Source organism: Paucibacter sp. XJ19-41 (genome assembly GCF_028462495.1).
In the GTDB taxonomy this organism is placed as follows: Bacteria; Pseudomonadota; Gammaproteobacteria; order Burkholderiales; family Burkholderiaceae_C; genus Roseateles_E.
Genome location: NZ_JAQOWX010000012.1, coordinates 1 through 56712, shown reverse-complemented (window position 1 = coordinate 56712; position 56712 = coordinate 1). Strand labels below are relative to the sequence as shown.

The window sequence follows — 56712 nt, the reverse complement described above, 5'->3', positions numbered from 1 at the left end:
CATCGCGATGCCGAACAGCACCAGGGTCTGGCCGCCACCGCCATGCCAGCGCGCCAGCAGCAAGGTCAGCGTGGTGACCAGCAGCGCGCAGGCAAAGGCCAGCAGCGGCACGGTAGCCAGGGTCGGCAGCCCCGGCAACTGCGGCTGCAGCACGATGCCGATGGCCGCGCCCAGGGTCGCCGCAGCGGCCAGCCCCAGGGTGAAGGGACTGGCCAGCGGATTGTTCAGCACCGTCTGCATCTGCGCCCCGCCCAGGCCCAGCGCGCCACCGACCGCCAGTGCCATCAGCGCATAGGGCAGGCGCACATCGAAGACGATGACCCGCTCGCCCAGTGACAGCGTCTCGGGCCACCAAAGGCCGCGCAGCACCTGAAGAAAACCCAGGCCTGACGGGCCGGTGGCGATGTCGGCGCACAGGCTGAAGACCAGCCCGGCCAGCAACAGCGCGATCAGCAGCAGGCGCCGACGGTTCTGGCGGCGGTACTGGCGGGCCAGCGGCCCCAGCGTGGCCGGCGCACTCATCGCGGCGAGGTCCAGTAGGTGCCGGTCAGCGTGATCGGCTGGAAGCGGCGGTAGTAGTCGGCCAGGGTCGCCTGCGGATCGATGTCGGCGAACAGGGCCGGATGCAGCCACTTGGCCACCGCCTGCAGCGCCGCTGGGTTGCTGGCCAGGTAATTGAAGTGATGCCAGACCGCATGGGCACGCCCCGAGCGCACCGCCTGCAGCTGGGCAATGCCGGGCCGGCGCAGGCTGCGCAGCAGGCTCTCGGCGGCCACGTCGGGCTCGATGCCGGCGCCCAGTGCGATGGTCGGCGCGCCCCTTGCCACCGAGGCCGGATTGCCGATGGCGGTGCCGATATAGACCTCGGGCTGCCGCGTCAGCAGCCACTCCAGCGAGACCGTTCCATGCACGCCCGGCACCAGATCGGCGGCGATATTGCGCCCGCCGGCGGCCTCGATGAACAGACCCATCATGCCGTGCGTCAGCGTCTCGCAGCAGCCGGCCGCCAGCCCGACCCGGCTGTCGAGGAACACCGTGGGACGCTGCTTGACCCGCGCGATGCGGCTGCGCACCTTGTCCATCTCCTGGCGATGCCATGCCAGATAGGCGGCCGCCTCGGCCTCGCGGCCGAGCACGCGGCCCAGCAGCTTGATGCTGCGCGCCGTGTCCTCCAGCGGGTTCTTGGTGAAGTCCACATAGACCACGCTGATGCCTGCGGCCTGCAGCCGCGCCAGGGTCGCCGCATCGTTGACATCGGGGCCATGGCCGCGCAGGCTGAAGATCGCCAGATCCGGCTTCAGGGCAATGGCCTCCTCGACACTGAAGCTGGCCCCGCCGCGCCCCAGCCGCACCACGCGCTGCAGCGCCGGGAAGCGCTGGCGGTAGAGCTCGTAACCGGCCGGATCCAGGCGCTCGAAATCCTCCAGCATCCCGACCACCCGCCCGGGCAGCGTGCTGCCCTCCAGGATCGCCAGCGCCGACAGCATGCGCCCCTCGCCCAGGATGATGCGCTCGACCTTGTCCGGCAGGCTCACGCTGCGGCCCGCCAGATCGACCACGGTGGTGGCGCCCTGCGCCGACGCGACGGTGAGCGACAGGAGCAGGGCCGCAGCCCGCACGAAAGCTCGCAAGATGGCCCGCATGCTCAGTAGCGCCAGTTCAGTTCGATGCGCAGATCGCGCCCCGGCTCGGCATAGCCCAGCACCTTGCCCTGCCAGCCGTTGTAGGCATAGGTCGCCTGGTCGAAGTACTGCTTGTCGAACAGATTGCGCACCGCGAAGTTCACGCGCAGCCGATCATCTTCCAGCGGCAGCCAGCCCAGCTGCAGGTCGTGCACGGCATGGCCGGGCTTGCTGGCCGGGTCCACCGAGCCCACAGGCTGGTAGCGCAGGGACTCCACCTTACGGCCCTGCCATCCCAGCTCCAGGCCCAGCTTCGGCAGGCGGTAGCTCAGCGCCGCAGTCCAGGTGCGGCCGGTGCTGACGCCCAGGCCCAGGTCGCCATCGCCGAGCGCCCGCCCCGCCAGCTCCGGCCGGGCTTCGGCCACCGCCATGCGGCCGCTCCAGTCGCCGCGCCGATAGCTCAGCGCCAGCTCATAGCCGTCGACGCGAGCGGTGCCGGCGTTGTCGCGGCAGCCGACCCGCAACTCGCAGGCCAGGCTGGTGATGAAGTTCTCGATCTTCTGGCGATAGACATTGCCGCTCAGCAGCAGCCCCGCAGCGCCGAACTCGAAGCCGATCTCGCTGTTGCTGGCACGCTCGGGATCGATCTCGGCAACGTTTTTCCACTGCGCGATGTCGAGCATGAAGGCCTCCTTCAAGCCGACACCGCGCAGGGCGCGTGCATGCCCGGCCTTCAGCAGCAAGCCGTCCAGCACCTGCCAGCGCAGCGAGGCGCTCGGGCTCAGCCCCCGGCTGGCGAACTGCTGGCCATGGTTGTCGCTGTAGCCGTAGTCGTCATAGCGCACACCGGCCGACACATCGACCCGTCCCAGGTCCAGCGAGCCCTCGACATAGGCGCCCGCCACGCGCGAGCGCTCGCGGCCGCTGCCGGTGTTGTTGAAGCGGTTCTGGATCTTGAGCGCGGCCGACGCGTCGCTGCGCCAGTTGAGGCCGTACTTCAGTTCATGGCGCCCCAAGGCGCGCTTCAGCCCCAGGTCGAAGCCCTGGGTGTCCAGCCGCTCGCCGTAGTTGCGGCCGGCCTTGGTCGTGCGGTCGGTAGCCACCTCGGTGCGGTAGAGCTGGGCCTCCAGCGCGCCCAGCCCCAGCCAGTCACCCGCCTCGTAGCGCAGCGAGGCGGTATCACGCGCCAGTTGCTGCGGAATCGGGTCGTTGGGCACCACCGGATGCGCGAAGCCCACCATATTGGCGCGGGCATTGCGCACCCCATCGTCGACGCTGCGCTGCCAACTCGCCACCAGGCGCCGGTCGGCCCCGAGGGCCAGACCCAGCTTGGCCAGGTAGTGCTCGCGCTTGCTGGCCGAATCCGCGACGGTCTGGCCCTGGCCGTCGCGATAGTCCTCGGTCGTGACCCGGCTGGCGGCCACCAGCAGGTCGAGCTCCTCGGTCTGGCCATAGGCATTCAGGCTGCCGCGCCAGCCCTTGTTGCTGAAGGCGCCGGCGCTGCCGCTGGCGCCCCATGACTGGCCCGGCCGCAGCAGATCGGTCGCATCGACCGTGTAGAGGCGGATCGCGCCGCCCAGGGCGCCGGGGCCGGCGCTGGCGGCGGCCGTGCCCTTCTCGACCTCGATCGCGCGGATCAGCTGCGGGTCGATCACCAGCGCGGTCTGGTGGTGATAGACCTTGCCGTTCTGCTGGGCGCCGTCGATGCTCAGGCTCAGCATCGACTCCTCCATGCCACGGATATAGACCTTCTGCGCAAAGGCGCTGCCACCGCCGCCGACCGAGATCTCGGCATCGGCGCGGTAGATGTCACTCAGGTCGCGTGCCTGGCGCTGCTCCAGCTGCGCGCGATTGACGGTGTCGTCCTGCGTCGAGGTGCGGGCGCTGACCTTGACGACGGGCAGCTGGTTACGCTCTGCCTCGGCGTGGACCAGCCCGCACAGGGGCAGCAGGCTCAGCAGCAGATTCAGGCGAAAGGGGGGCAAGCGTTTCATGGTCGGATGGGCGGTGATGGCTGCGGCACGGCAGACTTATAAATAGGAATCGTTATCATTCATTATCTTTTTATTGCCGCAGCCCGTCCTTTGCGGCGCGCAACAAATGCTTTGCGAAACGCCCGACCACGACATCCGCATCCCCATCCCCGCCGAGCAGGACCTGTCGCTGCGCGGCCATTTCCTGCAGGAGGAGCTACGCGGCAGCCTCGCCCTGCACGGTGCGCAGCTGCAGGTGCTGCGGGCCACGGACCAGACTTCGCTGATCGAGCCCGGGCTCAAGCTGATCGTGATGCTGCAGGGGCAGATGGAGATCGCCAGCGCGGGCTTCGAGCAACGGCTGACAGGTGATCGCCCGCAATGCGTGCTGCTGTCCCTGCGCGAGCCGGTACGCCTGCGGCGACGCATCGCACGCAGCGGCCCGCTGCAGCAACTGGTGCTGGACATCGGACCGCGCTGGTTTGCCGAGGGCGGCCTGGATCAGTTGCCAGGCTTCCGGCAGGTCGAGTCCTTCTGCCAGCGCCATGGCGCTCTGGCCCAGTTGCCCGATGGCCGGCGCGCAAGCACGCTGGGCCGTCTGCTGATGGCGCATTGCCAGCCCTCACAGCCATTCCAGAGGTTGCAGCGCGAGGCCCTGGCGTTGCAGCTGATCCGCGAGGCCCTGCCGGCGCTCAACGGAGGGTACGCGGTCCATGCGAATCCTCAGGCGCAGCGAGTCGAGGCCCTCACCGGGTTGCTGCATGCGGGCTCGGCGGATGACTGGACGCTGGCGCGCATGGCGGGACATCTGGCGACCAACACCACCTCGCTGCAGCGCGCCTTCCGCGAGCGCCACGGCCAGAGCATCGGCCAGTACCTGCGCCGGCTGAAGATGGAGCGCGCCCATGCGGCGCTGCTGCGCGGCGCCCGCGTCATCGACGCTGCCGCCCTGGCCGGCTACGACAATCCGGCCAATTTCGCGACCGCCTTCCGGCGCAGCTATGGCCTGTCGCCGCGCGAGCTCAAGCCCGCAGCGCCCGGACAACACCCGGCACCATGAGTCGCTGCACCCCAAACAGGTGCTCGTCGACAGCGTACAGGACGCCGAGTTCTCGAACCCCAGCGGCTTGCGCACTCGATGAAGAGGGCATGAAGCGTCGGCAGCCGCCGGCACCGACCAGCAGCCCCTAAGGCAGCAAGGCCGGCAGCACGTTCTGCACCAGCAAACCCATGCTCCGGCTCTCCTGCTGCGGCGCCTGGGCAACGTTGTGCTGGTTCAGCATCACCACGCTGAAGTCCCGGCCCGGCAGGGTCAGCACGAACTGACCGCCATAGCCCCAGGCCAGCTGGAAGGCCTGCCCGCCCTGCTGCCCCAGCCACCACAGATAGCCATAGTCCGTGATCGCCAGGCCACCGAGCGGATTGCTGCGCGAGATCTGCGACCGGCCCGCCGCAGCCATCCAGTCGGCGGGCACCAGCTGCTGCTGTTGCCAGCGACCGCCCTGCTGCCACAGCAGGGCCAGTTTCGCCAGGTCGCGGGCGCGCAGCTGCAGATCGGCCGCGCCGTTATGGTAGCCGTCAGCCAGCCTGGCCCATCCCCAACGTGCGATGCCCAGTGGCGCGAACAGCTTTTGCGCCGCGTATTGCTCGGTGCTGACGCCGGCGGCCTTGCTGAGAATCACCGACAGCAGATGGCTGGTGCCTGAGTTGTAGGAAAAGCGCTGGCCGGGAGCATCGACCGCTTCGCGCTGCAAGACATAGCGGGTCGGGTCGGGCGAAAGCACCCAGTCGTTGTAGCCGGCCGCCGTGCTTTCGTCCCAGCGCAGCCCGGCAGTCATGGTCAGCAAGTCGCGGATGCGCAGGCCCGGCTTGTTGGCCAGCAGGGCGCCGTAGTCGGCGGCCAGATAGTCGGCAATGGGCTGATTGATGCTGGCAATCGTCCCCTCGGCCACCGCAATGCCGATCAGCGTGGCCGTCACGGTCTTGGTGACGGAGCGCAGCTGCAGCAGGTCGTCGGCGCCCTTGCCGTTGTAGTAGGCCTCGCCCACCAGGGGCGCCGCGGCGCAGCAGCAGCATTCCGTAGAGCCCGGGCAGCTCGCGCCCGGCCTGGAAGGCCTGATCCAGCTGGGCCTCGGACAGCCCCGCCGCAGCGGCGCCGCTGTGAGGCCACTCGGCCGACGCAGCCGCCCGCCATTCAATCGGCGCGGTAGCGACCGGCGGGGCGGCACTGCCCTCGCCACTGCCACCACCGCCGCCACAGGCGCAGAGCAGCGCCAGGGATATCAGCCATGCATAGCGTTTCATAGGGACCGCCACTCCATTTGCCTGGCTCGATTCTCCGCGTCGCCCCGGCTTGCGCACAAGACCGGCCGGGGCGGCATTTACCCTGGCCACGCACTGTCACCAAGATGACCGCCCCCCTCAATGCCGGCCGCGCACAATCAACCCGCCAGCCAGCCGGAGACAAAACATGAGCGAGCCGCAGCAAAGCCACTACCGCATCTGCCCTCTGTGCGAGGCCTGCTGCGGGCTGGAGATCGTGACCGAGGGGGCCAAGGTCATCAGCATTCGCGGCGCCGCGCAGGATGTCTTCAGCCATGGCTATATCTGCCCCAAAGGCGTGTCGCTGAAAGACCTGCACGAAGACCCCGATCGGCTGCGCACGCCGCTGATCAAGAACAGCGCCGGCGAGTTCGTCGAGGCCAGCTGGGACGAGGCTTTCGCCGAGATCGAGCGCCGCCTGCTGCCAATACTCGACACGCACGGCCGCGACGCGGTGGCCGCCGTGATCGGCAACCCCAGCGCCCACAAGATAAGCCTCTTGAGCTACTTCCCGCGCCTGGTCAAGGCCCTGGGCACGCGCAATGTGTTCTCGGCCTCGACCCTGGACCAGATGCCCAAGCAGCTGTCCAGCGGCCTGATGTTCGGTCACTGGCTGTCGGTTCCCGTGCCCGATATCGAGCGCTGCGACTACCTGCTGATGCTGGGCGCCAACCCCATGGTCAGCAACGGCAGTCTGTGGACCGTGCCCGACTACCGCGGCAAGGCCAAGGCCATGCGCGCGCGGGGTGGCCGCATCGTCGTGGTCGATCCGCGCCGCAGCGAGACGGCGGCCCAGGCCGATGAGCATCTGGCGATCCTGCCCGGCGGCGATGTCTTCCTGCTGCTGGGCCTAGCCCACACGATGTTCGATGAGGGCCTGCTGCGGCTCGGCCGGCTCTCGCCCTATGTCCAGGGCCTGGCCGCGCTGCGCCAGGTCTTGCTGGACTATCCGCCCGAACGCATGGCCGCCGGCTGCGGCATTGACGCCGCCACCCAGCGCCGCCTGGCCCGCGAGCTGGCGCTGGCGCCGCGCGCTGCCGTCTATGGCCGCATCGGCACCTGCACCCAGCGCTTCGGCACGCTCAACAGCTGGCTGGTCGATGTGCTGAATGTGCTGATCGGCCAGCTCGACGCGCCCGGCGGTGCGATGTTTCCGAAGGCGGCCGCCTTTGCCGCCAACACGCTGGGCCAGCCCGGCAGCGGCAAGGGCATCAGCACCGGCCGGCGCCGCAGCCGGGTCTCGGACGCGCCCGAGGTGTTCGGCGAACTGCCAATCACCGTGCTGGCCGAGGAAATCGAAACCGCCGGCGAGGGTCAGGTGCGCGCCGTCATTGCGATCGCGGCCAATCCGGTCTTGTCGGCGCCTAACGGCCCGCGCCTGGCCGCCGCGCTCGACAGCCTGGATTTCATGCTGAGCCTGGACATCTATCTGAACGAGACCAGCCGCCATGCCGATGTGATCTTGCCCGGGCTGTCGCCGCTGGAGGACCTGCATTACGACCTGGCCTTCCCGCAGTTTTCCTACCGCAACCATGCGCGCTTCTCCGGCCCGGTGTTCGACAAGCCGGCCGGCCAGCCCGAGGAATGGGAGACCTTGCTGCGTCTCACGGCGATGATCGAAGGCCGCGACTGGCGCGGCGATTTGCAGGCGCTCGACGATGCCGCGATTGCGGCCGATGTGCAGCGCCTGGCCGGCGCCCATGCGGCAGCCGTGCTGCAAGCGCTGACGCCCTGGCGCGGCCCGGAGCGCCTGGTCGATCTGGCGCTGCGCAGCGGGCCCTATGGCGACGGCTTCGGCAAGAACCCGCAAGGCCTGACCCTGGCCAAGGTGCGCGCCGCGCCGGGCGGCATCGATCTGGGCGAGCTGCAGCCGCGCATCCCCGAGCTGCTGCGCACACCCTCGGGTTGCATCGAGCTCGCGCCGCCTTTGCTGCTGGACGATCTGGGCGCTGTCGATGCGGCACTCGAAGCACCAGTGCCCGAGTTGCTGCTCATCGGGCGACGCGATGTGCGCTCGGGCAATAGCTGGATGCACAACCTGCCGACACTGGCCAAGGGTCCGGAGCGCTGCACCCTGCTGGTCCATCCCGACGATGCCAAACGCTACGGCCTCAGCGAGGCGGGCATGGCCCGGCTCAGCAGCGCGGCGGGCGAGTTGCAGGTGCGGGTGGCACTGAGCGCGGAGATGCGGCCCGGCGTCGTCAGCCTGCCGCATGGCTGGGGCCATGACCTGGCCGGCAGCCGGCTCTCGCTGGCGGCGCAGCGGCCGGGCGTCAATATGAATGCGCTGCTGGACGAGGGGCTGCGCGACCCGCTGTCGGGCAACGCCGTGCTCAGCGGTGTGGCGGTGCGTTTGGCACCGGTCTCAATCAGTTGAGGGCAATGGCGAACTGCTGTGGTATGCTCGGCGCATAGATACGCACAAGACCGTTTCTTCAAGGTCTTCAATCTGCAGCCCCGCATGATCGTTCGCGAGCGGCTCGCTTCAGTTTCAACTCCCGTTTGACTGTTCTTGAGTGTTTCTGTCCTCGCCGGCCATGTGGCTGCGAGGTGGTTTTTTAATTTGTTTCCAAAGGAACACATCATGACGACTATGCAAACTGGCACCGTGAAATGGTTTGACGACGGCAAGGGCTTCGGCTTCATCACGCCGGAAGACGGCTCCAAGGACCTGTTCGCCCACCACAGCGAAATCAAGAACAACGGCGGCTTCCGCACTCTGGCTGAAAACCAGAAGGTGGAATTCGAAGTCAAGCAAGGCCCCAAGGGTCTGCAAGCTTCGAACATCCGCGGCCTGTAATTGGCTGTCGATGGTGACGCGTGAGCGTCACCTGCTTTGATCGCTTCAAAGCCAAACGGTGGGCCGGCTCAACCCGGCCCACCGTGCTTCAAATACCTGCCAAGACCATAAAAAGAAACCGGCAAGTACACAGCGGGCGGCCTCCCAAGCCAATGCCCTGACCTCTCGAGGTCACAAACCACCGAACACCGTCGATGAACACCCATGCGCCAGCTTTGCTGATGCGGCAGGTCTTCATTCGAGCGTTCAATCCCTTATCGCGCCGAGACACAGCGTCCTGGCGCACACCTCCATGAAAAATATGCACAAGAACAGCATAGAGGTGGGCAAGTACCTTGTCTCACCGATGATCAAACCCCAAGCCGATGGCAGCTTTGCCGCCTCGGTATCGATACGCTCCGGCCGCGGCATGGCCAGCCATGACCGCGTGATGCGCTTCACGCCACGCTTCATCAGCGAACGTGCCGCCCTGCGCTACGCCACCAACGAAGGTCTGGCCTGGGTGCGCACGCACTGAGGCCCAGGTCCTGGCTTCAAGCCGGCAAACGAAATGCCGGCAGCTGCCAGCCCCAGGCCAGCGCGCCGAGCCGGATGCCGGCCACAGCGGCCAGCCCGATGCCGAAGGCCCAGGGGCGCGGCAGGCCCAGGCGCTGCAGCAGCAGATAGGCGACGATGCCGGCGATCGCTGCCGAGGCATAGATGTCCTTGCGCAGCAGCAGCGGCACCTGGCCGCTGAGCACATCGCGCAGCACCCCGCCGCCGACACCGGTCATCGTACCCAGCAGCACGATGACGATGCCGCGCAGGCGCCGGGCCTCGGCCAGCTGCGCACCGCAGAGCGCGAACAGCGCTAGCCCCAGCGCATCGGCCACCAGCAGCGACTGCATCGGCACGACAAACCAGCGCACCCATAAAGTGGTCGCCAGCGCCGCCGCCGCAATCACATAGAGATAGCGGACATCGCTCATCCAGAAAATCGGATGACGGCCCAGCAGCAGGTCACGCAAGGTGCCGCCGCCGACGGCGGTCAGCGCCGCAAAGACGATGACGCCGACCGGGTCCAGGCCCAGATGGCCGGCCGCCAGCGCCCCACTGACCGCGAACACCGCGACACCGAGCAGATCCAGCAGATAGAGCACCGACATCGCCGCACCATGGCTTCAAGAGCAATGGGCGGCAATGTATCAGCCCAGGCCGCCCCCCAGCACCTTGTAGAGCTGCACACCGTTGAGCAGCTTGGCCAGGCGCACCTGCAGCACCGCCTGCTGGGCGGCGAAGCTGGCGCGCTGGGCGTCGAGCAGCTCCAGATTGTTGGAGGCGCCGTTGGCATAGCGCAGCTCGACCAGCTTCAGGCGCTGGCCCTCGGCCTCGGCCTGTGCCTGCTGCGCCTGCAGCTGCTCATCCAGCGTGGCGCGGCCGGCCAGTGCGTCGGCGACTTCGCGGAACGCGGTCTGCACCGCCTTTTCGTACTGCGCCACCGCAATGCCCTGGGCGGCCTTGGCGGCCTCCAGATTGGCGCGGTTGCGGCCGGCATCAAACAGCGGCATCAGCGCCTGCGAGGTGAAGGTCCAGGCAGTGTTGCTGAACAGCTCGGACAGCTGGCTGCTGGCCGTGCCGAGGCTGGTGGTCAGCGTGATGCTGGGGAAGAAGGCAGCGCGCGCGGCACCGATATTGGCGTTGGCAGCGATCAGCTGCTGCTCGGCCTGCAAGACATCGGGGCGCGTCACCAAGACCTCAGACGGCAGACCGGCCGGCACATCGGCCAGCTGCAGCGCGGCCAGCGCCTGTCCCTGCGGCAACGCCGCCGGCAGCGGCTGGCCCAGCAGCAGCACCAGCGCGTTCTGGTCCTGATCGCGCTGGCGCTGGGTTTGGGCGACGGTGGCGCGCGCGGCTGCAGCGGCCGACTCGGCGCTGCTGAGATCCAGCGCCGAGGCCGCGCCGACCTCGTAGCGCAAACGGGTCAGGCGCAGGCTGTCCTCACGCGTGGCCAGGGTCTGGCGGGCCAGCGCCAACAGCTCCTCATCGGCCTGCAGGGCCAGATAGCTGGAGGCCACACCGGAGACCAGGGCGATCTGCGCGGCGCGGCCGCCTTCGACCGTGGCCAGATAGCGGGCCATCGCCGCGTCGCTCTGGTTCTTGATCTTGCCAAACAGGTCCAGCTCGAAGGCGGTGATCTGCAGGCCGGCCTGGTAGTTGCGCGTGCTGCCGCCGTCGGCGGTCGGCTGGCGGCTGCCGGACAGGCCGACACCGACGGTCGGCAGGCGGTTGGCGTCGGCCACACGGGCCAGCGCCCGCGCCTGCTCGACATTGAGCAGCGCCACGCGCAGATCGCGGTTGTTCTGCAGCGCCAGCTTGATCAGCTCGGCCAGCCGTGCATCGCCGGCATAGAACTGCNGCGTCGGCCACACGGGCCAGCGCCCGCGCCTGCTCGACATTGAGCAGCGCCACGCGCAGATCGCGGTTGTTCTGCAGCGCCAGCTTGATCAGCTCGGCCAGCCGTGCATCGCCGGCATAGAACTGCGGCCAAGCCAGCTCGGCCGCAGCCTGTCCGGTGGCGGCCGCCGGCGCCGGCCAGCTCTGCGCCACCGGGGCGGCCGGGCGCTGGTGCGCGGGCGCCAGATTGGCGCAGCCGGCCAGCAGCAGCGCGGCCACGGCGGCGCTCACAAAGGTCAGGGGATTGTTCTTATGCATCTCAGATTCCTTCGGCGTCGCGCACCGGATGGGCTTCCAGCTCGTGGGCGTACATCTTGCGCTGCCGCTCGCTGCCCTTGAACACGCGCCGCACCACCAGGAAAAACACCGGCACGAACAGCACGGCCAGGAAGGTCGCGGTCAGCATGCCCGAGAGCACGCCGGTGCCGATCGCGCGCTGGCTGGCCGAGCCGGCGCCGCTGGCGAAGAACAGCGGGGTCACGCCCAGGATGAAGGCCATCGAGGTCATGATGATGGGGCGGAAGCGCAGATGGGCGGCTTCGAGAATGGCCTCGACCAGGCCCTTGCCCTGGGCCTGCAGGTCCTTGGCGAACTCGATGATCAGGATCGCGTTCTTGGCCGACAGACCGATGATGGTGATCAGGCCGACCTTGAAGTACACATCATTGGGCATGCCGCGCAGGGTGGCCCCCAGCACCGCACCCAGAATGCCCAGCGGCACGACCAGCAGCACCGAGAACGGGATCGACCAGCTCTCGTACAGCGCGGCCAGGCACAGGAACACCGCCAGCAGCGAGAAGGCCAGCAGCACGGTGGCCTGGGCGCCCGAGAGCTTTTCCTCGCGCGACAGGCCGGTCCACTCATAGCCGATGCCGGCCGGCAGCTTGGCCACCATCGCCTCCAGCTCCTTCCTCGCGTCGCCGGTCGAGGCACCGGGCGCGGCATCGCCGGCCAGGCGCATCGCCGGATAACCGTTGTAGCGCGTGGCCTGCATCTGGCCGCTGATCCAGCGGGTCGAGGCGAAGGCCGACAGCGGCACCGACTTGCCCTGGGCGTTGTTGACGTTCAGGCGCAGCAGGTCTTCGGGCTGCATGCGGGCCTGGGCATCGGCCTGCACGACGACGCGCTGCAAACGGCCCTGGTTCGGGAAGTCATTCACATAGGACGAGCCCAGCTGGGTGCCCAGCACGGCAGCGATGGCGTCATAGCCGATGCCCAGGGCATTGGCCTTGTCGCGGTCGATGTCGATCTGCAGCTGGGGCGCATCTTCCAGACCATCGGGGCGCATGCCGGTGATGATCTTGCTCTGGGCCGCCATGCCCATCAGCTGGTTGCGCGCGGCCAGCAAGGCCTCGTGGCCCAGGCCGGCGCGGTCCTGCAGACGCAGCGCGAAGCCGGTGGCCGTGCCCAGCTCGGGGATGGGCGGCGGCGACAGCGGGTAGATGAAGGCGTCGCGCACCCCCATCATCATCGCGCCGAAGGCACGGCCAGCCAGCGCGCTGGCGCTGTTCTCGGGCTTGGTCCGCTCCTCCCAGGGCTTCAGCGGCACGAACACCAGGGCGGCATTCTGGCCTTGGCCGGAGAACGAGAAACCGATCACACCGATGGTGGACTGCACCTCGGGCTGCTTGAGCATGAAGTCCTCGACCGACTTGACCGCTGCCTCGGTACGGGCCGCCGTCGCGCCCGGGGGCAGTTGCACATTGACGATCAGATAGCCCTGGTCCTCATTGGGCAGGAAGGAGGTCGGCAGGCGCAGGTAGAGCCAGCCCACCACGGTGACGATGGCCAGGAAGGCCACCATCATGCTGGGGGCGCGCTTGAGCAGCTTGGCGACCCAGCCCTCATAGCCCTTGGCGGTGCGCGAGAAGCCGCGGTTGAACCAGCCGAAGAAGCCGCGCTTGTCATGGTGGTGCCCAGCCTCGACCGGCTTCAGCAAGGTCGCGCACAGCGCCGGGGTCAGGGTCAGCGCCATCAGCGCCGACAGCGAGATCGAGGCCACCATGGCCAGCGAGAACTGGCGGTAGATATTGCCGACCGAGCCGCTGAAGAAGGCCATCGGAACGAACACCGCCACCAGCACCACGGTGATGCCGATGATGGCGCCCGAGATCTGGCCCATCGCCTTCTTCGTGGCCTCGCGGGGCGACAGCCCCTCCTCGCTCATGATGCGCTCGACGTTCTCGACCACGACGATGGCGTCGTCGACCAGGATGCCGATCGCCAGCACCATGCCGAACAGGGTCAGCACGTTGATCGAGTAGCCCATGCCCAGCATCACCGCGAAGGTGCCCAGCAGGGCCACCGGCACGACCAGGGTGGGGATCAGCGTGTAGCGCCAGTTCTGCAGGAACAGATACATCACCAGGAAGACCAGCACGATGGCCTCGACCAGGGTGTGCACCACCTGGGTGATGGAGATGTCGACGAACTTCGACGAATCGTAGGGCGTCTCATAGATCACGCCCGCCGGGAAGAAGCGTTCCAGCTCGGCCATGCGCTGCTTGACGGCGGTGGCCGCCGCCAGCGCATTGCCGCTGGGCGAGAGCTGCACGCCGATGCCGGTGGAGGGCTTGCCGTTCAGGCGCGCATAGGTGCTGTAACCCTGGCCGCCCAGCTCAATGCGGGCGACATCCTTGAGCCGCACGCTGGAGCCATCGGCATTGGCGCGCAGCACGATATTGCCGAACTGCTCGACGTTCTCCAGCTGACCCTTGACCACCACGGTGGCCGACATGGTCTGGCTGGACAGATTGGGCAGATCGCCCATCGTGCCGGCCGGCACCAGCGCGTTCTGCGCACGGATAGCCGCATTGACCTCGGCCGGGCTGATGTTGAAGGACAACATCTTGGCCGGCTCCAGCCAGATGCGCATTGCGCGCTCGGTGCCGAAGAGCTGGGCCTGGCCGATGCCGGGAATGCGCTGGATCTCGGGCACGATATTGCGCGCCGCGTAGTCACCCAGGGCCACCGGATCCATCGAGCCATCCTTGCTGGACAGCGTGACGAAGAGCAGGAAGTTGCTGCGCGCCTTGTCGACGCGCACACCCTGCTGTGTCACCGCCGCCGGCAGGCGCGGGTTGGCGCGCGACAGGCGGTTCTGGATCTCGACCTGGGCCAGGTCGATATTGGTGCCGGGCTCGAAGGTCACGGTGATCGCACCCGTGCCATTGGCCTGGCTGACCGATTCCATAGAGGCCAGGCCGGGCGCGCCATTGAGCTCCTGCTCGATGACCGAGACCACGCTCTCGTCCAGCGTCTTGGCCGAGGCCCCGGGATAGGCCACATTGATGGCCAGTGATGGCGGTGCGACGGTGGGGTACTGCGCCACCGGCAATTGTGTGATCGCGACCCCGCCGAAGACCAGGATGAAGAGCGCGATCACCCAGGCGAAGATCGGGCGGTCGATGAAAAAACGTGCCATAGCTGAGTCCTGCCTGTCTTAGCGGCTGGCGGCCGAGGCCGCGGCTGCGGGCGCCGAGCTCGCCGGCGACCAGGGCACGGGGTTGACCGGTGCACCGGGCACAAACATCTTCTGGAAGCCGTCGGCAATCACTTTCTCGCCGGGCTTCAGGCCGTCCAGCACCACCCACTGGTTGCCCTGGGCGCCGCCAATCTTGACCGGGCGCTGCTGGGGCTTGTTGTCGGCGCCGACCACCAGCACCGTGTCGCCGGTGTTGCTGCGCGTCACCGCCTGTTGCGGCAGCAGCATGGCCGCCGGCCGCTCGGCCTGGACCAGGCGCACCCGCACATACTGGCCGGGCAGCAGCGCGCTGTCGGCATTGGGCACCTCGGCGCGCAGCGAGACCTGGCCCGAGCTCGTGTCCACCGTCAGATCGGTGAACAGCAGCTTGCCGGTCTTCGTGCTGCCGTCGTCCAGCAGCACCTGCACCTGGGCGGCCTGTTTTCCATCTGCCCCGCCGGCCGAGCGCAGCTGGCCCGCCGCCAGCGCACGCCGCAACTGCTGCACCTCATTGGCGCTTTGCGTGAAATTGACATAGACCGACGAGGTCTGCTGGATCAGCGCCAGCTGGGTGGCTTCGGCGGCGCTGACCAGCGCGCCCTCGGTCACCAGCGCACGGCCGATGCGGCCGGCGATCGGTGCGCTGACGGCCGCATAGTCCAGATTGAGCTTGGCCGTCGTGATCGCAGCCTTGGCGGCGGCCACATCGGCCTCGGCCTGCTTGGCCGCAGCCACCGCCACCAGGTATTCCTGCTGGCTGATCGCCCGAGCCTCGACCAGGGGCTTGTTGCGCTCCGCCTGGGCCGCGGCCTGGCTCAGATTGGCCTGGGCCTTGGCCAGTTGGGCCTGGGCACTGTCATAGGCCGCCTGATACGGCGCCGGATCGATCTGGAACAGGGCCTGGCCGGCCTTGACCTCGGCGCCTTCGGTGAACAGGCGCTTGAGCACGACGCCGTTGACACGGGCTCGCACCTGGGCAACGCGCTGGGCCTCGACCCGGCCCGGCAGCTCGGTCTGCACGGCCACCGGCTGCAAGGCCGCCGTGACCACGCCCACCGCCGGCGGCGGCATGCCGCCACCCTTGGCCGGGGCTGCGCCTTCCTTGGAACAGCCCAGCAGCACGGCGGCGATCGCCACCGTCAGCGGGACCAGATAGAGCACACGGCTGCCCAGGCTGAGGGGGGCGGGCTGCTGTTGGGATGATGCTGAACAGATCACGGGTGGGGCCTCTCTTGAAATTGGTGCGCCTCGCGGCCGACAGGGGTACGACGGATGACGCCAGCGGCTTGAACTCGGGGTTGACCCGGAGTATATACACATACATTCATGGATGTATGTAAACCCGTATAAAATCCTGGGGTCATGGCACGCAAAACCAAACAAGAGGCGCAGGAGACGCGCCACCACCTGCTCGATGCAGCGGAACACCTGTTTCTGCGGCAAGGGGTGTCACGCACCTCGCTGCAGCAGATCGCCGAGGCCGCCGGCCTGACCCGTGGCGCGGTCTACTGGCACTTCAAGGACAAGGCCGAGCTGTTCCAGGCCATGATGGACCGCGCCACGCTGCCGCTGGAAGAAGGCATGAGCCCGCAGTCCGAGGGCGAGGCGCCGCCGCTGACCTTGACCGAGCTGCGCTGGGGCCTGGTCAACATCTTCCATTGCGCGGTCCACAACGAGCGCACCCGTCGGGTCTTCGAGATCGCGATGAAGAAGGTCGAGTACACCGGCGAACTGCAGGCCCTGCAGGAGCGCAAGCTGCAGGCGATGCAGGGCTGGCGCGCCCAGAACCGCGCCGCCTTCGAGCGCGCCATCGCCGAAGGCCTGCTGCCGGCCGGGCTGAATGTGTCGCTAGCCGCCGTGGCCCTGGTCGCGCTGGTCGACGGGCTGCTGCACCAGTGGGTGATCGATCAGGACGGCTTCGACCTGATCGAGGTCGGCCAGACCGCCATCGAGGGCTTTCTCGGCAGCCTGGCCCGCGGCAACGATGCGGGGCTGCTGCCGCCGCTCAGCGAGGCCGAGCAGGCTCGGCTGGGACTGGCCGGCGCCTGCAGCAAAGCCCGGCAGGCGGAATAAATACACCGCCAATCCCCTTGATTTGCATTGGCAATGACCGGGTTTGCCCCAGGTCAAGGACAATAGCGGGGTGCCCGCCAGCCCCACCGCCATGGCCGCCCACACCACCATCGCCCCGGCCAAGCCCAACAAGGCCCTGACGGCCTACCGCCCGTTCTGGGCCAAGCGCTTCGGGCCGGCACCGTTCCTGCCGATGAGCCGGGCCGAGATGGACCAGCTGGGCTGGGACAGCTGCGACATCATCATCGTCACCGGCGACGCCTATGTTGACCACGCCAGCTTCGGCATGGCGGTGATCGGCCGCACGCTGGAGGCGCAGGGCTTTCGGGTCGGCATCATCGCCCAGCCCGACTGGCAGAGCGTCGACCCCTTCAAGGCCCTGGGCAAACCGAATCTGTTCTTTGGCGTGGCGGCCGGCAATATGGATTCGATGATCAACCGCTACACGGCCGATCGCAAGATCCGCTCCGACGACGCCTACACGCCCGGCGGCCAGGGCGGCAAGCGGCCCGACCGCGCCACGCTGGTCTACACCCAGCGCTGCAAGGAAGCCTGGAACGAGGTGCCCATCGTGATCGGCGGCATCGAGGCCTCGCTGCGCCGCATCGCGCATTACGACTACTGGAGTGACAAGGTGCGTCGCTCCATCCTGGTGGACGCCAAGGCCGATCTGCTGGTCTATGGCAATGCCGAGCGCGCCATTGTCGAGATCGCCCACCGGCTGGCGCGGCGCGAGCCGATCGAGAGCCTGACCGATGTGCGCGGCACCGCCTTCATGCGCCGCACCGACGACCCGACTTCGCACGAGTGGTTCCAGCTCGACTCGACCTCAGTCGACACGCCGGGTCGCATCGACGATCTGATCAGCCCCTACCAGACCATCGAGGAGACCGCCGCCGACCAGGGCGCCTCCTGCAGCAGCGCGAGCGGCAACAAGCCCGCCGCCGACGCGCCCAAGCCCATCACCATCCACCGCCCGGCCAAGATCACGCTGCCGCCGCGCGACAAGACCGTGATCCGCCTGCCGGCCTATGAGCAGGTCAAGAGCGACCCGGTGCTCTATGCCCATGCCAACCGCGTGCTGCATCTGGAGACCAATCCGGGCAATGCCCGCGCGCTGGTGCAGCGCCATGGCGAACGCGATCTGTGGATCAATCCGCCGCCGATCCCGCTGAGCACGGCCGAGATGGACCATGTCTTCGACCTGCCCTATGCCCGCGCGCCGCACCCGAGCTATGCCGATGCGAACGGCAGCCACGAGGGCGAGACCAAGATCCCGGCCTGGGAGATGATCCGCTTCTCGGTCAACATCATGCGCGGCTGCTTCGGTGGCTGCACCTTCTGCTCGATCACCGAGCACGAGGGCCGCATCATCCAGAGCCGTTCGGAAGACTCGGTGATCCGCGAGATCGAGGAGATGCGCGACAAGGTCAAGGGCTTCACCGGCGTGGTCTCCGACCTCGGCGGCCCGACGGCCAATATGTACCGCATCGGCTGCAAGTCGCCCGAGATCGAGGCCGCCTGCCGCAAGCCCAGCTGCGTCTATCCCGGCATCTGCCCGAACCTGAACACCAATCACGATCCGCTGATCAAGATGTACCGCCGCGCGCGGGCCTTGCGAGGCGTCAAGAAGATCCTGATCGGCTCGGGCCTGCGCTACGACCTGGCGATCCAGTCGCCCGAGTACGTCAAGGAGCTGGTGACCCACCATGTCGGCGGCTATCTGAAGATCGCGCCCGAGCACACCGAGGGCGGGCCGCTGTCCAAGATGATGAAGCCCGGCATCGGCACCTACGACAAGTTCAAGAAGATGTTCGAGCAGGCCAGCGAGGAGGCCGGCAAGAAGCAGTACCTGATCCCCTATTTCATCGCCGCCCACCCGGGCACCTCGGACGAGGACATGATGAATCTGGCGGTCTGGCTGAAGAAGAACGGCTTCCGCGCCGACCAGGTGCAGACCTTCTACCCCAGCCCGATGGCCACGGCCACGGCCATGTACCACTCGAACAAGAACCCGCTGAAGAAGGTCACCCACGACAGCGAGACGGTCGACATCGTGCGCGGCGACCGCCGCCGCCGCCTGCACAAGGCCTTTCTGCGCTACCACGATGCCAACAACTGGCCGCTGCTGCGCGAGGCACTGAAGACCATGGGCCGGGCCGACCTGATCGGCAATGGCAAGCACCACCTGATCCCGAGCTTCCAGCCGGTCACCGACGGCAGCTACGAGAGCGCCCGGCGCAAGAACTCGACGCCGACCGGTGTCAAGACCTCGGTCGCCAAACCACTGGCCAAGCAGGCCGTGCGCACCCCGCCGCTCAAGGGTCAGATCTTGACCCAACACACCGGCCTGCCGCCGCGGGATACCGGCAGCCGCCCGCCCCGGCCCGCCGTCAGGAAAGCCAAGCCGGGGCGCTGAGTTCAGGTCGGCGGTGGGCGGCGCCACAGCGCCAGCAGCCGCTGTCCGAGCCGCCACCAGCCAAAGCCCCGGGCCGCCAGGCCCAGCAGCCGGCTCGGCCGGCGCAACAGCAGCAAGGCCGCCCCGCTGGCGAGCAGCCGGCCCGTCCAGGGCACGCCGCGCAGCCAGGCCCAGGCCTGCAGGCCGCGGTCGGCCCAGAGCAGCGGCGTCTGCAGCGCCCGCCCGTCCTGCTGCAGGGCGGCGCGCAGCTCGGCGCTGCGCAGCCGCAGCTCCAGCTGGCGCTGGCGAACCCTCGCCTCGGCCAGGCTGAACATCAGGAGCCCCTCAGCGCGTCGCGATCGCGCGCCAGCTCGGCCACGCTGGCCGCGAACAAGCCGCCCGGCGTGCTCATCTGCTCCCGCGCCTTCTGCCACAGGCCGTAGGCCCCGCCGACATAAACCAGGCCCAGCAGCAAGGCCGCCAGCCAGCGCCAGGGATCGGGGCATAGCAGCACCAGCGCGACACTCAGCAGGCCCAAGGCCAAGGCCACCAGCACCAGGGCCAGCAAGGCCCGCAGCAAGGCGGTCAGCAGGCGCAGCTTCTCGGCTTCCAGCTCGGTGCCCAGCAGGGACAGCCGCACCTGCAGCAGTTCCAGGCCGTGCTCGCCCAGGCGCTGCAAGGCCCCGATCAGCCCACCGCTCGGCGCTGCATCCGCCTCGTTCTTGTTGTCCATGCCATCTCCTTGGTCTTCACTTGCCGGCCAGCTTAGCGGCAATATCACGGAGCCGCGCCCCGGTTGTTGTTAGATCGTCGCAGGATGCGGCGGCAAATCGTCTATAACGAGCGCAAACGGTCAAGAGCGATAGCGCCGATGTGCGGCCTGCCATTCTTCCCCTAATCTAGGAGATTGCCGCCATAGAGCGGCAGCACAGGATCCAACCCATGCCCGACAACATGCATCCAGCCAGCGCCCCAGAGGACGATCTGCTGGAGTTCCTGGACCATCCGGAAGGTGCAGACCAGGCCGGCCACGAGCCGCTCAGTCCCTGGCGGGTGCTGATCGTCGACGACGATGCCGATGTTCACAAGGCCACCGAGCTGGCCATGCAGGGCCTGAAGATCGAAGGCCGGCCGCTGATTTTCCTGCACGCCAGCTCGGCCTCGCAGGCGCGCGCCTTGATGAGCCAGGAGCATGAGCTGGCGGTGGTGCTGCTCGATGTGGTGATGGAGTCCGAGAATGCCGGCCTGCAGCTGGTGCGCCAGATCCGCGAGGAACTGAACCAGCATGCGGTGCGCATCGTGCTGCGCACCGGCCAGCCCGGCTATGCACCCGAGATCGAGACGGTGCAGGCCTATGACATCAACGACTACAAGACCAAGTCCGAGCTGACCCGCACCCGGCTCTACACGGTGCTGACCGCCGCGATCCGTTCCTACAAGCAGATCTGTGCGCTGGAGGCAAACCGTCAGGGCCTGGAGATGATTGTCGAGGCCAGCACCGAGCTGAGCCGGCTGCGTGGCCTGCACCGCTTCGCCGAGGGCGTGGTGACCCAGCTCTGCGCCTTGCTGGGCATCCTGCCCGAGGGCCTGGTCTGCGCCCAGGCCGGCACCGACGCGGGCGGCAAGCTCGGCGATGTGCGCATCGTCGCGGCGGCCGGTCAGTACAGCGGCCTGATCAACGCGCCGCTGGCCTCGGTCCAGGTGGTCACGGTGCGCGAGCGCCTGCAGCGCTGCCTGCAGCAGCGCCGCCATCTGTTCGAGAACGGCACCTGCCTGTACTTCGGGCTGGCCAGCGGCCGCTCGATGGCGGCCCTGGTCGATGTGGGCCGCGAGCTCGACGCCATGGAGCTGCAGCTGCTGCGCGCCTTCTGCTCCAACATCGTCGTCGGCTTCGAGAACGTGATGCTCTACAGCCAGCTGCTGGACCACGCCTACAGCGACCAGCTGCTGCGCCTGCCCAACCGGGTGCGCTTCATCGAGCTGCTGGACCAGAACCTGAAGGACCCGGCCGGCATCACCTTGGCGCTGATCGATCTGGACGATTTCTCCGACGTCAACGACGCCTTCGGCCACGGCTTTGGCGACCAGGTGCTGCAGTCGGTGGCGCTGCGCCTGGGCGAGACCCTGGGGCTGAACACCTCGATGGCCCGGGTCGCTGCCGATGTGTTCGGCCTGATGGGGCCCGAGGTGGTGGTCAACAGCGACAGCATCCGCGCGGTCTTTGCCGAGCCCTTCGACGTGGCCGGCGAGCGCCTGCAGATCTCGGCCACCACCGGCCTGGTGCGGCTGGCCGAGTCCGCCTCGGTGGGCTCCGAGCTGCTGCTGGACGCGCAGATTGCGCTCAAGCGTGCCAAGCAGCAGCACCGTGGTGCCTCGCAATACTTCTCACCGGCCATGGGCACCGATGCGCGCGAGCGCTTCAAGCTGCTCAAGGGCCTGCGCGCCGGCTTCGAGGAAAACCGGCTGTTCGTCGTCTACCAGCCCCAGGTCGATCTGGCCAGCGCGCTGCCGCTCGGTGCCGAGGCCTTGCTGCGCTGGCGCACCGAGGACGGCAAGTTCGTGCCGCCCGACCAGTTCATCCCGCTGGCCGAGCAGAGCGGGCTGATCATCAGCATCGGCGAGTTTGTGCTGCGCACCGCCTGCCATCAACTCAAGCGCATGGAAGACCAGGGCTATGGCGATTTCCGCATGTGCGTGAATATCTCGCTGGCCCAGTTCCGCCACCCCGGCTTTGTCGCCAGCCTCAACAGCGCGCTGCAGGACAGCGGCGTCAACGCCAGGAATCTGGAGCTGGAAATCACCGAGTCGATGGCCATGGAGGACACCGAGCTGGTGCTGCATCTGCTGGCCGATATCAAGCGCACCGGCGCCACTGTGGCGATCGACGACTTCGGCACCGGCTTCTCCAGCCTCAGCCATCTGCGCCAGCTCGATGTCGAGCGGCTCAAGATCGACCGCGCCTTCGTGCGCGAAGCGCAGAACTCCAGCGCCGGCCTGACGATCGCGCAGATGGTCATCAACCTGGGCCGCGGCCTCGGGTTGACCGTGATCGCCGAGGGCGTGGAGACCGAGCAGCAGCGCCAGCAACTGCTGGCGCTGGGCTGCCACGAGGGTCAGGGCTGGCTGTTCGCCCGGCCGATGCCGGCCGAGCAGCTGGAGTCCTGGATGCAGCAGACCCGGGCGCCGGGCCTGCCCTTGCAAATCAGCGCCGGCTGATCAGCAGGCCCAGCAAGAGGCCCACGCCGGCGGCCACGCCCATGGCCTGCCAGGGGTTGTCGTGCACATAGGCATCGGTGGCGCGGCCGGCGGCGCGCGCCTTCTCGACCGCAGCGTCCTGCAAATCATGCAGATTGCGCTTGGCGCGGTCCAGGCTGGCCTGAACCTTGGCACGCATCTCGCTGGCACCCTCGCCGGCCTGGCCGGCCGTGGCCCGCAGCAGACTCTCGGCCTCGGCCACGACGGCATGCAGATCGCTCATCAGACGGTCTTTCTGGCTTTGCTGGGTTTCGATCATGAACCTCTCCTGGTGGGTTGAACACTGCCGCTACCTTACCGCGTTTTCCCTCACTGGGCGACCAGCAGGCGCTCGGCCGCCACATGCTCGCGGCCCAGGGCTGCGGCAACCGCCGCGTGGGTGATCTGGCCGGCCGCCACATTCAGGCCGGCCAGCAGATGCGGGTTGTCCGCCATCGCGCGGCGCCAGCCCTTGTCGGCCAGCGCGAGCGCGTGGGCGATGGTGGCGTTGTTCAGCGCCAGCGTCGAGGTTCGGGCCACCGCGCCGGGCATATTGGCGACACAGTAGTGCACCACGCCGTCGACCACAAAGGTCGGATCGGCATGGGTGGTGGCATGCGAGGTCTCGAAGCAGCCGCCCTGGTCGATCGCCACATCCACCAGCACCGCGCCCTGGCGCATCTGCGCCACCATGGCCCGCGTCACCAGCTTGGGCGCGGCCGCGCCCGGGATCAGCACCCCGCCGATCACCAGATCGGCCGCCAGCACCGCGTCCTCCAGGGCTTGCGCGCTGGAGAACAGGGTGGTGATGCGGTTGCCATAGACCAGGTCGAGCCGGCGCAGCGCGTCGACATTGCGATCCAGCACCGTGACGCGCGCGCCCAGGCCCACCGCCATCTGCAGCGCGTGGCTGCCGACCACGCCGGCGCCGATGATGACCACATGGCCGGGGGCAACACCCGGCACCCCGCCCAGCAGCACGCCCATGCCGCCCTTGCTCTTCTCCAGATGCGCGGCGCCGGCCTGGATGGCCATGCGCCCCGCCACCTCGCTCATCGGCGCCAGCAGCGGCAGGCCGCCGCCGGGCCCGGTGATGGTCTCGTAGGCGATGCAGACCGCGCCGGAGCGCTGCAGCACCGTCGCCTGCTCGGGATCGGGTGCCAGATGCAGATAGGTGTAGAGGATCTGGCCCTCGCGCAGCAGCGCGCATTCCTGCGGCTGCGGCTCCTTGACCTTGACAATCATCTCGGCCCAGGCGAACACCTCGGCCGCGTCCGGCGCCAGCCGCGCGCCGGCGGCCAGATACTGCGCGTCGCTCAGCCCGATCGCCGCGCCGGCGCCGGCCTGTACCAGCACCTGGTGGCCGCGTGCGCTGAGCTCGCGCACGCTGGCCGGTGTCAGGCCGACGCGGTACTCATGGTTCTTGATTTCCCTGGGACAGCCGATGCGCATGAGGGTCTCCGGATCTTGTGTTGGGAGCCCGTCTTGTACGACCGAGCGGCCCTGCTGTGAAGCGGCATTCGCGCCGCTTCACAGGCATTAGCTCGGCTTATCTCAACGCAGCCGGAACACCGCGACCGCCTGCACCAGCTGCTGGGCCTGCTGCTTCAGGCTCTCGGCCGCAGCGGCCGATTCCTCGACCAGGGCGGCATTCTCCTGAGTGGCGCGGTCCATCTGGGTGACGGCCTCGCCGACCTGGGCCACGCCCGAGCTCTGCTCGCTGCTGGCGGCGCTGATCTCGCCCATGATGTCCGTGACGCGGCGTATCGAGGCCACCACCTCCTCGATGGTGCTGCCGGCGCGGTCCACCTGGCTGCTGCCCAGCTCGACCCGCTCGACACTGGCGACGATCAGCGACTTGATCTCCTTGGCCGCCTCTGCCGAGCGCCCGGCCAGCGAGCGCACCTCGCTGGCGACCACAGCAAAGCCGCGGCCCTGCTCGCCGGCACGGGCCGCCTCGACGGCCGCATTCAAGGCCAGGATATTAGTCTGGAAGGCGATGCCGTCGATCACGCCGATGATGTCGGCGATCTTCTTCGAGCTGGCGCTGATCTCGCGCATCGTGCCCACCACCTGGCTGACCGCCTCGCCGCCCTGGCCCGCCACCTGGGACGCGGCCAGCGCCAGCTGATTGGCCTGCTGGGCATTGTCGGCATTGCCCTTGACGGTGCTGCCCAGCTGCTCCATCGAGGCGGCGGTTTCTTCGAGTGCCGAGGCCTGCTGCTCGGTGCGGGCCGACAGATCGTGGTTGCCCGAGGAGATCTGGGCCGAGGCGGTGGCGACGCTCTCGGCGCCATCGCGCACCTCGCGCACAATGGCCGACAGGCGGGCCTGCATCTCGCGCAGCGCGTTCAGCAGGCGGCCGGTCTCGTTGCTGCCGCCGGCCGAGATCGGCAGCGACAGATCACCGGCGGCCACGCCGCTGGCCACCCGCACTGCCTCGTTGAGCGGCGTGGTGATCGAGCGGATCAGCCCCCAGCGCAGGCCTAGCGCCAGGCCCAGCGCCGCGCCGATCAACAGCCCCATGTGCAGCTTGGCGCTGCGCGCCTCCGGCTCGGCCTGCTGGCTGGACAGGTCCATCAGCTTGTTGCCCAGCGTGATCAGCTCATCGGCGGCCGCCATATAGGCCTGCTGCTTGGGCTTCATGTCCTTCAGCAGCACGGCCTTGGCGGTTTCGACATCGCCGGCCCGCAAGGCCTTGGTGACCTTTTCGCGCTCGACCCGGTAGGCGGCACGGGCCTCGTTGAGCTTGGCGATGCCGGCCTTGCCGCCCGGCGTCGTCAAGATCTTGGTCATTGCGTCGATGGTGGCACCGGTCGACTTGGAGGCCGCGTCGATCAGCGCGAACTCGGCCTCGATATCGGACGGCTCGGTCATGATGGCCAGATTGCGCAGCGACAGCGCCACCTGGCTGTTGGTGGCCTTGATCGAGTTGAAGGCCTTGACCTTGGGATAGCGGTCTTCCATCGCCAGCTTGAAGTGGCTGTCCATCGCGTCCAGCTTGGCCCAGGCCAGCAGGCCCAGCAGCAGGATCAGCGCGGCCATCGCGCCAAATCCGAAACCCAGTCGGGTCGATATCTTCATCTGGTCTAAGTTCATCAGTGTCTCTCTGAGTTGGGGTTCCTGCAGCCAGTAGGCGACGCTTGCGGGCTCCCGGCTCGCATGAAAAAACCCCGTGTTACCCTTCATACGGCGCCCCGCTACGCACAGCGCCCAAAGTGCTCGCTGAGCGCACCGCAGCCAGGCTTTGGGCCACAATCGGCGCCACTGCAAACCAGTCAGGGAGTGATGGATGTCAGCCTGCAAAATCCTCGTCGCCCAGGGCGGCGGCCCGACGGCGGTGATCAACCAGTCGATGGTGGGCGTGGTGCTGGAGGCGCGGCGCAGCCGCGCGGTGGACCTGGTCTACGGCGCGCAGCACGGCGTGCGCGGCATCGTCAGCGAGGACTTTGTCGACCTGACGCAGGAGACCAGCCACAACCTGGAGCTGGTCGCGAGCACGCCCTCGTCGGCGCTGGGCTCGACCCGCGACAAGCCCGACGCCGCCTACTGCCACAAGATCTTCAAGGTGCTGCAGGCCCACGGCATCAGCCACTTCTTCTATATCGGCGGCAACGACTCCTCGGACACGGTGCGCATCGTCGCCGAGGAGGCCGCCGCCGCCGGCTATCCGCTGCGCTGCATCCACATCCCCAAGACCATAGACAACGACCTGGTCGGCAATGACCACACGCCCGGCTTTCCCTCGGCCGCGCGCTTCGTGGCCCAGGCTTTCGCCGGCGCGAATCTGGACAATGCCGCGCTGCCGGGCGTCTATCTGGGCGTGGTGATGGGTCGTCATGCCGGCTTCCTGACGGCCGCCTCGGCGCTGGGCAAGAAGTTCGCCGACGACGGCCCGCATCTGATCTACCTGCCCGAGCGGGTGTTCGAGACCGATCGCTTCCTGGCCGACGTGAAAGCGATGTACGAGCGCCATGGCCGCTGCGTGGTGGCGGTCTCGGAGGGCATTCACGACGCCGCCGGCGCCCCGATGCTGGCCCAGCTGGCCCGCGACCTGGAGCGCGACGACCATGGCAATGTGCAGCTCTCCGGCACCGGCGCGCTGGCCGATCTGCTGTGCGAAGAGATCAAGAGCAAGCTGGGCATCAAGCGCGTGCGCGGCGACACCTTCGGCTATCTGCAGCGCAGCTTCATCGGCTGCGTGTCTGACGTCGACCAGCGCGAGGCCCGCGAGGTCGGCGAGAAGGCGGTGCAGTTCGCCTTCCACGGCGACCGCGACGGTTCGGTCGCGATCAAGCGCACCGGCTTCTACTCGGTCGACTACGAGCTGCTGCCGCTGGCCGCCGTGGCCGGCAAGACCCGGGTGATGGAGGACGAGTTCATCAGTGCCGAAGGCACCGACGTCACCGATGCCTTCCGCCTCTATCTGCGCCCGCTGCTGGGCTCGGGCATGCCCGATGCATTCCGGCTGCGGCCCAATCCGGTCGCCAAGGTGCTCAACCCGGGCTGATCAGCAGCCCAGCATGTCGGCCAGTTCGGTCAGGCTCTGCGCCTCATAGTCGACCGGCCCGACGGCCCGGCTCTCGCCGCGCCCCGGCCCCTGCTCATCGGGCCGCGCGATGAAGGCCGTGGCCAGGCCCGCAGCCCGGGCGGCGGCCAGGTCCGAGCTGTGGGCGGCCACCATCAGCACGTCCTCGGGCGCGGCGTCGAAGGCCAGCGCGGCCGTCAGATAGACGATGGCCTTGGGCTTGTAGTCGCGCGCCAGCTCGGCGCCAGTGATCGCGTCCCAATGCCAGCCGTTCAGGCGGGCGAGATCGGCCATCAGCGAGATATTGCCGTTCGAGCAGGGCGCGAGGCGAAAGCGCCGACGCAGCCGCTGCAGCGCGGCGCCGACATCGGGCCAGGCCGCCAGCCGGTGCCAGGCCAGGTTCAGCTCGCGCCGCGCCGCCTCGTCCAGATGGTCGAGGCCGAAGTCCTTCAGCACGATGTCCAGATTGCGCCGATGCAGCACATCGAGCTTGCAGAAGGGCAGGAGGCCGGCTCTGACCTCCTCCATCGCCGGCTGGTACTGGGCCCGCCAGGCCTCGGCAAAGGCCTCGGCACGCGCGCGGCCCAGCAGCGGCAGCAGCTCGGCCGCGATCGAGCCGCGCCAGTCGACCAGGGTGCCGAAGACATCGAAGAGCAGGACTTTGGGCATGGGCCATTGTGCATGGCCCGGCCTCGCCTCAGAAGCTGCGGCTGGCTGCGATGGCCAAGGTCGGCTGGTTCTTCCGCTGCACCAGCGGGCTGCCGGCCGCATCGCCGCGCAGGCTGGCGACACCCAGCTTGGCGAACAGCTGCCAGTCGGCGCCCAGCTGGTAGCTGGCCTGGCCGAACACCCCCAGGCTGTGCAGGCCGGCGCCGACCTGGTGCGGCCGCAGCCCCGAGGCAGCGGCCTGGGCGCTGTTGATGCCCAGCAGGGCCTGGCCCAGCTTGGCATCCATCAGCTTGGCCGAGACGCCGAAGGCCAGCGCCAGGCCGGGAGCGGGCAGCAGGCCGTAGCCGGCTTCGAGCTCCACGCTGCTGCCGCGCCCGCCGGGCTTGCTGTCCTTGCCCAGTCGCGTGCTGCTGACCGCATTGACGAACACCGGCCCCAGCGCCAGCTCGGCACCCAGGCGCAGCGCCGGCGCCAGCTTGATCTCGTCGAGCGCCTGTACGCGCAGGCCGTCCTTGCGGCGGCGTTGATGGGTGTCGACGGCCAGCGCGGCGCTGACGCTGGCGCCCTCGCCCAGCGCGGCCTCGTAGCCGAGGCCGCGCAGGCTGCCGAGGAAGACCTGCTTGCGCCAGCGCGCCTCGATCAACGGCGCGGCCAGCAGGCGCTGCTTGTCGGCGCCGACGTATTTGGGCTGGGCCAGCGCAGCGACGCCGCCGCGCAAGCGCCAGTCGCTGTCGGCAGCGGTGGCCGGGCCGCAGGCGGCCAGCAGGACCAGGGGCAGAACAAGGCTAACTCTCATGAGGGTTTCGGTCTCGCAGTTGATGACACCGGTCAGTGTGCAAAGCCGGCAATGAAGCGGCGATGAAGCGCCGCGGCCCCGCATGAAGCCTTGATGAAGGCCTGCGGTGACGCCGCCACGGCGATGCGCGGGCGGCGCTTCTAGAATCCGCTGCCGTTGCCGGCGCGGCCCACCAAGGAGGGGGCAGACCCACCATGTCCAGCATTCTTCTGATCGAGGACGACCTGCCTCTGGGGCATTCACTGCAACGCGTGCTGAGCATGGCCGGCCACCGGGTCGTGTGGCTGCGCAGCGCCGGCGACGCGCGGCGCTTTCTCGCCGAGCTGCCCTTCGATCTGCTGCTGCTGGACATCGGCCTGCCCGACGAGAGCGGGCTGGCGCTGCTGGCCTGGTGGCGCGCGCTGGGCCGGGCCACGCCGGTGATGCTGATCACCGCGCGCGACAGCGTCGAGGAGCGGGTCGAGGGGCTGGACGCCGGCGCCGACGACTATCTGGGCAAGCCCTTCGCGATGGAGGAGTTGCTGTCGCGGGTGCGTGCGCTGCTGCGCCGTCACAGCGGCCAGTCCAGCAACACCTGGCAGCTCGGCGAGCTGGTGATAGACACCGCGCGCCGGCGCGTGCTGCTGGCCGAGGTCGAGGTGGCCCTGTCGGCGCGCGAGTACGACATCCTGCTGACCCTGGCGGCCGAGCCCGGCCGGGTGCTGACGCGCGAGCAGATCGAGCGCGGCCTCGGTGGCGGCGAGCTGCTGGACAGCAATGCCATCGATGTCCATGTCTACAAGCTGCGCAAGAAGCTGGGCAATGACTGGATCGCCACGGTGCGCGGCGTCGGCTATGTGCTGGAGGCGCCGGCCTGCGCCGCCTCCTCGTGAACCCGGCGGCACGCTGGGCGCCGGCCTCGCTGAGCGGTCGCCTGATCGCCTGGCAGGCGTTTGCCCTTTTTGTGGCCTGGCTGGTGCTGGCCGGGCTGCTGACCTGGCGCGGCGTGGCCTGGGGCGAGACCGAGGTGGAGGCGCGGCTGCAGCAGATGGCCACGGTGCTCGTGTCCGCCGCGGCCAGCCCCGAGGCCGAGCTGGCGCAGCGCCTGAAGGCCACCGACGACGCGGTGCTGGCCCTGCTGGGTCTGGGCGATGACGTGGGCGCGGGCCTGCATCCGGCCTACCAGGTCTGGGACGCTCAGGGCCGGCTGCTCTATCGCAGCGCCAACGCCCCGGCCACCCGGCTGGACGCGGAACCTGCGGCGGGCGAGGCCGCGCGCTGGCTGGTGCAGCGCGCGGACCCGGGCCAGGGGCGCGTGCTGCTGATCGCCGAGCCTCGCGAAGCCGACCTCGGCGCGGTGCTGCCGGTGCTCTGGCTGGTCCTGCAGTCCCAGCTCGGCGTCTTCCTCTGGCACGGCCTGGTGATCTGGTTCAGCGTGCGCGCCGGCCTGCGCCCCCTGGCCCTGCTGGCCCAGCGCATCGCGAAGCGCGGCGCCGGCGATCTGGCGCCGGTGCAGGTGGACAAGCTCTACACCGAGACCGCCCCGCTGGTCAGCGCGCTCAACGGCCTGCTGCTGCGCGAAGGCCAGCGCCTGGAGGCGGAGCGGCGCTTTCTGGCCGATGCGGCGCACGAGCTGCGCACGCCGCTGGCCGCCGCCAACGCGCAAGCCCATCTGCTGCTCAGCGAGCAGGAGCCACAGGCCCGCGCCGAGGCGGCCGGCGCGCTGCGCGCCGGCATCGCGCGGGTCTCGCATCTGCTGGCCCAGCTGCTGACCCTGGCGCGCGCCGAGACCACGGTGCAGACGCTCAAGCCCGAGCGCCTGGACGCGGCCGCGCTGCTGCGCGAGCGCATCGCGCTGCTGGCCCCGCTGGCGCGCCAGCGCGGCACCCAGCTGGAGCTGCTGGCACCCGATCATCACGAGGCGCTGCTGGAGCGCAGCGGCTTCTGCTCGGTGGTCGACAACCTGGTGGACAACGCGATCCGCTACAGCGCGGGTGGCGCGCGGGTCGAGGTGCACCTTGACAAACTGGCCGCTGGCATCGCGCTGACGGTACGCGACAACGGACCCGGCCTGGAGCCGACCCAGCGCGAGCGGGTGTTCGAACGCTTCTACCGCGTGCCCGGCAGCACCGAGCAAGGCACCGGCCTGGGCCTGGCCATCGTCAAGCGCATCGCCGAACGCGAGGGCGCGACGCTGGATTTTGTCGATGGGCTGGACGGGCGCGGACTGGGGCTGAGGATCAGCTACCCGGCGGCCTGAGCTTCAGGCACAGCGCCCGCGCTGCAACTCATCCAACCGCGCCAGGCTGTCGCTGTCCTCGGGCCGGTCGCTGCGCGCCCGGGCCTGGCGCCGCGCCGGCAGAAAATCGCAATCGAGCGTGGGCAGGCCCAGCAGACCCTGGACCACATGGACATCGCGGGTCTGTGCCAGCAGCTCGCGCCGCAGCTCGGCCGGCAGAGCCGGGTTGGCGGCGAACTGGCGATCCAGATTCATGATGCTGCGCGGCCGCCGGTAGAGCTCGATCAGCAGCTCGGGCGGGGTGTTGGAATGACGGGCCAGATCGCTGAAGAAGTAGTCCGGATTGGCGGGCCGGCGGTAGATGCGGGCCAGGGTGTCCGGTCGGGTGCGGGGATGGCGCGCCACGCTCAAAACGATCCCGAAGTCCGCCGAGTCCGCCAGGCGGTCCAGCGTCTCGGCAAGGACTTGGGGTTGCTCCAGCAGCGGCAGCAGCCAGGCCCTGTCCTGCGCATGGCGCAGGGTCAAGGCCTCGATCTGGGCGCCCTCCTCTCCCGGATGCTGTGACAGCAGGGCCTTGATGGCGGCCCTGTTGCGCTCGATCTCGGCGCGATGCGCGGCGTTAAGGGCCGCGCGCTGCTGGTTCAGTGCCCGCGTCTGGAACCCCTGGGCCAGCAGGAGCACCGGCCCGGCCAAGGCCGCCAGCAGGGCCAGCCAGCCCAGGCCCGCACGCCAGCGGCGCGGGCTGTGGCGCGCGTTCGTGCCCGCCCAGCCCAGCACACCCGCGGCCAGCGCATAAAAAGGCAGGGGCAGCAGACCCAAGGCGCCGGTGGACGACTGCGACTGGAACACCGCCCAGACGCCGCAGACCCCCACCGCCAGCGCCAGGCCCAGTCCCTCCGGCAGGCCGCGATAGCGCCGCTTCCAGAGCAGCCAGGCCAGGCCCAGCAAGAGCAGCAGCAAGAGAGATAGCGGCAGCGCGAGAAAGCCGAGCATCACATCCCCCAATACGGCCCACGTTTTTGCATCAGCTGCAGGGCGCCCAGCTCACGCCGTCCCGGCTGCACTCCTTCAGCCGCGTCTGGTCGGCCCGGGTGCTTTCGCGGGTCCACTCGCCGACATAGCGGTCGGTCTGCACGCGCAGCGCCGTGCTGTCATCGGTCTTGCGCTTGTGCCAGTAGAGGAAGCGCTCCTCGCCCACCACCGGCGCCTCGATGCGGTAGTCCAGCGGCGCCAGATGCTCGACCAGCTGCACCAGGTCCAGCGTGGCGGCCTTGTCCTTCAGGTTCAGCCAGCCGGCCAGCGGCCCGCTGCGGGCGGCCTCGGGGCTCAGCGAGAACCGGGCATCGTGGCTGATGCGGCCGATCTGGCCGTCGAGGAAGGCGACCCGGTAGCTGCGCGCCAGCGGCGCGTCCAGCCCGCTGGGCGCGCGGCCGAGGCATTCGGCGGGCGCCGCCGCCTCGACGCTCGCGGCGGTGTTCGCCAGGCTGTACTCGACGCCCTGGCTTGTCTTCACCGTCACGATCTCCTCGAAACTGCAGTAGGCAGCAGCCTTGCCAGTGTCCCAGTGCTGGGCGCCGCCCTGGCGCAGCGTGTAGCGCCCCTGGCCCCAGGCCATGCTGCTTTCCTCGCGCAGGTGGTAGACGGTGCGGACCTGGCTCAGGTCTTCGCTCAGGCCCACCAGTTCCTCCTGGTAGCGGTCGCCTGGCAACCAGACCTGGCTGCTGCGCAGCCAGCCTTCGGTGTTGTGGTGCCCGGCCTGGCCGTGCCAGACCTCGGCGCGCAGGAAGCTGGCATCCGGGTGGCGGGCCTTCAGCGTCTGGCGATGGGCGAAACCAGCCTTGAGGCCCTTCACGATGTCCTGGGCGATCAGGTAGGCGGCGCGGTCCTGGGTCTGGATGAAGTCGGCATGGATGCGTTGCTCCGACAGGTTGTGGCGCTGCACCAGCTCCTGCATCACGCGGCGGATCTCCTGGCTCAGGCCCTCGCGCAGGGCCTGGTTCTGCTGCAGGGTCTGGCAGCTGCTCAGCCCGGGCTGGGTGCTCGAGAGCCGGCCCTCGACCTGGGACCAGATCGCCGTCGTCAGCGGCGAGATATTCATCAGCTGATCCGCGCTGAGCGCCTGCAGGCGCGGTGCCACGGCCATCTGGTAGGCGGCGCTGACCGGGCCGCTGTCCTCATCGACGGCGCCCACCGGCACATCGACATAGAGCGTCGCGTAGGGCAGGCAGGCGCGGTCGGCGGCCCCGAGCTCCAGCTGGTAGGCGCCGGCCTGCTGCGATACGGCGCTGGGCTCGCCGGCATCGCGGACGCGGTTGCCGTTGAGATCCAGCCAGACGGTGGCGCCGCGCACATAGCCGTCGATCACCCGGCCGGCCAGCGGCTTGACGTCGGGCGGCGGTGGGGGCGGCGCAGGGTCCGAGCCACCGCCACCGCCGCAGCCCACCAGCGTGCCGATGGCCAGACACAGCAAAGCCCTCGCGGCCGCACGATCATTCCTTGTCATTGCTTCTCCATCTCCCTCGTCTGTCAGCATCGCCGCAGCGGCGTGAAGCCGACGTGAATTTCTACTTTTGATCGCTGCAGAAACGCAAACCCTTTGCCAGCAAAGGCGCCGAAGAAGACAGTTGTCGATCAAGGACTTGGAGCAAGGCCGCCAGCCACTCCCGATGTCCGCGGACGGTGTCCGGACGGGGCAGCGAGCCTCACCGAAGCAGCAAGTGCCAGGTCTTGACGTATCTGGTGGCCTGCGACCACCATGGCGAACCACGGCCGTTCCAAACGGACAAGGAGATGCAAGCATGGCACAGATGATCGACTTCCAGCGCCCCGACGGCGGCACGAGCAGCGCCTGGCTGGCCGAGGCCGGCACGGGCCGGCCCGGGCTGATACTGATCCAGGAATGGTGGGGGCTGAACCCGCATATCCGTGAGCTGGCCGAGCGCTTTGCCGCCGCCGGGTTCACGACGCTGGCGCCCGATCTGTATCGCGGCCGCATTGCCAGCAGCGCCGACGAAGCCAATCACCTGATGACGGGGCTGGACTTCGGCGACGCTACTCACCAGGACCTGGCCGGCGCGCTCGGCTATTTGCGGGCGCGCTGCCCCAAGGTCGGCGCAAAAGTGGGCGTCGTGGGCTTCTGCATGGGCGGTGCGCTGACCATCGCGGCCGCCGTGCATCTGCCGGGCCTGGCCGCCGCGTGCTGCTTCTACGGCATCCCGCCGGCCGGGTTCGCCGACCCGGCCAAGATCGCCATCCCGCTGCAAGGCCATTTCGCCGAGCGCGACGACTGGTGCACGCCGGCCACGGTGGACGGCCTGGTCGCCGCACTGAAGGTGCCGGCCGAGATCCACCGCTACCCGGCCGACCATGCCTTCTTCAACGACACGCGGCCCGAGGTGTTCGATGCGGCCAGCGCGCAGCTGGCCTGGCAGCGGACACTGGATTTCCTGGGCCGGACCCTGGCTCAGTAACCTGGCAGGTCCTTGAACTCCAGCGTCTTGTCGCTGAACTGCACCCGCTCGATGCTGCGCACGATGATGACGGCACCGTCGGGGCTGCCGCTCAGTGCATGGGCATCGGGCAGGCTGCCGTTCGGCGCCAGATGACGGTAGGGGCCGTAGGCATTGAGGCGGCCGAGCTGAGCGGCGGTGCTGGGGAAGCCGACGATCAAGGTGTCGCGTGCCAGCCCGCCGTCGACGCGCGAGAGCGTCTTGGCCTGGGTCTTGAGCTCGATCACATCGTCGCCGCTGCCGGCAAAGATGGTGTTGGGCGCACGCGGCTTGCCGGTGATGCGATCGGCGCCGGCGCCGCCGAAGAAAGCCGCATGGGCGTGCGCCGCGTCGGCCCCCTGGCCCAGGGTGGCCAGGTCGATCTGCCGGGGCGCATCGCCGCCGACGCTGGCGCCGGTGGTTTCGATCAGCAGGTCCACCAGGCTTGAGATCGCGCCGCCGCTGGCCTCCACCTTCACGAACACCGCACCGTCGCGCAAGGCCAGCAGCTCGTAGGCCAGCGGATCGTCAAGCGGATGCACCCGGTCCAGCTCGCCCAGGCCGGCATAGAGCTGGTAGCCCGCCGCGTCATAGACCGTCAGATTGCCAGACCACTCATTGCTGCTGGAGAAGCGATAGAAGTGGCCCTGGCTGATCTCGATGCGGTACAGCCCCGAGCCCAGCAGCTTGGCCTGATGGGTCCAGCCATGCGCATTGCCGGCCGGCGCCGCCGCGTAGGCCTTGTCGTCCATGGACCTGACCTTGGCGACATCCGCCTCCTGCAGACGCCACTCGATGTCATAGCCATTGGGCTTGGCGATATAGGGGGAGTGGACGGCCAGGGCCGGCGTTGGCGTTGGCGTTGGCGTTGGCGTTGGCGTGGGTGTTGGCGTGGGCGTGGGTGTGGGTGTGGGTGTGGGTGTGGGTGTTGGTGTCGGTGTCGGTGTCGGTGTCGGTGTCGGTGTCGGTGTCGGTGTCGGTGTCGGTGTCGGAGTTGGAGTTGGAGTTGGAGTTGGAGTTGGGGTGTCTCCTCCCCCGCCACCGCCGCCACAGGCGGTCAGCAAAAGCGCCAGCGCTGCTATCGGCCAGACCCCCGCGCGCGCGGCTTTGCCTGATGTCTGTTTTCTATTGCTCTTCATTGATCGAGTTCTCCCTGATGTTCTTGCTTGTCACTCAGTCGACCTGAGTGCTCGGGCAACGCGGGCGGGCCTGAGAGGGGCGACCGCGATTACCGACGCTTACAAAATACCCGGCCCGCAGTCCTGGTCCTGTCTGGACGCAAGACCTGACCCCAGTCGCCGTTCGGCCCCTACTCCCAGCGCCAGTCCGCCGGCAGCCAACCCTGGCGGAACAGCTCCTGCTGGCGGTGCCAGGCGGGGTCCTGCAGCTTGCAGCGGCCGCCGTCCTCGGGCGCCCAGCTGCAGCCCAGCGGTGTCAGCGCGTCCTTCATGCGCTGGATCAGAGCCGCGTCCAGCGGCGCCTCGGGCGCCATCGTGGGCGCCAGTTGCTGCTTCAGATGGATCAGGCGGTTCAGGGCCTGGGGGGCGATAAAGGACGGGTTGACATAGTCGCCCGAGGGCCCCAGCCGCAGCCCGAAGTGGTTGTCGGTCTTCAGCGGCGGCCTCTCGTTGATCTGCAGGGGAACGTCATCGCTCAGCAAGCCGGTGTTGAGGAAGACATCCACCCAGGCACGATCATGGGCCCAGGGCTCGTGCACTGCGGGCCGCTGCGCCCCGGTGATACCGTCGGCGCTCAAGCGGGTGGCACGGGCGTTGAAGGACTGGGCCCGCACGCGGTGCGGCAGGGCCAGCATGTCCAGCGGAGCGTTGTGCGGCGCCATGTGCTGGCCGGCGGCCTGCACGCCCAGCACCGTCGGGCTCTCGAACAAGGCCGCGTACAAGGGACGATAGGCCAGCATCAAGGCCCGCGCTTCGTCGCTGCTGAGCGCGCTGCCGCAGCCCAGCCCATCCCACATCCTCAGGTTCTGCGCATCGACGCCGCCGGACATGTTCACATAGTCCACACCATGGCGCTGCAATACCGCCTGCAGGCTTTGCGCCGTGCGCTGCACGCCCTGCTCCAGCGCCGCCCAGTCCTTGGCGCAGGCGCTGCTGCGGTTGGCCTTCAGCACCGCCTCGAAGGGGAAGGGATCCAGCAGCACAAAGCCGGCCTGCGGGCTGGCCTCCACCACCATGCTCAGCACGGCCGCGCCGTGAAAGCCGCTCCACTCCGGCCCGACAAAGGATCGCGCTCCCACCAGCGGGGCCAGCGGCCGCAGCCAGTCGGCCGGCACAAAGCTCGGCCGCTGCTGGCCGGCGCCGTCGCGGTACTGGAAGCCATCAATGGCGCGCAGCAGCTCGACGCCCCAGCGCGGCGCCTGCGCAATCACCGGGTCATGGGGTTCGACCAGACCGGTGCTTTCATTCACGCGGTAATAGGCCAGCATGCGCGAGCGGTAGCGCAGCATGGCACTGAAGAACGGTCCGTAATCAATCAGCAGGACGGTCTGGTCGGAGCGCAGCTTGGCGGGCTGGGCCTGGCCGTCGGAGAAGCGGATGTTACGGATCGGCTCGCAGGGGCCGGTCTGGCTCTGGCTGCAGTCGATCGTCTCGATCCTGGCCTTCTGCTCGGCCACGAAAGCATCGACCTGCTGGCGCAGCAGGGCCTTGTCGATACCTGCCGGATCGGTGACCGGCGGCGGCGGGGGTGGCGGGGGCGGCGACACATCGCTGCCGCCCCCGCCGCCGCCGCCGCAGGCACTCAGGATCACGGCCAGCAGGCCGCAGAACAGCAGGCGCGAGCCCGCCCGGGCTTGCGCTGGCCGCGCAGGCTTCAGAACCGACATGGTGACAACTCCTCAGGGTCTCTCAGGGTCTGCCTCTGCCGTCCTGGCGACGGCTCGCGATGCCTACTGGACAGGCTTCCAGTCGGCCGGCAACCAGCCCTGGCGGAACAGCTCCTGCTGCTTGTGCCAGCCTGGGTCCTGCAGCTTGCAGCGACCACCGTCCTCGGGCGCCCAGCTGCAGCCCATCGGCGTCAGCGCAACCTTCATGCGCTGGATCAGGGCCGCATCCAGCGGCGCCTCCGGCGCCATCGTGGGCGCCAGCTGCTGCTTCAGGTGCATCAGGCGATTCAGGGCATGCGACGTCAGCCAGGAGGTCTGGTAGCGCGTATCGGCCGGGAAGAGATCAAGGCCGTAGACGCCGCTGGTCTCCAGCAGGGGCGACTCATTCGAGAGCATCGGTGACTCGCGCTTGAGCAGGCCGTCGTTGAGGAAGACATCGACCCAGCGTCGGTCCGCAGTCCGGGGCTCGTCGACATCCGGGCGTTGCGATCCCGTCACCCCATCGGCCGGCAGCCGGGTATGGCCGGCCCCGAACAGCGACACCCGCACCCGATGCGGCAGTTCCAGCGCATCCAGGCCATGGGTCTGCGGGCTGATGCCCATGCCGGCTGCCTGCACCAGCAGCGTGCCAGGGCTTGTGCCGAGCACCTCCATCCAGGGCCGGAAGGCCATCAGCAGGCGCTCCCGCTCCGCCAGCGTCAGGCTGCCACCGCAGAGCCGCTGGAAGTCGGCCTCGATCACGCGGGTGTCCAGGCCCGCCGACATATTGATGTAATCCACGCCATGGGGCGCCAGCACCGTGGACCGCAGGCTCTGCGCCAACCGGGCGACACCCTGCTCCAGCGCTACGGCGTCCTTGGCGCACAAGGCGGCACGCTGCGAGCTCACAAGGCCGGTGTAGTCCAGCATCACAAAGCCAGCCTGCGGGCTGTTCTCCACCAGGGCGCTGAACACCTTCAGGCCATGGCCGACCCCGTACTTCAAAGAGGCGAAATCGAGTTCGCCGTTGCGAAAGATCAGCTGACCCAGCTCCTGCAGCCAGGCGGCCGGCACAAAGCTCGGCCGCTGGCGCTGCACGCCCCCGGCGTCGGTGAAGCGGTACTGAAAGCCGTCGAGCCCGCGAAGCAGGTCCACGCCCCAGCGCGGCGTCTCGGCAATGACCGGGTCATGCGAATCGACCAGCCCGTTCGCCTCGTTCAGCCGGTAATAGCCCAGCATGCGCGAGCGATCGCGCAGCACGGCGGGGAAGTCGCTGCCGGTGTCGATCAGCAGCACGGTCTGGTCGGCGCGCAGCTTCTCCGGCACGGCCTGGCCTTGGGAGAAGCGGAGCTGGCGCACCGGTTCGCAGTCGCCAAGCTGGCTCGCATGGCAATTCAAAGCCGCTATCCTGGCCTTCTGCTCGGCCACGAAGACATTGACCTGCTGGCGCAGCAAGGCCTTGTCGATGCCCACCGGATCGGTGATCGGCGGCGGCGGCGGTGGCGGGGGCACTGGCGGTTCACCGCCACCGCCGCCGCAAGCGGCCAGCAGGAGCGCTGCGGCGAGCGCGCTCAGCCCTGCTCCGCCGCGTGCGCGGAGACCCTTGTCGTAGCTCATCGAATCATCTCCCTGAATATCTGTCGGGCGCCCTGTCGGCGTCGTCCGGTCTGTGCCGAGACTGAGCCGCAGCCGGATGGACCGGCTGGCGTCGCAGCGATTCTGTGGGGGGAATGATGAGGCCAAGCTGAAGAATTGTTGCCGGCGTGCGCGCAACGCACAACCCTGGCCGGCGCAGGCGCCGCTCAGATTTCCAGTACCACCCGGCCGTCGATGCGGCCCTGCTTCATCGCGGCGAAGATGTGGTTGATGTTCTCGATCTTGTCGCTCGAGTAATGCGCGCTGACCTTGCCCTCGCCGGCGAACTGCAGGGCCTCCTGCAGGTCCAGCCGGGTGCCGACGATGGAGCCGCGCACGGTCTTGGCGTTGAGCACCATATCGAAGATCGGCAGCTCGAAGCCACCCGGTGGCAGGCCGACCAGGGACATGGTGCCGCGCTTGTGCAGCATCGCGAGCCCCTGGGCGAAGGCGCTGCGCGAGACTGCGGTGACCAGCACGCCATGGGCGCCGCGCAGCTGCTTCTGCACCTCGGCCACCGGGTCGCCCGTGGCCGCGTTGAGGCACAGCTCGGCACCGAGCTCGCGGGCCAGCTGCAGCTTGTCCTCGGCCACATCGACGGCGATCACATGAAAGCCCATCGCTTTCGCGTACTGCACCGCCATATGGCCCAGGCCGCCGATGCCCGAGATCGCGACCCAGTCGCCGGGCTTGCAGTCCAGCATCTTCAGGCCCTTGTAGACCGTGACGCCGGCGCACAACACCGGCGCGGCCGGCGCGAAGTCCAGCCCTGCCGGCAGATGGCCGACATAGCCGGGGTCGGCCAGCACGTACTCGGCAAAGCCGCCGTTGACCGTGTAGCCGGTCATCTGCTGGCCGTCGCACAAGGTTTCCCAGCCGCCCAGACAATGCTCGCAATGACCGCAGCTGGTGTGCAGCCAGGGCACACCGACCCGGTCGCCCTCCTTCAGGAACTTGACGCCGGCCCCGACCCGCGCCACATAGCCCGCGCCCTCATGGCCCGGGATGAAGGGCAGGCTGGGCCGGACCGGCCAGTCACCCTCGGCCGCGTGCAGATCGGTGTGGCAGACCCCGCTGGCCACCACCTTGACCAGCACCTGGCCCGGCGGCACCTCGGGCACATCCACCTCATCGACTTCCAGCGGACGGCCGAACTCACGGACCACCGCAGCCTTCATCTTCTCCGTCATGGCAACACTCCTGAGCAAGAGGATCCTGCTCGCCAGTGTCCCTGGCCGTGGTACCGGCCGTCTTGATCTGGATCAGCCCTCCCGCTTGGCCAGCAAGGCCCGCGCGACGCGGGCCACCGGCGGGCGGCCCAGCGCGCTGGAGATGTAGGCGCTGGCATCGACCAGCTTGTCGATGTCGATGCCGGTCTCTATGCCCAGACCGTTGAGCATGAAGAGCACGTCCTCGGTCGCGACATTGCCGGTCGCGCCCTTGGCATAGGGGCAACCGCCCAGGCCCGCTACGCTGGCATCGAATGTATGCACGCCCAGCTCCAGGCAGGCGTAGATATTGCTCAGCGCCTGGCCATAGGTGTCGTGGAAATGGCCGCTGACCTCGACCAGCGGGTAATGCTTGAGCGCCCGCTCCATCGCGGCCTGCACCTTCTTCGGCGTGCCAACGCCGATGGTGTCGGCCACGCCCATATGGTCGACACCGATGCTCTTCATCAACAGCACCACGCGCTCCACCTGGTCGGCGCTGATTTCACCCTCGTACGGGCAGCCCAGCGCGCAGGACAGCGCGCCGCGCACCTTGATGCCGGCCTCGTGCGCGGCAGCCACCACGGGGGCGAAGCGGGCTATGCTCTCGGCGATCGAGCAGTTGATGTTCTTCTGCGAGAAGGCTTCGCTGGCGGCGGCGAACACGACGATCTCGTCGGGCTTGGTCGGCAGCGCGGCTTCCAGACCCTTCATATTCGGCGTCAGCACCGAGTAGCGCACGCCGGGCTTGCGCGTGATCGCCGTCATCACCTCGGCGTTGTCGGCCATCTGCGGCACCCATTTCGGCGAAACGAAGCTGGTGACCTCGATCTCCTTCAGGCCGGCGTCCTGCAGCATGTGCACGAGCGTGGCCTTGTGCTCGGTGGACACCGGCTGCTTCTCGTTCTGCAGGCCGTCGCGCGGGCCGACATCGACGAGGGTGACTCGATTGGGCAGGCTCATTGTGTTTACTCCAGTCGCAAGAGTTCGGCACCATCGCCGACCTGATCGCCGACGGCAAACAGCAGCTCAGCCACCACGCCGTCACGCGGCGCATTGATCGTGTGTTCCATCTTCATCGCCTCCATCACCGCCAGAGCCTGGCCCTTGGTGACGGTGTCGCCGGGCTGGGCCAGGAAGGACACCATCTTGCCGGGCATTGGCGCCGTCAGCCGGCCGGCCTCGGCGGCCCCTTCGCCGGCATGGGCAATCGGGTCGATCTCGGTCAGCAGCGCCGAGCCCTGGGGCGCGAACACCGCCACCTGCTCGCCCAGCGCGTAGGTCTTGACCATCACGCGCTGCTGGTCCAAGCCTTCGCCGAGCAGCAGTTCGTGGCTTTCGAGGCTGGCGGAGTTGACGGCAAAAGCCTGCGCCTGGCCTTCCACGGTCAGCTGCATGCCGCCATGGTGATGGCGCGACAGCAGCACCTCGTGATGGGCATTGCCGGTCTCCAGATCGAAGCGGCGCGCCGAGGCGCCGTACATGCGCCAGCCATCGCGGCGGCTCCAGGGGTCGCTGGTCTGCAGGCTGGCCTCATGGGCCAAGGTATGGGCGACGACGGCCGCTGCGGCGATGGTCAGCGGCAGGCCCGCTTGCTCGAACAGCGCGGCGCGCTCGCGCTCGATCAGGCCGGTGTCCAGATCGGCCTGGGTGAACGAGTCCGTCGAGGCGCAGCGGCGCAGAAAGGCCACATTGGTCTGCAGGCCGACGATGTGCGTGTCGCGCAGCGCCGCATCGAGGCGCGCCAGCGCCTGGGCCCGATCCTCGCCCCAGACAATCAGCTTGGCCACCATCGAGTCGTAGAAGGGGCTGATCGCATCGCCCTCGCCGACGCCCGAGTCGATCCGCACATCGCCGCGCTGGAAGCTGACATGGGCCGGCCAGCGCGCGACGCTCAAGCTGCCTGTGGCCGGCAGGAAACCGGCCTCGGGGTTCTCGGCGCAGATGCGGGCTTCGATCGCATGGCCGTGCATGCGCAGCTGATCCTGCTTCAGCGGCAGTGGCTCGCCCGAGGCCACGCGCAGCTGCCACTCGACCAGATCCTGGCCGGTGATCGCTTCGGTCACCGGATGCTCGACCTGCAGCCGGGTGTTCATCTCCATGAAATAGAAACGCCCGTCCTGCTCACAGATGAACTCCACCGTGCCAGCGCCGACATAGCCCACCGCTTTCGCCGCCGCCACGGCGGCATGGCCCATCTCGGCGCGGCGCTCGGCCGTCATGCCCGGTGCGGGCGCTTCTTCCAGCACCTTCTGGTGGCGGCGCTGCACCGAGCAGTCGCGCTCGAACAGATAGACGCAGTCGCCCTGGGTGTCGCCGAAGACCTGGATCTCGATATGGCGGGGCTTTTGCACATAGCGCTCGATCAGCACCGCATCGTCGCCGAAGCTGTTGATCGCCTCGCGCTTGCAGGAGGCCAAGGCCGCATCGAATTCTTCGGCCTTCAGCACCGCCCGCATGCCCTTGCCACCGCCGCCGGCGCTGGCCTTGATCAGCACCGGAAAACCGATGCGCTCGGCTTCGCGCTTGAGCAAGGCGGGGTCCTGGTCAGCGCCGTGATAACCGGGCACCAGCGGCACACCGGCCGCTTCCATCAGTCGCTTGGACTCCGCCTTCAGGCCCATGGCCTGGATGGCCGAGGCCGGCGGGCCGATGAAGACCAGGCCGGCGTTCTTGCAGGCAGTGGCGAACTCTTCGTTCTCGCTCAGGAAGCCATAGCCCGGATGGACCGCCTCGGCCCCGGTAGCCTTGGCGGCGTCGAGGATGCGCTGCCATTGCAGATAGGAGTCGCGCGGCGCCGGGCCGCCGATCAGCACCGCCTCGTCGCAGGCCTGCACATGCTTGGCGCGGGCGTCGGCCTCGGAGTACACCGCCACGGTCTTTAGCCCCAAGCGACGGGCGGTAGCCGCAACACGGCAGGCGATTTCGCCGCGATTCGCGATCAGGATTTTCTTGAACATGGCAGGTCTCCAGTCATTGCTTGCTTGTTGGCTTGTCGGTCCATGGTCATGAGTCCAGACCATCGGGATTCTTCAGGGACTTCTTGTCCTCGGACGCTAGGCGGCGCTCCACCTTCTTCACATCCTCTGCGGCCGGCAGGCTCTCGGGTCGAATGCCCCGGTCGAGCAGGGTCTTGCGCACGGCTTCGTTATTGGTGACGTGTTCTTGGGAGATGGCGCCCTCACTCGCCATCCGATGCTCACGGGCATTGAAGATCGTGATCTCGGCGGCGAAGTCCTTCGCCTTGAGGACGATGGTGGGCGCGAAGTCGGCCAGCGGCCGGCTCTCGGGGACTTTCCACTGCGCCTTCATCGCCTGCGTGGATTTTCCGAACAGGGCCTGATCGCCCTTGCTACGGATCAGGGCGAAGTCCTGATTGCCGCCCGCTTGCTCGTAGATCACATCCGAGAGTTCCTTTTCGGTGGCGCTGAGCTTTCGGCGTGCCGAGATGCGCTCTGCATCAAGCAGGCGCTGCTCGATGAGCTCCGCCCGCCGAGTCTGGATGGCAAAGTAGGTTTGCGCGAAGGCAATTTCCTGCTTCTTCGGGTCCCCGTTCTGAGCGATCAGGTAGCAGGCGTAACGCGTGAGCATGATGTCGTCCACCTCACGCTGGCTGCCCGAGCCCAACTCGACCATTTTGTTGACGGCAACAAAATGGTCGGACACCGGGTGCCCGGACACTTCGCAAGCGATCCTGGCCTTGGCAATGACGGCACCGAAATTCCGCCATTCCGCATAGCCAAGCAAAAACTGCAGATCGCGACCAAGCCAGTACTCGACCCCGCCGTCGGTTTGCTGCGCGTGGCCTTCAAAGGTACTGGTCAAGGAATGAACGATTTCAGTTTTCATCTTTGACTCCCTGAAGTGTTTCGTCACTCAACAGACCAGCCGTTCGCTCGCCTCAATGCGCCGTGCAAGCCTTGCTTTCACATGCCTCAGCCGACGGCGACGACAACTCCGCCTCGGTCGCGCAGCGCATGCCCAAGCGATCCAGCAGCGCCCTATCCTTCTCCGCCTGCGGATTGCTGGTCGTCAGCAGCTTGTCGCCGTAGAACATCGAGTTGGCGCCGGCCAGGAAACACATCGCCTGCAGCGATTCCGGCATTTCCTCGCGACCGGCCGACAGCCGCACCATCGCCCTCGGCATCGTGATCCGCGCCACCGCGATCGTCCGCACGAACTCGAAGGGGTCCAGCGCGGCGGTGCCGGCCAGCGGCGTGCCTTCGACCTGGACCAGGTTGTTGATCGGCACCGACTCGGGATAGGGGTCCAGATTGGCCAGCTGCACGATCAGGCCGGCGCGCTGGCGGCGGGTTTCGCCCATGCCGACGATGCCGCCGGAGCAAACCTTCAGGCCGACGCCGCGCACGCGGTCCAGCGTGTCGAGCCGGTCCTGGTAGGTGCGGGTCGTGATGATCTGGCCGTAGAACTCGGGGGCGGTGTCGAGGTTGTGGTTGTAATAGTCCAGGCCGGCCTCGCGCAGTTGCTCGGCCTGGCCATCGGCCAGCATGCCGGCGGTCAAGCAGGTCTCCAGACCCATGGCCTTGACCTCGCGCACCATGTCGCCGATCTGCTCCAGATGGCGCTCCTTGGGCGCGCGCCAGGCCGCGCCCATGCAAAAGCGCGTAGCGCCATTGGCCTTGGCGGCACGAGCGGCTTCCAGCACCTCGTCCAAGGGCAGCAGCTTCTCGGCCTTCAGCCCGGTGTCGAAATGGGCCGATTGCGGGCAGTACTTGCAGTCCTCCTCGCAGCCACCGGTCTTGATCGACAAGAGCGTGGACAGCTGCACCGCATTGGCATCGAAATGCTCGCGGTGCACGGTCTGGGCGCGGAACAGCAGATCGTTGAAGGGCAGCTCGAACAGGGCCGCGACCTCGTTGACGGTCCAGGGCTTGGCGTTGCGGCGGTCGGCGTCGGTGGTCGGCGTCAGGGTTTGGATCTGGTTCATAGGGGAAAGTCTTTGAGGTGCGCGGCCACGGCCGCGGGAGTCGGATCGGGAAGCCGAGGCACATGGCCCCAGCAAGGCACTTGCAGGCCGGCCGCCAGCGCCGCGAGATTGTCGGCCACATGACCAAAAGCAGGGTCCACCGTGTTGGCCACCCAGCCAGCCAGCACGAGGCCACGGGCGCGGATGGCTTCGGCCGTCAACAAGGCATGGTTGATGCAGCCCAGCCGCAGGCCGACGACCAGCACGACGGGCAGGGCCAGGTCCACCGCGAGGTCGGCGGTGTCCCAGGCCTCGGTGAGCGGTACGCGAAAGCCGCCGACGCCCTCCACCAAGACCAGATCGGCCTTGGTGGCGGTGCTGCGGATCGCGGCCAGCAGGGCGCCCCGCTCGATGCTGCGGCCCTCCAGCCGCGCAGCGATATGCGGGGCACAGGCGGTGCGCAGCTGCAGCGGGCCCACCTCGTCAAGACTCAGGCCCAGGGTCTGGGCGGCGTGCAGCTGGCTGACGTCCTCGTTGACCCAGCGCCCGTCGGCGTCCTGGCTCTGGCCGGCGGCCAGCGACTTGATAGGCGCGACGCGCCGGCCGGCCTGCTGCCAGGCATGGGTCAGGCCGGCCGTGATCGCGGTCTTGCCGATCTCGGTGTCGGTGCCGGTGATGAAGAAGCCCTTCATTGGATGGCCTCCGCCTCCAGCGCGGTCAGCAGGCGGTCGACATCGGCCGCCGTGTGCGTGGCGCACAAGGTGATGCGCAGCCGCGCCTCGCCCGCGGGCACGGTCGGCGGCCGGATGCCGGGCACGCGCAGGCCCTGGGCCTCCAGCGCCGCCGCCAGCCGCATCACCTCGGCATTGCCGCCGATGATCAGCGGCTGCACGGGGGTGTCGGAGGCAGCCAGGCGCCAACTCAAGCGCGGATGGCTCGCCAGCAATCGGGCCACGCCGCTGCGCAGCCGCGCCTGCAGATCGATCAGCGCCGCGCGGCGTTGCAAGCCGGTCTCGCCCTCGATCAGGTCCAGGCTGGCCTGCAGCGCATGGGCAACAGCCGGCGGCGAGGCGGTCGTGAAGATATAGGTGCGCGCGGCCTGCAGCAGGTACTGGATCACCGTCTCGTGAGCCGCGACGAAGGCGCCGGCCAGGCCGGCGGCTTTGCCCAGGGTGCCGACCACAATCAGCCGCTCGCTGCGCAGCTGGAAATGTTCCAGCGCGCCGCGCCCCCGCTCGCCCAGCACGCCGAAGCCATGGGCATCGTCGACGATCAGCCAGGCATCGAACTGCTCGGCCAAGGCCAGCAACTCCGGCAGCGGCGCGATATCGCCGTCCATGCTGAACACCGCATCGCTGACGATCAGCTTGAGCTTGGCCGTGCTGGCCTGCAGCTGCGCGCGCAGCTCGGCCAGATCGGCGTGGGCATAGCGCCGGGCCTGGGCCTTGGCGAGGCGGCAGCCGTCGATCAAGGAGGCATGGTTCAGCGCATCCGAGAAGATCTCGGCGTCCGCATCACCGAGCGCCGTGATCACCGCCAGATTGGCCATATAGCCGGTGCAGAAGCCCAGCACCTGGGCCTGCGGGATATGCGGCGCGAACCAGCCAGCCAGCCGCTCTTCGAGCTGCTCGTGCGCGATCGAATGGCCGCTGATCAGATGCGAGGCGCCGGCGCCGCCGCCATAGATCTGCGCGCCCTCGGCCAGCGCCGCCGCCAGCCGGGGCTCGGCCGCCAGGCCCAGATAGTCATTGCTGCAGAACATCAACAGCTCGCGCGTGAGGCCGTCGGCGCCGCGCACCAACTGTTTGGCAGCCGTGGGGCTTTGCGCGGCACGCAGGAAGCGGGTCAGGTCCTGTGCGGCGATTGCGGCCAGCTTGGTCTGCAGATGCTCAAGAAGCATGGCTGAGCACCTCATTCAGCGTGGCCTGCACGGCATCGACAAGAAACTGCGCGGTGGGCGCGTCGATCAGATAAGGCGGCATCAGGTAGACGGTGTGGCCGATCGGGCGTATCAGCAGCTCATGGGTGCGCGCGGCCAGGTGGAAGCGCTCGGAAAAACCCGGCCCGGCATCGATCACATCGAAGGCCAGCACCATGCCGCGCTGGCGCTGATTCGCGATGCGCGCATCGGCGGCCAAGGGCGCAAAAGCCTCGGCCAGCAGGGCCGCCTGCTCGCGGTTGCGCACCAGCTGGCCGGCATCGAAACGGTCCAGCACCGCATTGGCCGCCGCACAGGCCAGCGCATTGCCGGTATAGGAATGCGAGTGCAGAAAGCCACGCGAGACGTCCTCGCTCCAGAAGGCCTGGTAGACCTCGTCCGTCGTCAGCACCAGGGACAGCGGCAGCGTGCCACCGGTGATGCCTTTGGAGAGCAGCAGGAAGTCGGGCCAGGGTGCTTCGACTTGCTCCCAGGCAAAGAAGCTGCCGGTGCGCCCGCAGCCGACCGCGATCTCGTCGGCGATCAGGTGCACCTCGAACTCGCTGCACAGCGCGCGCAGGCCGCGCAGATAGGCCGGCTCGTGCATCACCATGCCGGCTGCGCCCTGGATCAGCGGCTCGACGATGACGGCGGCGATATGGTCGTGGCGCGCTTCGAGCAGGGCCCGCATCGCGGCCAGCGCCTGGGCCTCGTTGTTCAATCGGCTGTCGGGCGATTCGACGATGTGGGCGCGCATCAACAGCGGGTCGTAGGCGTCGCGGAAGATCGCCACATCGGTGACGGCCAGCGCGCCGATGGTCTCGCCGTGATAGCCGTTCTTCAGGCAGACGAACTCGCGTTTCTCGGTGCGGCCGCGGTTGCGCCAGCTGTGAAAACTCTGCTTCAGCGCGATCTCGACGGAGCTGGCTCCGTCGCTGCCGAAGCACACATGGCCCAGGGCGCCACCGGTGCGCGCGCTCAGGCGCTCGGCCAGCCGCACGGCCGGCTCATGGGTGCAGCCGGCCAGCATCACATGGGGCAAGGTGTCGAGCTGCGCCTTGATCGCGGTGTTCAGACCCGCATCGGAGTGGCCGAAGAGATTGACCCACCAGGAAGAGCAGGCATCGAAATAGCGCCGGCCCTGGTGATCAAACAGCCAGGCGCCCTCGCCACGCGCCATCGGCAGCGGCGGCAGCTTGGCGGCCCGCGCCATCTGCGTGCAGGGGTGCCAGATGCTGCCGAGGCTGCGGCGCTGCCAGTCTTCTTGTACTGCCAAAGACATTGGAGTCAGTTCAGCCACGAGGGCTTGCTCTTGTTCAGAAAGCTCTGCACGCCCTCGCGCCCCTCGGCGCTGGCGCGAATGTCGGCGATGCGGCGTGCGGTGTCGTCGCGCAGCGCCGGCGTGATCGGCTCATGGGCCAGGTCTTGCACCAGCTTCTTGCAGGCGCGCACGGCGGCCGGGCCGTTGGCGATCAAGGCCACCGACAAGGCATCGACCTTCTCGTCCAGCGTGTCGGCCGTCGCCAGCTCATGGACCAGGCCCAGGCGCTGCGCCTCGGTGGCCGAGAAGCGCTCGGCGGTGAGGAAATAGCGCCGCGAGGCCTGTTCGCCCAAGGCCCGCACGACGTAGGGGCCGATGGTGGCCGGCAGCAGGCCGAGCTTGGCCTCGGACAGGCAGAAGCCCGCCGTGTCGGCCGCGACGACGATGTCGCAGACCGACACCAGGCCGACGCCGCCGGCATAAACATCGCCCTGCACCCGCGCGATCACCGGCACCGGGCAGCTGTAGATGGTCCACAGCATCTCGGCCAGCAGGCGAGCATCGGCATGGTTCTCGTCCCAGCTGAAGCCGGCCATGGACTTCATCCAGTTCAGGTCGGCGCCGGCGCAGAAGGCCTTGCCCTCGGCAGCCAGCACGATGGCGCGCAGCGTCGTGTCCTGCCCCAGGGCCGCAAAGGCCGCCGTCAGCTCGGCGATCAGGAGCTCGTTGAAAGCGTTCCGCACCTCGGGGCGGTTCAAGGTCACGCGCGCGACATGGCCTTCGCGGCGGATATGCAGGGTGTTCGTCATCATGGCTCTCCGAGTGTCTTGACCATCAGCACGCTGGCGTAGGTCTTGCCGTCCCATTGCACCTCGCCGACCTGGGCGTAGCCGCGCTTGGCATAGCGGCGCTGCAGATGCTCGGCCGGCTTGGCGGTGTCCAGCGCCACATGGGCAAAGCCGCGCTCGACGGCCCATGCCTCGGCGGCGTCCATCAGGCGTTCGCCCAGGCCCTGACCTTGCACCGCCGGGTCGACCGCGAACTGCGACAGGATGGCCGTGTCCTCGCGCAGGTACCAGGGCGTGTCCAGGCTCCAGGCGTCCTGCTCGGGCCGGTAGGGACCGCGCATATTGACCGTGCCTACCAGCTGCCCTGCGGCCTCGGCCACCAGGCAACCGCTACCGGCCACCCGCTTGGCGGTCAGCTCGACGCTCTGGTCCACCGCGGTGAAGTTCCAGCCCTGCGCGCCCAGCGAGGCGTAGGCCTTGTGCAGCAAGGCGGTCAGGCGCTCGATCGAGTCGCCGGCGGCCAGCGGCCTGATCGTGATGTGCGTTGTCGTGTTCATCAATGGGTCCAAACCTTGAGCCCGCGCCGCGCCTCCAGCGCGTCGAAATCGCGGTCCTTGTGCAGCAGCGCGTAGTCGTTTTCGATGCAGAAGGCGGCCACCAGCACATCGATGCCGCTGCGCACCGTGTAGCCGCTGGCGCGCAGATCGCGGTAATGCTGGACGGCGGCCAGGGCCGTGTCCTCGCCGCCGCAGATCTCGATGCTGAGACCCTGCATCAGCAGGCTGGCCTGGCGCAGATCGCGCTCATGCCGGAAGCCGCGCAAGACCTCGAACAGCACCAGATCGGGAACGACGATGCGCACCTCGCCATGGTCCAGCAGCTGGGCCAGCTGATCGACGGCCGCATTCCTGTGGCCAGCGAAGAAGTCGATCCAGACGCTCGAATCAACGACCAGCACGGCGCGCCTTCCCCGGCGCCGGTTCGCGCGCCAGCAAGGCTTTATCGGGTTCTGCGGGTGCGGTCGTCCAGTCGATGCTGTCGTCGCCTTCCCACTGGAGCTTGCCGCGCCATTTGAGGATCTCGCGATAGGCCGACTGGCGCGCCAACAGGCGCAAGCCCGCCTCGACCGCCTCCTTCTTGGTCTTGAAGGGGCCTGCCTGCAAGGCCTTGGCCATCAAATCGTCATCAATCTCGATATTGGTGCGCATGATGTGTACCTTCAGTTGATTTCACACACATCATACACTTTACATCCGGAACACGCCGAACTTCGTCTCGGCAATCGGCGCATTCAGCGCCGCCGACAGACCAAGGGCCAGCACGCGACGGGTGTCGGCCGGGTCGATCACACCGTCGTCCCACAGTCGCGCCGAGGCGTAATAAGGATGCCCCTGATCCTCGTACTGCTGGCGGATCGGCGCCTTGAAAGCCTCTTCCTCCTCGGACGACCAACTGCCGCCCTTGGCCTCGATGCCGTCGCGCTTGACCGTGGCCAGCACGCTGGCAGCCTGATCGCCGCCCATCACCGAGATGCGCGCGTTGGGCCACATCCACAGGAAGCGCGGGCTGTAGGCGCGGCCGCACATGCCGTAATTGCCGGCCCCGAACGAGCCGCCGATGATGATGGTGAACTTGGGCACCGCAGCACAGGCCACCGCCGTCACCATCTTGGCGCCGGCGCGGGCAATGCCCTCGTTCTCGTACTTGCGGCCCACCATGAAGCCGGTGATGTTCTGCAGAAAGACCAGCGGGATCTTGCGCTGGCAGCACAGCTCGATGAAGTGCGCGCCCTTGTTGGCGCTCTCGGCAAACAGGATGCCGTTGTTGGCGACGATGCCCACCGGCATGCCCTCGATATGGGCGAAGCCGCAGACCAGGGTGGCGCCGTAACGGGCCTTGAACTCATCGAACTCCGAGCCGTCGACCACGCGGGCGATCACCTCGCGCACATCGAAGGGCTTGCGGGTGTCGGTCGGGATCACGCCGTGCAGCTCGGCCGCGTCGAACAGCGGCGCGCGCGGCGTCTGGGTCAGCAGCTGACCTTGCTTGCGCCAGTTCAGCGCCGCCACCGACTGGCGCGCCAGGGCTAGCGCATGGGTGTCGTCATTGGCCAGATGGTCGGCCACGCCGGACAGCCGCGTGTGCACATCGCCGCCGCCCAGGTCTTCGGCGGTGACGACCTCGCCGGTCGCAGCCTTCACCAGCGGCGGGCCGCCCAGAAAAATCGTGCCCTGGTTCTTGACGATGATGGTTTCGTCGCTCATCGCCGGCACATAGGCGCCGCCGGCCGTGCAAGAGCCCATCACGACGGCGATCTGCGGCACGCCCTGGGCGCTCAGATTGGCCTGGTTGAAAAAGATCCGCCCGAAATGGTCGCGGTCCGGGAACACCTCGTCCTGGTTGGGCAGATTGGCGCCGCCGCTGTCCACCAGATAGATGCAGGGCAGGCGGTTCTGCTGCGCGATCTCCTGCGCCCGCAGATGCTTCTTGACCGTGATCGGGTAATAAGTGCCGCCCTTGACGGTGGCGTCGTTGCAGACGATCAGGCATTCGACGCCCGAGACCCGGCCGATGCCGGCAATCATGCCGCCGCCCGGTGCCGCGTTGTCGTACATATTCAGGCCGGCCAGCGGGGCGATCTCCAGAAAGGGGGTGCCGGGGTCCAGCAGCATCTCGACCCGCTGGCGCGGCAGCAGCTTGCCCCGAGCGGTGTGCTTGGCGCGGGCCGCCTCGCCGCCGCCCTGGGCGATCTGCTCCAGCCGCACGCTGAGATCGGCGATGACGCCGCGCATCGCCTCGGCATTGGCCTTGAAATCCGCCGAACGGGCGTTGAGCTTGGTGGTGAGGACGGCCATCTTGTCTCCAGAGCGGCCCGCCTCAGCACAAATTCTGAGTCAGGCTCAATTCATGTTTTTGCAGCTTCTCAAGAAGCTGCGAGAGCGCGAGAATAGTTCAGAGCGGGCACTCGCGCAAGCAGGCTTGAGCTTTACTCAAGAATTGCGCACAATCGCGCCACGATGAACACTGCCACCCTGCCCGCCCAACGCCGCGCCCCCGCCAGCGCCAAGGCCGAGCAGCGCGTGCGCGACATTCTGCGCGTCGGTCGCGCGGTGTTCGCTGAGGCAGGCTACGAGCGCACGACCACCACCGAGATCGCCCAGCGCCTGGGCATCTCCGAAGCCACCGTCTTCACCTATTTCCGCAGCAAGCGCGATCTGTGCATGCGGGTCATCGGCGACTGGTACGACGAGATCATCGGCGCGATCGAGGCCGGCCTGCCGCGCGAGCAGCCGGTGCGCCAGCAGCTGGAGTTCGTCGTCCACACCCATCTGCGCCTGTTCCTGATCCAGGGCACGGGGCTGTGCGCGCTGGTGCTGTCGGAAGGCCGCACCAAGAGCGTCGCCGGCCAGGAACTCGGCGAGGCCTTCACCGCCCTGCAGCGCCGCTACACCGCGCCGCTGATGGATCTGCTGGCGCGCGGCCAGGCCAGCGGCGAGGTGCGCCGCGACATCTCCTTGCGCATGCTCCGCTCGCTGGTGTTCGGGCCGATGGAGCACCTCCTCTGGGAAGCCATCACGGTGCAGCGACCGATCGACATCGAGGCCAGCGCCCGCGATCTGGTGGCCCTGCTGTGGCCGGCGCTGCAGGCACCGGATCAGGAACTGCAGCAACTGCGGCGGCTACGGCAGGATTTGCAGGACGCACTGGCCAAGACCTGAGCGGAATGCCGCTCGGAAAAGGAAAGGCCGGGCAAGCCCGGCCTTCTCGCTCATCCTGATCGACCGGCAAGCCGGTCGATCAAGCCCTCATCACCAGAAGGTGTACTCGGCCGTCAGGCGGAGCATGCGGCCCTGCACGTCCTCGCGATCCTGCGGGATGATGCCGCCCACGCCAAAGGCGCGATAGTTGGTGGACGGACGCTCATCCAGCAGATTGCGCACATTGGCACTCAGCTTGAGCGCCTTGGTGACGTCGTAGCTGACGTTGTAGTCCAGCCGGGACTCCGGCGCCACGATGCACTGCGCCTCGGTCAGGCCCTTGGTCTTCGCGCAGTCCTCGACGGTCCAGGCCGGCGCATTGAAGTCATCGTTCAACAGGCGGCTGGACGTGAAGTGCAGGCTCAGGACCTGGCTGAACTTGCCCAGGTTGTGACTGACCGCCATCTTGGACTTCCAGCGCGGATAGTCATAGCGCCCGGCCAGATTGTCGCCATAGCCCTTGCGCGAAGCCACCCAGGCACGGTACGAGATCACATAGGTGGCCTCGGCATCCAGGCCCAGCTTGCCGATCGGCGTGTTGCCCTGGGTCTTGAAACTCACGTCCACGCCGCTGGTCTTGGTGCTGAACAGGTTCTCGAACTGCGCCACGACCGAGGCCAGGCGACCCGCCGTCACGCCGTACTTGGCCCGGGCCGCAGCGTCGAAGTAGGCATCGTTCTCCAGCGGCAGGCGATTGACAACGCCGGGGGCCAGCGTGTCCTCAATGCTCAGCAGGTCATTGGTGCTCTTGCGGCCGATCTCGCTCTTGCGCTCGATGATCCAGTAGTCCGCCGTCAGCGCCACATCGCGGGCGGGCGAGAAGGCGGCACCGAAGGTCAGACTCTTGCTGGTCTCGGGCTTCAGCTTGGGGTTGTGCGCCACGATGCTGGCCACGCCAACCCGGCACTCACCCGTCACGCTGTCCGCCTGCGCGGTGAGCAACTGCTTGTTGCTGTCGCCAGCCGGCAAGGCCGCCGCCTGGGCCTTCAGATCGCGCGAGTAAGCGGTGGCCTGAGCGCAGCGCTTGGGATCGTTGATGTTGTTATTGAAGGCAAACTTGGTCGAGGGGGCGTTCTCGGTCAGGTTGGGCGCGCGGAAACCGGTCTCCAAGGTGCCGCGCAGCAGCACCTCCTTGTTGGGCTGGAAGCGCAGGCTCAGCTTGGGCGACACGTGAGCACTGAAGCCGGGGAACTTGTCGATGCGCGCTGCCGCCTGCATCTCCAACTGCTTGCTCAGCGGCAGGCTGACTTCGCCGAACACCGCGCCATAGTTGCGGCTGGCATCGGCACGTACCGAGCCATAGCCGACGATGTCGCCGCGCTCCAGGCCACCACGCGGGCCGATGTCCACCTCTTCGCGGCGCAGCTCGAAACCGCTGGCGAAGCCGATGGCGCCGCCGGTCCACTGACCCAGTTCGCCGCTGAGCTTGCCGTCCAGGAAGTACTGCTTGGTCGTGGCGCTGTAGCCGAAGACCGGGAACAGCTTGTTGAGCACGTCGGCACTGTTGGCCTGGCCGAGCTTGTAGCCATTGGGCTTGTTGAAGAAGTCGGCATCCAGCACCGGCTTGGTGTAGTCGCCGATCACCTCCTTGAACCCGTCAACGCTGAAAGAGCCGCGCTGGTCGGACGTGGTCTTGCCGCCCATCACACCGACGGCGGTTTCCCAGTCATAGCCGGCAAACGTCCCCTTCAGGCCCGCCAGTGCGCGGTACTGATCGGTCGTCGCCACCTTGCTGCTGCCCGCATCATTGAAGCGATAGCGGAAGGCCGCTTCGGCGCCGGTGTTGTTCAGCGGGTGGCCGGCCGGCAGACCGCGCGGCGTGAAGGATTTCAGCCCGTTGGTCTGCGGGTCGCCCCAGACCGTCGGAGCGATGCCGTCACCATAGGCATCGTAGGCACTCTGATAGCTGGTCTTGGTGCGCGAGAACAGCAGCTCCGAGAAGCCCTCCAGCGTATCGCTGATCAGCAGCCGGCCCGACACCAGGGCGGTCACGCGGTCGGAAGCCGGCGTGGCCTCGAAGCGTTCATAACGGTCGTACTGGCACAGCCCCGAGACGATCTGCGCCGGCGGGCAGTTGGTCGCCGGAACGAGGGCGATCTTGCCGTCCGCGCCCCTGCGGCGGAAGTTGCCGGGCCAGGAATAGGACGAGGGCGTGCCAAAGCCCGAGGAGTAGGTGCGATAGGCCGGGTTCACATCATCCAGCACCTCGTTCCACATCACGCCATTGCGGGTGTAGACATCCAGATTGGCCAGCACATTGAAGCGGTCCTTGTTCAGACTGCCGAAGCCGCCGGTGATGGTGGCGCTGCGGTCGTTGAACTGCGAGTTCTTCAGCGAACTCTGCCCCGTCACCTTGGCGATCAGGCCTTCATAGTCACTGCGGGTGACGATATTGATCACGCCGGCCACCGCGTCCGAACCGTAGATGGCTGCGCCCCCGGTCTTCAGGATCTCGATGCGCTCCACCGCTTCCAGCGGCAGGCTGTCGATATTGGTGAAGGTCTGGTTGTAGTCGGCCAGCGGATAGGGCGCGACGCGGCGGAAGTTCAGCAGGGTCAGGGTCGACTGCTTGCCCAGATTGCGCAGCGATGCAGACGAGGCACCGCCGGCAAAGCTGTTGCTGCCGCTCAGGTCGCTCAGGCTGGTGGTGCTGGCCGCCAGCTGCCTGATCAGCTCCTGCACCGTGGCAGCACCGGAGGCCTTGATCTCCTCGCGGCGCAACACCTGCACCGGCGCGGCGCCCTCGGCATCCACCCGCTTGATGCGGCTGCCGGTCACCTCAACGCGCTCCAGTGCGGTGGGTTCGGCGGCATGGATATTGAAACAGGCCAGGGCGCTGGCCATGGCGACTCCGGTCAGTGCCCATTGGGCCCGACGCTGGGTAGAACGAGACATTGTGAGATCCCCTCAGGGGCGGTCGGCACGGCACCCACCGGGTGCGTCCGTCGCCCTATGATTGTTTGAAGTGTTGTGCCGCTCCCAGGCCCTTGAGGCGTCAGCCTTGAGGGCCTGAAAACGGAGCCTCATTTTGTCAGCCGCATCAAAGCCAAGCCCTGTTCGGCCGGCGAATTGATGCACAGACACAACAAACCCAGCACAAACCCTTAGCTCATTCAAGGCCGGCCACAATCGCGGACAGCAAGTCCTGCGTTGAGGCCGGCAGCGGCAGACCCGGGGTCAGGTCATCCACCTGGGTGGCAGCGAGAGGTGAGCAAACATGAAGCTGGCCGACGGCATACGCAAGCACGGATTCAAGCGCTGGTACGAGCGCGAGCTGCTGAGCGGCCATGCCCATCTGGGGCTGGCTTTTTTGAGCGCGATCGGCTTGATGGCAGCCTTCGAGGGCTTCTTCACCTTCCACAGCCTGGCCGACAAGCTGATGGACGTGGCCAGCATCGCGCTGTGCGGCCTGGCCGGTGTCTGGGCCTTGCGCCGCTACCTCTATTTGCTGGCTCATGCGGAGCACATCGCCCACCAGGCCGAATGCCCCGGCTGCGGCAGCTATGCGCGCTTCGTGCTGGTGGGCGCCGACAGCCACGGGCTGAAGGTGCGCTGCCGCCAGTGCGAGCGCGTCTGGCTGATCAGCGAGTAAGCCGCCTTCCGATAACATCTGCCGCCAAGAGCGCCGTCCGCGCGCTCAGGGGGCGCCAGATGACATCGCGAAGCGACACATGGCTATGGCCGGCGGCGGCCGTGCTGGCCGCGGCGGCCTTGCCGCTGCAGGCACAGACGGCCCAGGCCCACTGGAACTACCGCATCCAGCCGGGCGACACCTTGATCGGCCTGACCGAGACCTATCTCGACGGCAAGCACAGTTGGCGCGATCTGCAGCGCCTGAACAAGGTGGCCGATCCGCTGAAGCTGCCGCCCGGCGGCACGCTGCGCCTGCCGATCACCTGGCTGCAGCGCGAGGCCAGCGTGGCCCGTGTGCTGTTCACCCAGGGCGACGCCAGCCTGCTGCGCCCACCCAGCCCGGCCGCAGCGCTGAGCGCCGGCACCGAGCTGCGCGCCGGCGACCAGCTGCGCACCGGCGCCCAATCGTCGATCAGCCTGCGCTTTGTCGATGGCTCGCGCCTGCTGATCGCGCCGGACAGCCGCCTGACGCTGGAGCAGCTGCTGGTCTATGGCCGCAGCGCGCTGCCGGCCATGCAGCTGCGCCTCGATCAGGGCGGCGCCGACAGCCGCGTCCAGCCCGATGCCGCGCAGCCGCCGCGCTACGAGATGCGCACGCCCAGCGTCAATCTTGGCGTGCGCGGCACCGAGTTCCGCGTGCAGCTGGGCGCGGCCGGCCAGACCCGGGTTCAGGTGCTCAGCGGCGCGGTGGCCGCCGACCGGCAGACGCTGAAGGCCGGCCAGGGCGCGCTCGCCCAGCCCGG

At 68.1% G+C, this 56712-nt stretch carries 48 protein-coding genes (1 of these 48 only partly in view); 14 read left to right on the top strand and 34 right to left on the bottom strand.

The window, feature by feature from the left end; translation table 11 throughout:
- The 3 genes in view from PO768_RS05020 to PO768_RS05010 are tightly spaced (at most 2 nt apart) and all read right to left on the bottom strand, a layout consistent with a single transcriptional unit that may run on beyond the window.
- On the bottom strand, nucleotides 1–522 hold the 5' portion of the coding sequence (locus PO768_RS05020) for a FecCD family ABC transporter permease (protein ID WP_272645166.1). It extends 534 nt beyond the left edge of the window; 522 of the gene's 1056 nt are visible here — the first part of the coding sequence; the start codon lies at nucleotides 520–522; the stop codon falls past the left edge of the window.
- Nucleotides 519–1643 carry an ABC transporter substrate-binding protein gene (locus PO768_RS05015; protein ID WP_272645165.1) on the bottom strand — a complete coding sequence of 375 codons (1125 nt, stop codon included), beginning with the start codon at nucleotides 1641–1643 and terminating at the stop codon, nucleotides 519–521. Before PO768_RS05015 ends, PO768_RS05020 begins: the two co-directional genes overlap by 4 nt.
- Before the next feature lie 2 nt (nucleotides 1644–1645).
- Nucleotides 1646–3616, bottom strand: a complete 1971-nt coding sequence (locus tag PO768_RS05010; protein ID WP_272645164.1) for a TonB-dependent receptor domain-containing protein — start codon at nucleotides 3614–3616, stop codon at nucleotides 1646–1648.
- A 106-nt stretch (nucleotides 3617–3722) separates the two neighbouring features.
- Here PO768_RS05010 and PO768_RS05005 point away from each other — a divergent pair, with 106 nt between their 5' ends.
- Complete coding sequence (locus PO768_RS05005; RefSeq protein WP_272645163.1) at nucleotides 3723–4655, top strand: helix-turn-helix transcriptional regulator; 933 nt, start codon at nucleotides 3723–3725, stop codon at nucleotides 4653–4655.
- 127 nt (nucleotides 4656–4782) lie between these two features.
- Here PO768_RS05005 and PO768_RS05000 read toward each other — a convergent pair whose 3' ends face one another.
- On the bottom strand, nucleotides 4783–5643 hold the full coding sequence (locus tag PO768_RS05000; protein WP_272645162.1) for a serine hydrolase domain-containing protein: 861 nt from the start codon (nucleotides 5641–5643) through the stop codon (nucleotides 4783–4785).
- A 422-nt stretch (nucleotides 5644–6065) separates the two neighbouring features.
- Between PO768_RS05000 and PO768_RS04995 the strand changes: the two genes are divergently transcribed.
- The 3 genes from PO768_RS04995 (at nucleotide 6066) to PO768_RS04985 (ending at nucleotide 9234) form a co-directional block, all read left to right on the top strand.
- Complete coding sequence (locus PO768_RS04995; RefSeq protein WP_272645161.1) at nucleotides 6066–8294, top strand: molybdopterin-dependent oxidoreductase; 2229 nt, start codon at nucleotides 6066–6068, stop codon at nucleotides 8292–8294.
- Nucleotides 8295–8510: 216 nt separating this feature from the next.
- A complete protein-coding gene (locus tag PO768_RS04990; RefSeq protein WP_137941637.1) occupies nucleotides 8511–8717 on the top strand; it encodes a cold-shock protein in 207 nt (68 codons plus the stop codon).
- A 292-nt stretch (nucleotides 8718–9009) separates the two neighbouring features.
- Nucleotides 9010–9234 (top strand): hypothetical protein, encoded by a 225-nt coding sequence (locus tag PO768_RS04985; RefSeq protein ID WP_137941378.1) that lies wholly within the window; start codon nucleotides 9010–9012, stop codon nucleotides 9232–9234.
- 16 nt (nucleotides 9235–9250) lie between these two features.
- On the opposite strand, the gene PO768_RS04980 is transcribed toward PO768_RS04985, so the two are convergent.
- From PO768_RS04980 to PO768_RS04965, 4 genes are all read right to left on the bottom strand, one after another.
- Nucleotides 9251–9862, bottom strand: a complete 612-nt coding sequence (locus PO768_RS04980; protein WP_262971397.1) for a trimeric intracellular cation channel family protein — start codon at nucleotides 9860–9862, stop codon at nucleotides 9251–9253.
- A 39-nt stretch (nucleotides 9863–9901) separates the two neighbouring features.
- A complete protein-coding gene (locus PO768_RS04975) occupies nucleotides 9902–11152 on the bottom strand; it encodes an efflux transporter outer membrane subunit (RefSeq protein WP_442953175.1) in 1251 nt (416 codons plus the stop codon).
- A 257-nt stretch (nucleotides 11153–11409) separates the two neighbouring features.
- On the bottom strand, nucleotides 11410–14574 hold the full coding sequence (locus PO768_RS04970; RefSeq protein ID WP_272645159.1) for an efflux RND transporter permease subunit: 3165 nt from the start codon (nucleotides 14572–14574) through the stop codon (nucleotides 11410–11412).
- A gap of 18 nt (nucleotides 14575–14592) precedes the next feature.
- Nucleotides 14593–15828: an efflux RND transporter periplasmic adaptor subunit gene (locus tag PO768_RS04965; protein WP_442953176.1), complete on the bottom strand. Its 1236-nt coding sequence runs from the start codon at nucleotides 15826–15828 to the stop codon at nucleotides 14593–14595.
- A 147-nt stretch (nucleotides 15829–15975) separates the two neighbouring features.
- Between PO768_RS04965 and PO768_RS04960 the strand changes: the two genes are divergently transcribed.
- Both PO768_RS04960 and PO768_RS04955 read left to right on the top strand, forming a co-directional pair.
- Entirely contained in the window at nucleotides 15976–16686 is a 711-nt protein-coding gene (locus tag PO768_RS04960) for a TetR family transcriptional regulator (RefSeq protein WP_272645158.1), read from the top strand.
- A 91-nt stretch (nucleotides 16687–16777) separates the two neighbouring features.
- Nucleotides 16778–19105: a YgiQ family radical SAM protein gene (locus PO768_RS04955; RefSeq protein ID WP_272645157.1), complete on the top strand. Its 2328-nt coding sequence runs from the start codon at nucleotides 16778–16780 to the stop codon at nucleotides 19103–19105.
- A gap of 2 nt (nucleotides 19106–19107) precedes the next feature.
- Here PO768_RS04955 and PO768_RS04950 read toward each other — a convergent pair whose 3' ends face one another.
- Both PO768_RS04950 and PO768_RS04945 read right to left on the bottom strand, forming a co-directional pair.
- The gene (locus tag PO768_RS04950) at nucleotides 19108–19419 is read right to left on the bottom strand and encodes a YqjK family protein (RefSeq protein WP_269838072.1); all 312 of its coding nucleotides are present in this window, start codon (nucleotides 19417–19419) and stop codon (nucleotides 19108–19110) included.
- Nucleotides 19419–19817 (bottom strand): phage holin family protein, encoded by a 399-nt coding sequence (locus tag PO768_RS04945; protein WP_137941370.1) that lies wholly within the window; start codon nucleotides 19815–19817, stop codon nucleotides 19419–19421. Before PO768_RS04945 ends, PO768_RS04950 begins: the two co-directional genes overlap by 1 nt.
- Before the next feature lie 209 nt (nucleotides 19818–20026).
- On the opposite strand from PO768_RS04945, the gene PO768_RS04940 reads away from it, so the two are divergent.
- Nucleotides 20027–22300: a GGDEF/EAL domain-containing response regulator gene (locus tag PO768_RS04940; protein WP_272645156.1), complete on the top strand. Its 2274-nt coding sequence runs from the start codon at nucleotides 20027–20029 to the stop codon at nucleotides 22298–22300.
- Here the strand turns inward: PO768_RS04940 and PO768_RS04935 are convergent.
- The 3 genes from PO768_RS04935 to PO768_RS04925 all read right to left on the bottom strand — a co-directional run bounded on the left by PO768_RS04935 (nucleotide 22287) and on the right by PO768_RS04925 (nucleotide 25417).
- Nucleotides 22287–22598, bottom strand: coding sequence for a DUF883 family protein (locus PO768_RS04935; protein ID WP_137941369.1), 312 nt, complete (start codon nucleotides 22596–22598; stop codon nucleotides 22287–22289). The genes PO768_RS04940 and PO768_RS04935 overlap by 14 nt on opposite strands.
- 50 nt (nucleotides 22599–22648) lie before the next feature.
- The gene (gene ald / locus PO768_RS04930) at nucleotides 22649–23770 is read right to left on the bottom strand and encodes an alanine dehydrogenase (protein WP_272645155.1); all 1122 of its coding nucleotides are present in this window, start codon (nucleotides 23768–23770) and stop codon (nucleotides 22649–22651) included.
- Nucleotides 23771–23872: 102 nt separating this feature from the next.
- A complete protein-coding gene (locus PO768_RS04925) occupies nucleotides 23873–25417 on the bottom strand; it encodes a methyl-accepting chemotaxis protein (protein WP_272645154.1) in 1545 nt (514 codons plus the stop codon).
- 193 nt (nucleotides 25418–25610) lie between these two features.
- Between PO768_RS04925 and PO768_RS04920 the strand changes: the two genes are divergently transcribed.
- Nucleotides 25611–26828 (top strand): 6-phosphofructokinase, encoded by a 1218-nt coding sequence (locus tag PO768_RS04920; protein WP_272645153.1) that lies wholly within the window; start codon nucleotides 25611–25613, stop codon nucleotides 26826–26828.
- Here the strand turns inward: PO768_RS04920 and PO768_RS04915 are convergent, their stop codons facing one another.
- Entirely contained in the window at nucleotides 26829–27515 is a 687-nt protein-coding gene (locus PO768_RS04915) for a haloacid dehalogenase type II (RefSeq protein ID WP_272645152.1), read from the bottom strand.
- Between the two features lie 28 nt (nucleotides 27516–27543).
- Nucleotides 27544–28311 carry a MipA/OmpV family protein gene (locus PO768_RS04910; protein ID WP_272645151.1) on the bottom strand — a complete coding sequence of 256 codons (768 nt, stop codon included), beginning with the start codon at nucleotides 28309–28311 and terminating at the stop codon, nucleotides 27544–27546.
- A 194-nt stretch (nucleotides 28312–28505) separates the two neighbouring features.
- On the opposite strand from PO768_RS04910, the gene PO768_RS04905 reads away from it, so the two are divergent.
- Both PO768_RS04905 and PO768_RS04900 read left to right on the top strand, forming a co-directional pair.
- Nucleotides 28506–29183, top strand: coding sequence for a response regulator transcription factor (locus PO768_RS04905; protein ID WP_137941364.1), 678 nt, complete (start codon nucleotides 28506–28508; stop codon nucleotides 29181–29183).
- Entirely contained in the window at nucleotides 29180–30550 is a 1371-nt protein-coding gene (locus tag PO768_RS04900) for an ATP-binding protein (protein WP_272645150.1), read from the top strand. The genes PO768_RS04905 and PO768_RS04900 overlap by 4 nt, the downstream gene beginning before the upstream one ends.
- A 3-nt stretch (nucleotides 30551–30553) precedes the next feature.
- On the opposite strand, the gene PO768_RS04895 is transcribed toward PO768_RS04900, so the two are convergent.
- Together PO768_RS04895 and PO768_RS04890 are read right to left on the bottom strand one after the other, a co-directional pair.
- Nucleotides 30554–31522, bottom strand: a complete 969-nt coding sequence (locus PO768_RS04895; RefSeq protein ID WP_272645149.1) for a hypothetical protein — start codon at nucleotides 31520–31522, stop codon at nucleotides 30554–30556.
- Between the two features lie 31 nt (nucleotides 31523–31553).
- Nucleotides 31554–33032: a hypothetical protein gene (locus PO768_RS04890; RefSeq protein ID WP_272645148.1), complete on the bottom strand. Its 1479-nt coding sequence runs from the start codon at nucleotides 33030–33032 to the stop codon at nucleotides 31554–31556.
- Between the two features lie 295 nt (nucleotides 33033–33327).
- Between PO768_RS04890 and PO768_RS04885 the strand changes: the two genes are divergently transcribed.
- A complete protein-coding gene (locus PO768_RS04885; RefSeq protein ID WP_272645147.1) occupies nucleotides 33328–33999 on the top strand; it encodes a dienelactone hydrolase family protein in 672 nt (223 codons plus the stop codon).
- Here PO768_RS04885 and PO768_RS04880 read toward each other — a convergent pair.
- The 16 genes from PO768_RS04880 to PO768_RS04805 all read right to left on the bottom strand — a co-directional run bounded on the left by PO768_RS04880 (nucleotide 33993) and on the right by PO768_RS04805 (nucleotide 51433).
- Nucleotides 33993–35156, bottom strand: coding sequence for a hypothetical protein (locus tag PO768_RS04880; protein WP_272645146.1), 1164 nt, complete (start codon nucleotides 35154–35156; stop codon nucleotides 33993–33995). The genes PO768_RS04885 and PO768_RS04880 overlap by 7 nt on opposite strands.
- Nucleotides 35157–35326: 170 nt before the next feature.
- On the bottom strand, nucleotides 35327–36862 hold the full coding sequence (locus PO768_RS04875) for a hypothetical protein (protein WP_272645145.1): 1536 nt from the start codon (nucleotides 36860–36862) through the stop codon (nucleotides 35327–35329).
- A 63-nt stretch (nucleotides 36863–36925) separates the two neighbouring features.
- Nucleotides 36926–38458 carry a hypothetical protein gene (locus tag PO768_RS04870; RefSeq protein ID WP_272645144.1) on the bottom strand — a complete coding sequence of 511 codons (1533 nt, stop codon included), beginning with the start codon at nucleotides 38456–38458 and terminating at the stop codon, nucleotides 36926–36928.
- A gap of 185 nt (nucleotides 38459–38643) precedes the next feature.
- A complete protein-coding gene (gene adhP, locus PO768_RS04865) occupies nucleotides 38644–39666 on the bottom strand; it encodes an alcohol dehydrogenase AdhP (RefSeq protein ID WP_272645143.1) in 1023 nt (340 codons plus the stop codon).
- 72 nt (nucleotides 39667–39738) lie between these two features.
- Nucleotides 39739–40647 (bottom strand): hydroxymethylglutaryl-CoA lyase, encoded by a 909-nt coding sequence (locus tag PO768_RS04860; protein ID WP_272645142.1) that lies wholly within the window; start codon nucleotides 40645–40647, stop codon nucleotides 39739–39741.
- 5 nt (nucleotides 40648–40652) lie between these two features.
- Nucleotides 40653–42644 (bottom strand): acetyl/propionyl/methylcrotonyl-CoA carboxylase subunit alpha, encoded by a 1992-nt coding sequence (locus PO768_RS04855; RefSeq protein ID WP_272645141.1) that lies wholly within the window; start codon nucleotides 42642–42644, stop codon nucleotides 40653–40655.
- A 46-nt stretch (nucleotides 42645–42690) separates the two neighbouring features.
- Nucleotides 42691–43533 (bottom strand): DNA damage-inducible protein D, encoded by an 843-nt coding sequence (gene dinD, locus PO768_RS04850; RefSeq protein ID WP_272645140.1) that lies wholly within the window; start codon nucleotides 43531–43533, stop codon nucleotides 42691–42693.
- A gap of 52 nt (nucleotides 43534–43585) precedes the next feature.
- Nucleotides 43586–44632, bottom strand: coding sequence for a biotin synthase BioB (gene bioB, locus PO768_RS04845; RefSeq protein WP_137941355.1), 1047 nt, complete (start codon nucleotides 44630–44632; stop codon nucleotides 43586–43588).
- Nucleotides 44629–45303: a dethiobiotin synthase gene (gene bioD, locus PO768_RS04840; protein ID WP_272645139.1), complete on the bottom strand. Its 675-nt coding sequence runs from the start codon at nucleotides 45301–45303 to the stop codon at nucleotides 44629–44631. The genes bioB and bioD overlap by 4 nt, the downstream gene beginning before the upstream one ends.
- Nucleotides 45300–46511 (bottom strand): 8-amino-7-oxononanoate synthase, encoded by a 1212-nt coding sequence (gene bioF, locus PO768_RS04835; protein ID WP_272645138.1) that lies wholly within the window; start codon nucleotides 46509–46511, stop codon nucleotides 45300–45302. The genes bioD and bioF overlap by 4 nt, the downstream gene beginning before the upstream one ends.
- Nucleotides 46501–47811, bottom strand: coding sequence for an adenosylmethionine--8-amino-7-oxononanoate transaminase (gene bioA / locus PO768_RS04830; RefSeq protein WP_272645137.1), 1311 nt, complete (start codon nucleotides 47809–47811; stop codon nucleotides 46501–46503). The genes bioF and bioA overlap by 11 nt, the downstream gene beginning before the upstream one ends.
- A gap of 5 nt (nucleotides 47812–47816) precedes the next feature.
- Entirely contained in the window at nucleotides 47817–48602 is a 786-nt protein-coding gene (locus tag PO768_RS04825) for an enoyl-CoA hydratase/isomerase family protein (protein ID WP_137941352.1), read from the bottom strand.
- The gene (locus PO768_RS04820; RefSeq protein ID WP_272645136.1) at nucleotides 48599–49135 is read right to left on the bottom strand and encodes a GNAT family N-acetyltransferase; all 537 of its coding nucleotides are present in this window, start codon (nucleotides 49133–49135) and stop codon (nucleotides 48599–48601) included. The genes PO768_RS04825 and PO768_RS04820 overlap by 4 nt, the downstream gene beginning before the upstream one ends.
- Nucleotides 49135–49536, bottom strand: coding sequence for a type II toxin-antitoxin system VapC family toxin (vapC, locus tag PO768_RS04815; protein WP_272645135.1), 402 nt, complete (start codon nucleotides 49534–49536; stop codon nucleotides 49135–49137). The genes PO768_RS04820 and vapC overlap by 1 nt, the downstream gene beginning before the upstream one ends.
- Nucleotides 49523–49786: a type II toxin-antitoxin system VapB family antitoxin gene (locus PO768_RS04810; RefSeq protein ID WP_272645134.1), complete on the bottom strand. Its 264-nt coding sequence runs from the start codon at nucleotides 49784–49786 to the stop codon at nucleotides 49523–49525. The genes vapC and PO768_RS04810 overlap by 14 nt, the downstream gene beginning before the upstream one ends.
- A 39-nt stretch (nucleotides 49787–49825) precedes the next feature.
- Complete coding sequence (locus tag PO768_RS04805) at nucleotides 49826–51433, bottom strand: carboxyl transferase domain-containing protein (RefSeq protein ID WP_272645133.1); 1608 nt, start codon at nucleotides 51431–51433, stop codon at nucleotides 49826–49828.
- Between the two features lie 162 nt (nucleotides 51434–51595).
- On the opposite strand from PO768_RS04805, the gene PO768_RS04800 reads away from it, so the two are divergent.
- Nucleotides 51596–52297 (top strand): TetR/AcrR family transcriptional regulator, encoded by a 702-nt coding sequence (locus tag PO768_RS04800; protein WP_272645132.1) that lies wholly within the window; start codon nucleotides 51596–51598, stop codon nucleotides 52295–52297.
- A 90-nt stretch (nucleotides 52298–52387) separates the two neighbouring features.
- Here PO768_RS04800 and PO768_RS04795 read toward each other — a convergent pair whose 3' ends face one another.
- A complete protein-coding gene (locus PO768_RS04795) occupies nucleotides 52388–55231 on the bottom strand; it encodes a TonB-dependent receptor domain-containing protein (protein WP_272645131.1) in 2844 nt (947 codons plus the stop codon).
- A gap of 322 nt (nucleotides 55232–55553) precedes the next feature.
- Here PO768_RS04795 and PO768_RS04790 point away from each other — a divergent pair, with 322 nt between their 5' ends.
- A complete protein-coding gene (locus PO768_RS04790) occupies nucleotides 55554–55928 on the top strand; it encodes a hypothetical protein (RefSeq protein ID WP_272645130.1) in 375 nt (124 codons plus the stop codon).
- 59 nt (nucleotides 55929–55987) lie between these two features.
- Nucleotides 55988–56712 (top strand): FecR family protein (locus PO768_RS04785; protein WP_272645129.1); only part of this gene is annotated, 725 nt, incomplete at its 3' end.

Excerpts from the sequence above, each read along its gene's own strand:
- bioD (WP_272645139.1), bottom strand. The coding sequence starts at position 45,303 with ATGAAGGGCTTCTTCATCACCGGCACCGACACCGAGATCGGCAAGACC.
- PO768_RS04970 (WP_272645159.1), bottom strand. The coding sequence starts at position 14,574 with ATGGCACGTTTTTTCATCGACCGCCCGATCTTCGCCTGGGTGATCGCG.
- PO768_RS04960 (WP_272645158.1), top strand. The coding sequence starts at position 15,976 with ATGGCACGCAAAACCAAACAAGAGGCGCAGGAGACGCGCCACCACCTG.
- ald (WP_272645155.1), bottom strand. The coding sequence starts at position 23,770 with ATGCGCATCGGCTGTCCCAGGGAAATCAAGAACCATGAGTACCGCGTC.
- adhP (WP_272645143.1), bottom strand. The coding sequence starts at position 39,666 with ATGACGGAGAAGATGAAGGCTGCGGTGGTCCGTGAGTTCGGCCGTCCG.
- PO768_RS04905 (WP_137941364.1), top strand. The coding sequence starts at position 28,506 with ATGTCCAGCATTCTTCTGATCGAGGACGACCTGCCTCTGGGGCATTCA.
- dinD (WP_272645140.1), bottom strand. The coding sequence starts at position 43,533 with ATGAAAACTGAAATCGTTCATTCCTTGACCAGTACCTTTGAAGGCCAC.
- bioB (WP_137941355.1), bottom strand. The coding sequence starts at position 44,632 with ATGAACCAGATCCAAACCCTGACGCCGACCACCGACGCCGACCGCCGC.
- PO768_RS04805 (WP_272645133.1), bottom strand. The coding sequence starts at position 51,433 with ATGGCCGTCCTCACCACCAAGCTCAACGCCCGTTCGGCGGATTTCAAG.
- bioA (WP_272645137.1), bottom strand. The coding sequence starts at position 47,811 with ATGTCTTTGGCAGTACAAGAAGACTGGCAGCGCCGCAGCCTCGGCAGC.
- PO768_RS04890 (WP_272645148.1), bottom strand. The coding sequence starts at position 33,032 with ATGACAAGGAATGATCGTGCGGCCGCGAGGGCTTTGCTGTGTCTGGCC.
- PO768_RS04885 (WP_272645147.1), top strand. The coding sequence starts at position 33,328 with ATGGCACAGATGATCGACTTCCAGCGCCCCGACGGCGGCACGAGCAGC.
- PO768_RS04875 (WP_272645145.1), bottom strand. The coding sequence starts at position 36,862 with ATGTCGGTTCTGAAGCCTGCGCGGCCAGCGCAAGCCCGGGCGGGCTCG.
- PO768_RS04980 (WP_262971397.1), bottom strand. The coding sequence starts at position 9,862 with ATGTCGGTGCTCTATCTGCTGGATCTGCTCGGTGTCGCGGTGTTCGCG.
- PO768_RS04935 (WP_137941369.1), bottom strand. The coding sequence starts at position 22,598 with ATGATCGAAACCCAGCAAAGCCAGAAAGACCGTCTGATGAGCGATCTG.
- PO768_RS04995 (WP_272645161.1), top strand. The coding sequence starts at position 6,066 with ATGAGCGAGCCGCAGCAAAGCCACTACCGCATCTGCCCTCTGTGCGAG.
- PO768_RS04940 (WP_272645156.1), top strand. The coding sequence starts at position 20,027 with ATGCCCGACAACATGCATCCAGCCAGCGCCCCAGAGGACGATCTGCTG.
- PO768_RS04870 (WP_272645144.1), bottom strand. The coding sequence starts at position 38,458 with ATGAGCTACGACAAGGGTCTCCGCGCACGCGGCGGAGCAGGGCTGAGC.
- PO768_RS04825 (WP_137941352.1), bottom strand. The coding sequence starts at position 48,602 with ATGATGACGAACACCCTGCATATCCGCCGCGAAGGCCATGTCGCGCGC.
- PO768_RS04955 (WP_272645157.1), top strand. The coding sequence starts at position 16,778 with ATGGCCGCCCACACCACCATCGCCCCGGCCAAGCCCAACAAGGCCCTG.
- PO768_RS04920 (WP_272645153.1), top strand. The coding sequence starts at position 25,611 with ATGTCAGCCTGCAAAATCCTCGTCGCCCAGGGCGGCGGCCCGACGGCG.
- PO768_RS04820 (WP_272645136.1), bottom strand. The coding sequence starts at position 49,135 with ATGAACACGACAACGCACATCACGATCAGGCCGCTGGCCGCCGGCGAC.
- PO768_RS05005 (WP_272645163.1), top strand. The coding sequence starts at position 3,723 with ATGCTTTGCGAAACGCCCGACCACGACATCCGCATCCCCATCCCCGCC.
- PO768_RS04800 (WP_272645132.1), top strand. The coding sequence starts at position 51,596 with ATGAACACTGCCACCCTGCCCGCCCAACGCCGCGCCCCCGCCAGCGCC.
- PO768_RS04915 (WP_272645152.1), bottom strand. The coding sequence starts at position 27,515 with ATGCCCAAAGTCCTGCTCTTCGATGTCTTCGGCACCCTGGTCGACTGG.
- bioF (WP_272645138.1), bottom strand. The coding sequence starts at position 46,511 with ATGCTTCTTGAGCATCTGCAGACCAAGCTGGCCGCAATCGCCGCACAG.
- PO768_RS05010 (WP_272645164.1), bottom strand. The coding sequence starts at position 3,616 with ATGAAACGCTTGCCCCCCTTTCGCCTGAATCTGCTGCTGAGCCTGCTG.
- PO768_RS04880 (WP_272645146.1), bottom strand. The coding sequence starts at position 35,156 with ATGAAGAGCAATAGAAAACAGACATCAGGCAAAGCCGCGCGCGCGGGG.
- PO768_RS04945 (WP_137941370.1), bottom strand. The coding sequence starts at position 19,817 with ATGGACAACAAGAACGAGGCGGATGCAGCGCCGAGCGGTGGGCTGATC.
- PO768_RS04860 (WP_272645142.1), bottom strand. The coding sequence starts at position 40,647 with ATGAGCCTGCCCAATCGAGTCACCCTCGTCGATGTCGGCCCGCGCGAC.
- PO768_RS04810 (WP_272645134.1), bottom strand. The coding sequence starts at position 49,786 with ATGCGCACCAATATCGAGATTGATGACGATTTGATGGCCAAGGCCTTG.
- PO768_RS04985 (WP_137941378.1), top strand. The coding sequence starts at position 9,010 with ATGAAAAATATGCACAAGAACAGCATAGAGGTGGGCAAGTACCTTGTC.
- PO768_RS04895 (WP_272645149.1), bottom strand. The coding sequence starts at position 31,522 with ATGCTCGGCTTTCTCGCGCTGCCGCTATCTCTCTTGCTGCTGCTCTTG.
- PO768_RS04925 (WP_272645154.1), bottom strand. The coding sequence starts at position 25,417 with ATGAACTTAGACCAGATGAAGATATCGACCCGACTGGGTTTCGGATTT.
- PO768_RS04910 (WP_272645151.1), bottom strand. The coding sequence starts at position 28,311 with ATGAGAGTTAGCCTTGTTCTGCCCCTGGTCCTGCTGGCCGCCTGCGGC.
- PO768_RS04790 (WP_272645130.1), top strand. The coding sequence starts at position 55,554 with ATGAAGCTGGCCGACGGCATACGCAAGCACGGATTCAAGCGCTGGTAC.
- PO768_RS04855 (WP_272645141.1), bottom strand. The coding sequence starts at position 42,644 with ATGTTCAAGAAAATCCTGATCGCGAATCGCGGCGAAATCGCCTGCCGT.
- PO768_RS05015 (WP_272645165.1), bottom strand. The coding sequence starts at position 1,643 with ATGCGGGCCATCTTGCGAGCTTTCGTGCGGGCTGCGGCCCTGCTCCTG.
- PO768_RS04990 (WP_137941637.1), top strand. The coding sequence starts at position 8,511 with ATGCAAACTGGCACCGTGAAATGGTTTGACGACGGCAAGGGCTTCGGC.
- PO768_RS04795 (WP_272645131.1), bottom strand. The coding sequence starts at position 55,231 with ATGTCTCGTTCTACCCAGCGTCGGGCCCAATGGGCACTGACCGGAGTC.
- PO768_RS04950 (WP_269838072.1), bottom strand. The coding sequence starts at position 19,419 with ATGTTCAGCCTGGCCGAGGCGAGGGTTCGCCAGCGCCAGCTGGAGCTG.